We start from the raw sequence: 56,059 nt of genomic DNA on the forward strand, positions 1-56,059 counted from the left end.
AGCCGAAGCTCAAAGGGAACCGGGCATCCTGAGAGATGCCCGGACGTTCCAAGCGGACGCGGAGCAAGCTCCGGGGAATGTACCCGTACGCTATTCAGGGTTCCCCGCAAGAAATCCTGAGGACTCACCCCACGCCGAGCCGCTTCCCTACGAACCTGGGTCTCTATTTCGGGATCAAGAGTCAGTGACATAACGAAATTATACCGTCTCAGTTGCCCGAAAGCGCCGATAGAAGCTGGAAATTTTGTATAATTTGCATTATGCAACGTGTGTCAAGCAGTGAGATCTCGGTAAATAGCCACGCGGATCAACCGATGGAAGCGAGTCGGCTCTTTTGCAACGTGCCCACGGAGATTGGGCCGCTTCAGAGCGCGTTCTCCACCCTTCAGCCCGGAAAGATTCCCTGGCTTGGCTGGCTGAAGGCACTGGTCATAGCAGCGACGTGTGGAGCGGGCGGCTGCGTCTTTGCCTATATGATTGTCTACTTCGACGGGCCAACCTGGCTCTATCCCCTCTTTGCGATGCCCTGCTTTCTTGGAACCCTCTACCTCTTTGCTCCTGCCGCACGCATCACATATGTCGGGGAGAAAGGGATATTTATCTGGCAGCGAAAGCTCGGTAAAGAGTCTGAGCAAACCCTTCTCTTTACTTCTGAGATCAGGCTACATGTTCGGACAAGCCGCAACTTCAACCATGGTATCTACACGGGCACTGACTATGGCTTCGCTTTTCTGACGCCACTCCCTGAGGAGAAGCTCATCATTGATGGAATGTATTTTTCCTTGAAAGACAATATCCCCTCTGGCAATGAGTTTCATTTTGGCAAGAGCGCAGAACGTGCCTATACCCAAGCCCTTCAAACGCCTCTGATGCGCGACCTTTGGGCAGGCAAGTCCAAAGAGTTCCCCATCGAAAATGGCCCGCTTCTGACCCTCTCCAGCCGAGGAATCACCTTCACGCAGAAAGAAAAAACCGATGAGATTCCCCTGGCAGAACTTGCCTCGGTCTCCGTGAACGATGGCTATGTGACGATCTGGCGCAAGGGAGGGAAGGCGGGCTTTCTGGGCATTGGTCGGGATGGTGTCTACCGATTCGAGTACGCCGCCTTTCCCAATGCCCAGCTCTTCTTTCGCGCTCTGGACACTATGCTCAGGCGGTGAGCGCGGTAAGAAGCGCGGCAACGGCGGCCTCAGGGGGGCCATCCAGCGAGCAGCCTGATGCGAGCTTGTGGCCACCACCACCAAAGCTTGCGGCAACGGCGGCGACGTCCCAGGGTTCTTGGGCACGCAGGCTAACCCGTAGCTTGCCCGAGGGCATCTGGCGCAGGAACATTGCCACTTCCGCGCCACGGACGGCACGAAGCGCGGTGGCGATCCCATCCGTGTCTTTGTCGGTAGCGTCGAACTCGGTGAAGTCGGATTGAATCACCCAGGACCAGACCAGCTTGCCATCGGCGCTGCGGGCCATGCGGTCCATCGCGCGGCCTAAAAGTTTTTGCGCCCCGAAGCTGGCGTTCTCGTAGACACTCTCGTAGATCACGGTGGGCGAGGCTCCAGCGGCGATCAGTGCGCCACCGACAGCCATCGTGCGGGGCTTGGTGTTCGAGAATCTAAAGCTCCCCGTGTCCGTCAGCACGCCGCAGAGAAGGCACTGCGCAATCTCGGGGGTAAGCTCGACACCAAGCGCAAGCAAGAGATCGTAGACCAGCTCCGCCGTGGATGCCGACGTGGCATCGAGAAGGCGCACCTGCCCGAACTGTCCGCCGGTCACGTGGTGATCAATATCCATTACCAGCGGAGCGGAGAGCACCGTCTCTGCATTCTCGCCAAGCCGCTTCAGATCGCCCGCATCCAAGCCCACACCGAGGCCAAAGTCTCGGCGGTCTGTGTGGGTCTGTATTTTTTCGATGCCCGGCAGAAAGGCCAGTGTCTCTGGGACGCCATCCGCAGAGAGATAGGTAACTTCCTTGCCCAGCGCCTCCAGCCCCAGCCCGAAGCCCAGCATCGAGCCGATGGCATCCCCGTCGGGGTTTACATGGCAAGCCAGTACGATCCGCGTCGCGCTCCAGACAGCTTGCACCGCCTCATCGAGCCCTTCCCGATCCAGCGGAGCATTGGGGTTGAGTGCCATCTACTTTCCGGTTTCCTCGGCCATTTCCTCACGCACGGCGGCAAGCTCCTCTTCCGTAGCGGGGGGCATGCTCGCGGCGAACTGCTGCTCCTCGCGCAGGAGCTCAAACATTCGAACACCACGGTCAATGCCCTCATCAAAACGAAAAACCAGCATCGGCACCGTCCGCAGCTCCAGCAGGGAGCCCAGCCGCCCCCGGATAAAGCCTGCGCCACTGCGCAACGCCTTCATCGCGGCATGTTTCTCCTGCTCATCGCCCATCACGGAGATGAATACTTTGGCAATGGAAAAGTCCTGCGCCACTTCCACATCGGTCACACTGACCAGGGCCACGCGGGGATCGCCCACGTCTTTACTCAAAATTTCGGCCAGGTCGCGCTTGATCATCTCAGCAACCCGTGCCTGTCGTAGTGTCGGCATAGTTTCTTTCTAAAGCATCTCGATACCGTAGTCGTCTAAAACCACATTGGCATCGTTATCCACGTAATCTATCACCTTTTGGAGTATTTGGTTGGCGAGAAGGGCACTATTGCTCACTACCGTAACACCAAGTGTGGCCCGTCGCCAAATATCCAGATCGTCCACTTCCGCGATAGACACATTGAATTTGTTTCGCACACGTGCCACCAGGCTCTTTATCGCCTGGCGTTTGTCTTTGAGAGAGTCGGCATAGCCGAGGGAGAGGCAGAGAGTGAGAACACCGATATGCATGAGCAGAGCCCGCACAGCGCTTGGGGCGGACAGCCAAAATAAAATCCGGCCCCCTTGTTAGGAAGGTGCCGGATTGATTATATCGTCTAGGGCTCTACCCGCCGATCTTTTTCTTCTCGCCCTCTTTGGGCTTAACAGTCTCTTTGGGCTTCGTGCTGTCCTTGGGCTTCACAATTTCCTTGGGCTTGTCTTTGTCCGGGATACTGAACTCAGGCAGCTTGTCCTTGAGCTTGGACTGCATCTGCTTTTGGGTGTCTTCCCGCAGCTTTCGGGCTTCGTCTGAGTCTCGGACGATGCGCGGGGTGAGGAAGACGAGCAGCTCAGTCTTGCTCTTGGTGGTTGAGTTGGACTGGAAGAGCTTGCCCAGCACGGGAATATCGCCCAGCACCGGGAGTTTATTGACCGTGGCCGAGATGGAGTCCTTGATAATCCCTCCCAGCACAATCGTCTCACCGTCTTTGACACTGACCGTGGTCTGGGCCTCGCGCTGATTGATGATTGGAGCATTGAAGTCCGTGTAGCGCACAAAGTCGTTGGCGGTCTGGGTAACATCCATCGTGACATAGCCATTGGACGTAATACGGGGCGTGACCGTCAGAATGATTCCCACATCGAGAAACGAGTAGTTAAACGTCAGCACCCCATTGGCATTGGTCTGCTGACTGGTCACATACGGCAAGCTCTGGCTGATATTGATCTCCGCAGTGGAGTTGTTACTCGTGAAGATACGCGGTGAGGAGAGCACCTCGAAGCGTGCATCGGTCTTGAGTGCCTGAAGGAACGCGCCGTACTGGCCTCCCGTGAGCGTGTAGCGCATGCCCTGAGGCTGGGTTGATGTGGTCTGACTGCCAAACTGAACCGTCCCTGCGCCCTTGGTGTCTTTGGCTCCGAGCGCCCCCAGCACACTGCCGGTTCCCTGGGTGAAGTTCCACTCCACCCCCATTTTATTGGTGGCATCCAGGCTCGCCTCGACAATCAGTGTCTCGATCATCACCTGCTCGGGGATCTTATCAAGCTGCTCGACGATCTGCTGTAGCAGCGCACGGTTCTCGGGCGATGTCACGATAATGATGCTATTGGTGTTGATGTCCGGGATGACAGTCACCTGCCCCGTGAGATCGCGCAGGTTCACCACGCGGCCATTGGCATCGAGCCCACGGGTTCCCTGGCTCTGCTGCGACGAGCGAGTGGTACCTCCCTGGCCACCGCCGAAGCCGCCGAAGCCCCCCCCCCCAAAGCCACCGAAGCCGCCAAAGCCTTGCTGAACAGTGACATTGGTCGCTAGCTCACCCGCGTTCGCCGTCGGGTCCGCGAGCCCCACGGAGATCGGTGCATCTTGGCTCCGCCCCCCTAGCGATGCAGGGCTGTTGCTGCCGCCACCGCCGGTGTTGCGACTATTTGTGTTGTTTCGACTCGCTGCCCCGGTCTGTCCTGTCGTGGTGCGTCCTGTATTGCGAGAGTTTGAGCGGCTCCCAAAGCTCTGGCTCAGCACATCGGCCATCTGATCGGCGCGCGCATTCTCCAGAGTAATTACGAACGTACTGTTCTCAAACGTAATGGGCTTGTCCAGCTCTTTAACCACTTTACCGACAAGATCCAGGTTTTCCTGTGTGCCGGTAATAATCAGCGAGTTGGTTCGTCCCTCCGCCACGACATTACCCTGTCCCGCTGCCGCGCCGCCACGCCCCCCGAAGCCCCCAAAGCCACCGCCGCCGCCGAAGCGCTGGTCAATGGTCTGCTGCGAACCCGTTGCGCCGCCCCGCCCGCGAGGGATATTGGCGATGAGTACGTTCTGTACAACGGTTACTAGATCGGATGCATTGGCGAACTGAAGCGGGAAGACCTGGGATTTTTGCGGCTGCTCAGTCTGCTTATCTATCTCCTCGATAAGATCCGCGACTTGACCTTGCTCCCGTGTGGGTGCGTTCACAATCACCGAGTTGGAGTAGTCATCGGCAGAGGCACGTACCACGGAGGCGCTAGCCCCACCCCGCCCGAAGCCACCGCCACCAAACAGGCTTGCTAAGCCCCCGCCGCCTTGGCCACCGCCACCAAACATACTGGAGAAGCCGCCGCCGCGCTGACCACCGCCGCCAAAGCCACCGCCACCACGCTGCGGGTCGGGATCAGGGCCTGCACTAGGGCCATTACCCCCGCCACCAGGCGCAGTAGTCGGGGGAATCCCCCCGGTTGCGCCCGGGATACCACCGCCCAGAAGCCCTGCCAGAGGATTGTTCTGCTGCCCGGAACCCGCAAAGACATCGTTGATCACGCGAGCCACTTGCGAGGCACTGGCGTACTTGAGCTGGTAGACCTTCGGAGCCGTACTGGTGGTGCTACCGCCGCCACGGCCAGAGAACATACTGGGATCAAATCCCGTGGGAAAGCCGGTCCCACGCCCACTACTACCGCCACGACCGGACTGTGGGCGGGCCTTGATCATGAGAAAATTCCCGCTCTTCGTCATGTCAAAGTTCCGGAGCCCCAGCGCAGCATTGAGCTGTGCGAAAGCATCTTTGAGTGTTTGACTCGTCGGACTCTGAAGCGTGAGTACCCCCGTCAAGGTGGGGTCTTTCACGAAGGCGATCCCACTGGCCTCGCTAAAAACACTGAGCACAGCATCCACGCCTGCATTGCGGAAGTCTAGCTTCAGACGGGTCTTGGGATTGAGCTTGAACTGCTCCCACGCGGGCTTGGGGAAGTCCATTGCGCCCCCGCCCCCGAAATTGCCAAAGCCGCCCTGGTCGAACTGGGCGAGCGCGGCAGAAGGTGTGACAGTCACTGCCAGTAGCAGTAGCGGAAAGTGACGAAAGATTCTGTTTGTTTTCATGGTTGGCTCCGCGTAGATTGGGTTGGTGCCACTCCGGGTGGCAGGTTAATTGTCAGTGGACGATTTGACTGGGGATCGGCGGCGACACCTTGTCGCGGCACTCCAACACCGGGCACTGTCGGCCCGTTGGGTAATAAGACAGGCATTACACTGGACTGCGTTTCGGACGGTGGCTCCACGAAGACCATCTGGGCGCCATTGGCCAGCATGACTCCGCTCGCCGTCACCGAAAGAATCTGCTGCCCCATCCAGGTCTCGCCCGCTTTGACGCTCTTAGATTCCCCGGTAGCAGCGTTCTCCAGCAGGGCAAGCTTGACTCCATTATAGACATAAATCCCTGTGAGTGCCCATGTCGGTTTGGCAACAACAGATGCTCCGCCTCCAGGGGGCTGCGGCTTCGCCACCACAATTTTCGGGGTAAAGGAGTCGCGCAGGGGGCTGGTCAGGCGCACAAATGTCGCCGTCATGTCGGACTCAGGAAAGCCGGGCGGTGCCGTGATCTTCGCCTTCGGGGGGCTATGTGCAGTTCGCCGCTTACCGCCCTCAGAATCTCCTAAAAAGTAGAAGGCAACTCCTCCTACCACCGCCAGGAAGGCGAACCATCCAACGGGTTTACTGATCTTAGCCATGAGTAGCCCCCCCCTTCGTCTCTGTGTTTGTGGAGCTGGGCAACGCCGGGATAAAGGCCGAGAGCCCCAGGGTCGCGCTCACGGCATTGGAGCTGGCATCGCTGGACGCGAGCTGGAGCGAGCGCAGTGAGAGCTTACTGCCTGGTGCATCTAGAGTGGCTGCAAATGCATGAACCGCAGGATAGGGGCCGGAAACCTGGACGCTGAAGGGCAGCTCAGTCAGCTCCGGCAGGTTCTGCAGGCGCTGGGGACGAAACGCGGAGAGCTTGAGCTTGTGGCCATTGGCCTCCTGTGTCAGACGAGCCAGAACAGCAGCGGTGATCGTGTCTGGATCCCCTTGCCAGAGCCGCGCCGTCGCCAGTGCGTGTGCCTGCTGACCCTCACTCTGGGTCGTCTCGATCTGAGCAAGAAGCTGCGTCCGTTTTTTGACGTTGACTTTTGCAATCCCATCCGTTGTGGGCTCCGGCACCAGGAGTATAAAGGCTAGTGAGCCCGCTAAGATCACCAGAGCGGCTAGGATCACTGCACTAGGCCCTGCCTCTTGAGGATTCTTAAAGTTAAGAAGCGGATTTTTCATTGACTACCCCCTACGCTCGCAACTTTCGGAGCGATCCTACTTCGGGTCGCCTTCTTCCCCGTTTTCTCAGGCGCGGGCATGGGCAAGTTCCCCACAGCAGTCGCGGCAACATTGAACTGCACGATTGGAGTCTCCTCAATCTTCCCGCCGTTGGCAAAGACCAGCTTCACGTCCCGGAACCTAGGGCTGACACTGAGGCTATTCACGAGCTGAGCCACCTGCTGCCCTGTCTTGGCGGTTCCTCGGAGCTGGAGCGGCTTGCCCCGCTCCGTGTTCATTCCAATCAACCAGACCCCCTCAGGAAGCGTGTTGCTGGCGGCCTTGATAATATCACTGAGCGGCTGCGCGGGCATAAAGGCACGGTTCAGGCTCTCGCGTACGAGTAGCGCACGGCCCGCCTTCGCCTGTTCCGCATCGCGGATCGCCGTGAGTTTCTTAAGTTTCCCGTCCCAGCTCGCTTTCGATTTATCAACCGTAGCCTGTGCTTCCGTCCGAGTGACCCAGATATAACCAGCCAGCAGAAACGACGAAACCAGCAATAAGAGCGACAGTCGGCTCTTATCTCCCAGGCGCTTCTTGCTCTCTTTGGCACGATCCTCGTTCAGAGCGAAGGAGAACTCAGGCGCGAAGTGCAGCGCCTCAAGAGTTCGTCCACGAACGGCATCCAGTGGTCCAGCCCCGGCCGCCATGAGAGTGCGCTGCGCTTCCATCCCGAGATTGGCGTCCTCGGGCGCCATACGGCTGAAGCGCACGATACCCCCTTGAACCACATCCAGGTTGATTCCGGTGGGGAGCTTATCCACCACCAGCGCATCGGGGCGCGCGGCAATCGCGGGTGCAGCCAGAGCAACCGGAAAGATCCGTGTTGCCTTCAAACCGGCCTGAGCCAGCTCCATGCGCAACTGGACGAGATCCTGGGCGCGCATGGCGGCCACCAGCGTGAGCCACCCCTCCGCATTCTGATCCTCTGTCTGGATGGCATCAAACGCCAAATCGCTGGCAGGCACGGGGAAAAGTTGCCCCAGCCGCAGGTTGAGCAGTCGGCGCAGCTCCTCCGGAGTTGCCTTGGGCAGACGGAGGGTCTTGAGGAACACGCAGCTTCGGCTGACACCCACCAGCGCCTCTTTATGTCCTCGGATAAAGCGTCCCAGCTCCGAGATATCCGCGCCCCGTGCGCGCCGATTATCGGCGCGATCCATCGCCAGCACCGTGCCTGGAGCCCACTCAAGGTGGAGGGTTGGCAGCGTTCTCCCTTTCATAATGTCCCCTCCCAGCGCCACCACGCTGGTATTGTTGTTGAATTGATGCGCTCAAGTTTGAGCACCTGCGGTTTACTATTGCGAATCCCCACCAGCGCCTCCAGTGCGACTCCCGCCCCCCCACTCTCGCCCCAAGCCCGCACGATAAACGTATCGCTCCCCACACACACCGCATCGGCGACCTGGCCCAGCAGAGCACCTGTCAGTGCGGGAATGCTGGTCAGCTCGCCCAGGGAGGCGAAGCCCGTGCTCTGGCGCGTGACAATTGCACTGGTAATATCGGAAGTCATCCCGGGCAGGCTGAGGAGTACCGCTTCGGGTGCCGTGTTGATATTCACCTTGCCCGTGAGGCGTGTCTGGGTGGAGAAGCTCGCCGTATCGAGAACTTGTTGCGCGGCTTGTGGTGCGACCCCATTGCGGCCCAGTAGGTTAGCAAACGATGTGAACGGTCCCTGGGTCACAAGCTGTACCGGTAGCCCGAGCTGGAGCATTGTCAGGGGGCTCAGGTTCTGCTGGTTCAAGTTGGTACGGGCGCCCCCACTGGCCGTGGTGTTGGGCGACCCACTGGAGACAGTCAGCACACTGATCAGTGCCAGCGTCTCCCCCACCTCGTCTTCCAGAAGGTTAGTAGCGGTAATCTCCTCGGCCTCAGGGGTATAAAGAGTACGCGCCGTCCAGCCTTTCACTAAGGCCAGCTCCGTGAGCGTTGTGAAATTGGCGAGCTTGGTGTTGTAGGGAGTCAGCAGCTCATTGTAGAACTGATCCTTGGCCCCCTCAGTGCGCGCTTGCTGACCGGCCTCGCGCCAGTCAAGAACACTGGCGACCTGCTCACTGGTAAGGGGTAGAGTCTGGAGCTGCGTCTCCGTAAGAGTATTGATGTTGAGCCGACTGCCCGCATCCAGAATCTGGACTCGGTAGGTTGCCCCGCTAGTTAGCTCCGTCGCCGTCGTGCCATTTCCACCGACGAGTGCCCAGTCGTCGTCTAGCTTCACCAGATTCGTCGTGACTTCTTGCAAGCCCGAGAGCGCGATTGCGAGCCCAGAGCGAGCGGCTGCCTCCGCACGACGCTCGCGCAGAGTGTTCATCGTGGTATTGAGGTAGGTGTTCTGGTTCGCGGCAAAAGTGGCTAAGAGAGCGAGTAAGCCGGCCAGGATCACGAGGGTCAGCACCATCACCCCACCGCGCTGCGCTCGCTTCTTTCCTCGTCTCATGCCGTGCCTCCCGTACTGGTAGCAGTAGCGGGATTGTCGGAATCTACATCGCTAGCGGCCAGTGGTACCACAAAAGTATGCGTCTGGGCCTCAGAGTCTGTGGCGAGCGTGTAGCTCACTCGCACTGCTGCGGGAAGCCGCCGCGTGCCGCTTAGGGTATCCCAGATCGTGACCCACTCGGTACCATCATAGAACTCAAAGCCAAGCTGCGTCACCGCAGGCTCTAGCACCGACTCCGTGCCGCCTTGTGTCGCATCGCCATCAGCGGGCTGCTGCAAACGCTCAAAGAGCCCCGTGGTGCTCGTGGCGTCTCCCCCGACGGGTGCAATTCCTAACGAGACCTCGGTGATGCCTCCTTGTGGGCCAAACTGCTCGTGCTGGGTCTCAAAATCATCGGTACTCTGCTGGGTCGCCAGTGAAAGCCCCAGAGAGTCCGTTGTAAATGTCAGCCGATCCGCTCCCAGCTTACCGTCGCCCTGCTCAGCGGCGGCAACAAAATATGTTGTCGTGTCCGCAGTGTCTTCCGAGAGCAGTGCGCCTTCCAGAAGACGGGTGATACGTTTCTCCACCCGCGCCGCCGGGTTCTGCTCACTCTGGCGCTGTGCTTGGCGGCGCTGCATGTCCAGTCCCCCGACAAAGGCGTAGACAAGCGCACTGGTGAGAATGCCCATCATCACGAGCACCACCAGTAGCTCCAGCAGGGAAACCCCTGCCCGTCGCTTTCGTCTTCGTCGGTCTTGACTCACTGTCCGCTTGTCCCTGTTCCTGTGGTAGTTGTCTCTGGCCGGAAGAAGACCCGCTCAGAGATCACCTGCTCCGCCTCACCCCGCACCGCCGTAATCGTCGCTTCCTCCACATTCGCATCCTCGGTGGCTTGAAGCTCAAGAGTCCACTGGGCATCCGCGTAGCCCTCGGCGGAGAAGTCCCCTTTGGTAGCCGCCGTTCGCAGATCACTCTCGACACGCAGCTCCGCTAGCTTCTGGACGGCCAGCCGCTGAAGAAGCTCTGCATTCCGGGCATAGGCATCGCTGCGAGAGAGCCGCCCTAGTGCCGTCAGCACCCCGGACAGTGCAATCCCAACCAGCGCCGTAGTGACCAGCATTTCCACTAGAGTGAAGGCGCGCTTACCCACGTTTTTGCAGCTCCCCCGCACTCCAGCGCTCTTCGCCGGGCTCGATCGCATTGGTGCTACTCCAGCGGGGCAGCTCGCCCGCCCCTGGCAGGCTCAGGCTGAGAATCTGATTCCCTTCCACAAATTCCAGCCGCCCGACACGGGCCGAGCCATCAGGATAGATAGTCCACTCCCACGAAGCCAGATCCGTGCTCTTGCCCTCTAGCTGGGCTGCATCAAGTTGAATCTCTTTGCCTAAGCTCAGTCGCTTAAACTCAGTGATATCCGTCGTGTCTTTCCCAATCCGCTCCAGCACGAGGGTGCTGCTGCCTTCCGCGCGTAGGGTGATGGCTTGCTGGCTCTTGCGGGCCTCGTTTTGCGCCTCAGCGGGCAAGCGTAGAATGCTTGATTTAAGGCTCTGCACCTCGCGTGAGCGCTGAAGCGCAACCGTATTGGGCATTACCAGCGCTGCCAGCAAAGCAAGTATCGTAATCACTACCGTCGCCTCAATCAGCGTGAACAAGCTTCCCCGCCGGGCGGGGGCCGGGGAGGAGGCAGTCATCTATTCGCTCGTGATATCCGAGGCATCACCCTCACCACCAGGAGCGCTGTCCGCACCATACGATGCGATGATGAAGTCCTGGCCGTCGGGTCCTGGCGACTCGTAGATATAATCGTTCTGCCAGGGATCGGTAGAGATTGCCTTCTGCGTGTAAGGGCCACGCCAGTTATTGATCCCGCTCGGCTGCGACTGTAGTGCCATCAGCCCTTGTTCGGTAGTGGGGAACTGATCGGTATCCACTTTGTACTGCGAGAGCAAACCGGAAAGAGTCGCAATATCGCTGGCAGCCTTAGCACGCTTGGCATCCCCCGTGCGGTTAACCACACGCGGAACAATCAGAGCGGCTAAAATCGCCAGGATCAACACCACAACCAGCATCTCAATAAGCGTAAACGCACGTTTTTGTTTTTTCATTTAATTGTTTCCTGCGCTTGAAATATCGGCAAGAGCACCGACAAAACAACAAACCCTACAAACGTTCCCATAGTCAGAACAATCACCGGCTCCACCATAGAGACAAGACGACGCATCCCCGTGTCAACCTCGAAGTCGAGGCTGTCCGAGACACGCCCGAGCATACGCGGCAGATCCCCTGTCTCCTCACCAATAGCCACCATGTGGGTCAGCACCGGCGGGAAGGTTCCGGTATCCTGCATGGCCTCCGCGATAGGGCGCCCATTACGCACTTCCTCGGAGACCTCTTTAGCACTTGTCTGGAACACCCGGTTGCCCGCGGAGAGCCCGGCAATATCCAGCGCCTCCAGGATCGGAACCCCCCCATAGACCAGTGTCCCCAGCACGCGGGCGAAGCGTGAGATCGTCGCCTTCATCACCACCGGCCCAATCAGAGGCGCTTTCAGCATAAACTTATCTCGCTGATACGCCCCGTTTGCAGTCGCCAGCCAGCCCTTGACCAGCAGACTCCCTCCAATAAGCACCGCAAGAACCAGGATCCAGTTTTTAGTAATAAAATCGGTGCTCGCGAGAAGCATCTTGGTGGTCAACGGCAAGTCGTTGCCCAAAGACTTGAAGACCCCAGAGAGACGGGGAACCACAAACAAGAGCAAGAACAACACCACGAACACTGCCGTAGACGCCAGGATCGCTGGATAGACCAGGGCACCGCTGATCTGGCTGCGCCGTGCGACCTCTTTTTCCTGGAAATCCGCCAGCCGCCCCGCCACTTCGGGAAACTGGCCACTGGCTTCCCCAGCGCGCAGGGTCTGCGTGAAGACCTCATTGAAGAACTTAGGGTGCTTGCTCAGTGCCTGACTGACAGGCATACCAGAGCGTACATCCTCCAGAGTCTGCTCACAGACTTCCCGGAGTACCTGGCTTTCAGACTGCTCTGCTACCACCTGAAGCACACGATCCAGCGGGAGCCCCGCCTGCGACAGATCGGCAAGCCGCCGTGTAAAGAGCGCGAGCTCCTGGCGCGACGGTGCACGCCGTCCGCCAAAACTCGAACCCGCAGTGGCCACGGAGCTCTTGGCCTCATTGATCTCAAGAACGAAGCGTCCCTCGGCATCGAGCCGCGCCAGTGCGGCCTCTTTGGTCTCCGCCTCGATCACGCCCGTGCGCTGTGCACCGCTGGCATCCATCGCGGTGTACGAGAAACTCAGCGCCGCCATGGCTTAGAGTGCCTCCCGCTGACAGACACGCAGAACCTCTTCAGGAGTTGTCTTGCCCGCCAGCACCGCCAGCTTGCCGTCTCCCAGGAGCGTCCGCATCCCGTAGGTCTTGACAGCATAGTCCTTCATCTGGTTGGAGCTGGCACGATCCACGGTCATCCGGCGGATCGGCTCATCAATCACAAAAAGCTCGTAGAGACCGACACGGCCTTTGTAGCCGCTTCCCTGGCACTTCTCGCAGCCCATGCCTTTTCGAAACGGAGCACTTCCCGCCCATTCGTGCGGCGTAATCCCCACTCCCTCAAGGATCTCACTCTCGGGCAAGTAGGGTGTCGCGCAGCTAGGGCAGACGCGGCGCACGAGGCGCTGAGCCACGGCACCGATCAGCGAGGAGGCCACGAGATACGGCTCGACCCCCATGTCCAGAAGGCGCGTCACCGAGCCAGGGGAGTCGTTGGTGTGCAGGGTGGAGAAGACTAAGTGCCCGGTCAGCGCCGCGTGAATCGCGATCTCCGCCGTCTCGTGGTCGCGAATCTCTCCGACCATGATCACATCCGGGTCCTGGCGCACGATACTGCGAAGCCCATTAGCAAACGTCAGGCCGATCGCGGCGCGCACGGGAATCTGGCTGATGCCGGGCACCTGGTACTCAACGGGATCCTCAATGGTCAAGATATTGGTAGTCGGCGACCAGATCTCCTGTAGCGACGCATACAGCGTCGTGGACTTTCCCGCACCGGTCGGGCCCGTCGCCAGGATCACGCCGTAGGGCACTTTGATGATCTGGCGGTAGCGCTCCAGCATGTCCGGCTGGATGCCCAGCTCCGCAAGGCCCAGCATCGCGGTGCCTTTATCCAGGATACGCATCACGGCCCGCTCGCCAAAGACCGTCGGTACAATCGAGACACGGACATCAATGGCGCGCCCGGCAATCATGATCTTAATGCGCCCGTCTTGAGGCAAGCGGCGCTCGGCGATATTCATCTCGCCGAGAATCTTCAGGCGCGAGACGATCGCGGCGTGCATGCGCTTGGGCGGAGCCATCATGGCGCGCAGCATGCCGTCTATGCGGCAGCGAATCCTGACTTCTTTCTCGTAGGGCTCGATATGGATATCCGATGCCCCATCACGCACTGCCTGTGCAAAGATCAGGTTGACCATCTGCACCACAGCCGTCTCCCCCGCCATCTTCTGCAGATCCGCCAGATCCGTATTCTCGTCGGCGTCTATGGCATTGGCATCATCACCCTGCCCTGGAAGACCCGCCAGGATCTTCTCCAAAAAAATCTCCTCGATCTTTTCCTTGATGATGGCAGGCGGCGCAAGAACAGCACGAGTGGGCCTTTGTAGCAAAACCCCTAGCTCATCCACAGCCCCCAGAGAAAGAGGCGAACCAATAGCAGCCACAAGAGTGCCGTGGTGCAATTTCAGCGGCAGGATCTGGTACTTGAGCGCGAAGTCTCCCGGAACCAGCGAGACCGCTTCGTCCTGAGGTCGTGTGATCTCAAGATCAACATGCTCAAATGCATCTTCAAGAGGAGGTAGAGTGATCGGTTCTGAAGCAGTCATGTTATTCACAGTAAAGACGTTATCCGTCTCTAAAAGTTCGTGGCCCTTACTCATATTATAAACATCATCGTGAAAAAAAAGTGAAACTGGAGGCTAAGCACCCATTAATTATTTTTTAATCTTTTAGCACTTTAGACATACGTGGTATGTAACTGCTAAACAACGTCCTTAGTTCCCATTATATCAAGAAAAACAAAACGCCACAGCGAGGATTCAGCTTTTCATAGTTTATAACACTTAAGTTAATACGGGTTAATATCTCATACAGGGCACTTAACGGCACTGGATTCAGCAGATTCATCTCACTGGAAAAAATTATATGTCCGCATAAAAGGATCGTTTTCTTGAGATAACATAGAGGTTCTCATCCCAGCAAAATAATTAGCACCCCACTACCATGAACACCCGACTAAGCACCCACAAAGAACCTGTTTCTGACAGAATTTCTCTCTTTTTCCATCCCGATACCTTCTATGAGCAATGTACGCGAGCCTAGATTTGTCCGTCATGAAATTGAGATCGTATTATTGTGCTCCTTCATGAGCTTTCCACCGCCCCAAAATAGATTCGCTTTATAGCTTATCGTAGTGTGGGTTTCCCCTCTCCTAAATGGCGGAGTTTGCTCGGGTACAATAGGCACACTATGGCCCCCGATCTTCCCGTCACTAAACTCAAAGGCGTCGGGGAGAAGCTGGCGGAGACGCTCTGGAAGCTGCAAATCCGCACCCTGCGTGAGCTGGTCGGGCATTTTCCGCGCCGCTACGAAGACCGCACCCGTTTTGTGAAGATCGGCGACGTGCGCGATGGCGAGTACGCGACAATCTTAGGGAAAGTCACGGCGGTGGAGAACAAGCCACTGCGCAATAAGCTCGTCCTCACCAAAGTGACGCTCGACGACGGCTCGCGGGTGCTGGCATCGCTGACCTGGTTCAACCAGTGGCGCATGAAAGCGACTTTCGAGAAGCTGATCGGCAAGCAGGTGGTGGCCTACGGTCAGGTGAAGCGCCGCTACGCCCCGGAGATCAATACGCCCGAGTGGGAGGCCATTGACGAAGACGGCTCCGTGGACTCGCTGGCCATTGGACGGATCGTCCCGGTCTATCCGCTCACGGAGGGCCTCTCCCAGACCCGCCTGCGCCGCTTCGCCTACGAGGCCGTGAATCTGTGTGCCGCCGAGTTCGACGATGCCCTCCCCGATGCCCTGCGCAAGCGGCGAAATCTCCCGGGCATTGAGGCCGCGCTCCGCAATATTCACTACCCCGAGAGCGACGAAGCACTGCAAGCCGCCCGGCACCGGCTGGCCTATGAAGAGCTGCTCGCGCTGCAGATATTAGTGGCCCAGAAGAAGCGCGAGGTGGCCCGTCAGCCAGGGATCGCCTTTCCCGATGCTATCGGCCCCGTGATGGAGCTGCGCACGGTTCTCCCCTTCACGTTCACTGGCGCTCAAGAGCGCGTAATCGCGGAGCTAGGAAGCGACATGGCCTCTCCCACCCCGATGAACCGGCTGATTCAGGGCGATGTCGGCTCGGGAAAAACAGCCGTGGCGATGGCGGCGATGACCATTGCGGCGCGCGGCGGGTATCAGGCGGCGCTCATGGCCCCCACCGAAATTCTCGCCGAGCAGCACCTCAAGAGCATCCGGGCAAGACTAGAGGAGCTGGGCCTGCGCGTGGACTTGCTGACCGGATCGCGGCCCGCCAAGGAGAAAGCCGCCGTGAAAGAGCGTCTGCTCAGCGGCGAGACCAGTGTGGTCGTCGGGACACACGCGCTGATCCAGGAGAGCGTGGGTTTTCATAAGCTTGGCCTCGTGGTGATTGATGAGCAGCACCGCTTCGGGGTCTTGCAGCGCGCCGCGCTCTCAGACAAAGGCGTTCGGCCCGATGTGCTGGTCATGACCGCAACCCCGATCCCGCGCACGCTCACCCTCACGGTCTACGGCGACTTAGATGTCTCGATTCTCGATGAGCTGCCGCCGGGCCGCAAGCCGATCCGCACGCACTGGAAACGCCGCGCTGAGCAGGACAAAGTCTACGCGGGCATTAAACAAATGGTGACTCAGGGGCGGCAAGCCTTTATCGTCTGCCCGCTGGTCGAGGAGTCCGAGAAGCGCGAGGCGAAAGCGGCGACGCACCTAGCCGAGCACTTAAAAACCCATGTCTTCCCCGAGCTCTCCATCGGCCTGCTTCACGGGCAGCTCAAGTCCGATGAGAAAGACGCCGTGATGGAAGCTTTCCGTAAAAATGAGCACCAAGTCCTCGTCGCAACAACCGTGATCGAAGTGGGTGTGGACGTGCCCAACGCCGCTGTGATTGTGATCGAGGACGCCGACAACTTCGGGCTGGCACAGCTTCACCAGCTGCGTGGCCGGGTCGGGCGCGGTGAGCACGCGTCGTTTTGTGTGCTTCTCGCTGATCCCGCCACACCCGATGGCACGGCGCGCATGGAGGTGATGTGCGCCACCAGCGACGGCTTCGTGATCGCCGAAGAGGATCTGAAACTCCGTGGCCCCGGTGAGTTCTTCGGCACGCGCCAGTCCGGCATCCCCAGCCTCAAAGTCGCCGATGTGCTGCGTGACCAGGACATTCTCCTCGAAGCCCGCACCGACGCCTTCGACCTGCTCAGCCGCGACCCACAGCTCATCCGCCCCGAAAATGCCCTGCTCAAACAAGCCGTCGCCGCCCACAAACGCGCTTCGGAGGCGCTCATCGCCGCTCCGTAATCCGCCCCCTCTTTTATTGCTTGATTTACCCCATTCGTATGCTACGATAGTGCCTGATGGATCGTATCGAAAACCTCTCGCTCCGTGACCTACGCCTGCTCGTGATCCTCGCAGAGCGCCGCCACTTTGCACGCACCGCCGAGGAGTTCGGCCTGAGCCAGGCAACCCTCTCTGCCACCGTGAAGAAAATCGAGGTGGCATTCGGGAAGCCGCTGTTTGAGCGATCCAGTCGGCATGTCGGGCTAACCCCTGAGGGCGAGAGTGTCGTGCGTCAGGCGCTGATCGTCTTAGAGGAGTCTGCCGTCCTCGCCCAGACCTTTCAGTCAGCGTCTGCCCCACTCTGTGGCCGTTTTCGCCTTGGTGCGTTCCCAACCCTCGCGCCGTATCTCTTTCCATTGGTTCTGCCGGGCCTGCTGGCCAGCTACCCGAGGCTCCAGCTCGTGCTCACCGAGGCGCTCAGCGACGAGCTAGTGCGGATGCTGCGTACCCGGCACATAGATGCAGCCCTTCTCGCACTGCCGCAGGACGAGAGTGATCTGGCACTCTGGCCGCTCTTTAGGGAGCCGTTCTGGCTGGGAGTCGCTCTGGAGCATCCCCTTGCCCAAAAAGACGTGCTTACGGTCGCGGATGTCCCGCTGGAGGAGCTACTTCTACTGGAGCCTGGGCACTGCCTGCGCGATCAGGTGCTGGCCGCATGTGGCACAGGCTACTTGGCACACCGGCGGCTGGTGCACGCGGCGGGGCTAGAAACGCAGCGGGCGCTGGTCGCCGCCCGCCTCGGGTGCGCGATCCTGCCCGCCCTCGCCACTCGTCGCCCGGATGCGGCCATCAAGGCAATCTCATTTGCCCCCCCGACACCGGGAAGAACCATCGCGCTCGTGACCCGTAAAACCGGCAAGGACGACCGTGATGCCCAAAGCCTCGTTGCCTTCCTCCGCCGCCTCCCCGATACCCAACCCCTGCTAGAGCCCACGTAGCTGTAAAGAATATTCTCCCTCAGCCGAATCGGCGATCCATCGGAAAATCCGAAGCTTTGCTTCGGCGGAGAGGCGTTGATCTGGCCCTCGCTCCCGGCGACAATGGGGCTATGCAAACACACTTCCCCCTGGCCCTCGGTCGCGAGTCGGCATCTGACCAAAGCGCGACGGAGCAGCTATAATGAGTGATACCAACAACGATGCGGAACGAGAGTATTTTCTGATGAGCAGCCGACGCGCTTTTCTGGTAGCGTTAGGCTGTTCTCTGACCTCTGGCGCAGCCGGATTCCCCGGGATACCCCGGAGCTTGCTCCGGTCAGAGAATGCCCTTGACACAAACAACGTCCCCATTTCAACGACTAGGCAGGAGTATATGGAAAGTAACACATCAGCAGACAATAACGGTGCGAGCAAGTGCCCGTTTAGCAGTGGAACCCTAAGACAAGGTGCAGGTGGTGGAGCGAGAAATCACGACTGGTGGCCCAATCAGCTGAGGCTGAACATCCTCCGGCAGCACTCTTCCCTCTCCAACCCGATGGGCGAGGCGTTCCACTACGCGGAAGCGTTCAAGTCTCTTGATCTGAAGGCGGTGAAGAAAGATATCTTCGCCCTGATGACCACATCGCAAGACTGGTGGCCCGCCGACTACGGTCACTATGGGCCGTTCTTCATTCGGATGGCGTGGCACAGCGCGGGAACCTACCGCATCTCGGACGGTCGTGGCGGTGCAGGCGCGGGGATGCAGCGCTTTGCCCCGCTCAATAGCTGGCCGGACAATGCGAACCTCGACAAGGCACGTCTGCTGCTCTGGCCGATCAAGAAAAAATACGGCAAGAAGCTCTCGTGGGCAGACTTAATGATCCTTGCGGGCAACTGCGCTCTGGAGTCTGCGGGCTTCAAGACCTTTGGTTTCGCGGGTGGCCGTGAAGATGTCTGGGAGCCTCAGGAAGATATCTACTGGGGCGCTGAGACTGAGTGGCTCGGGGATAAGCGCTACACAGGCGACCGCCAGCTAGAGAATCCGCTGGGTGCCGTTCAGATGGGCTTGATCTACGTCAATCCCCAAGGCCCTAATGGAAACCCGGATCCGCTCGCCTCGGCTCGTGACATCCGAGAGACCTTTGGCCGCATGGCGATGAACGACGAGGAGACAGTGGCGCTCATTGCGGGCGGGCACACATTAGGCAAGACCCACGGTGCCGCAGATCCCAGCAAGTACGTGGACAGAGAGCCCGCCGCCGCGAGCATTGAGGAGCAGGGCCTCGGCTGGAAAAACGCCTACGGCAAGGGAAACGCAGGCGACACCATTACCAGTGGTCTTGAAGGCGCTTGGACAACCACCCCAACGAAGTGGAGCAACAACTACTTCGAGAACCTGTTCGGCTACGAGTGGGAGCTAACCAAGAGCCCGGCAGGGGCGCAACAGTGGAAACCCAAGGGCAATGCAGCTGCGGACAGCGTACCTGATGCACACAATCCCTCTAAACGTCACGCTCCTATGATGCTGACCAGCGACCTTGCCCTGCGATTTGACCCGGCCTACGAGAAGATCTCGCGGCGCTTCCTGGCGAACCCCAAGGAGTTCGACGATGCCTTCGCCCGTGCCTGGTTTAAGCTGACGCACCGCGATATGGGGCCACGCTCACGCTATATGGGTTCCGAAGTACCAAAAGAGGTATTGATCTGGCAAGACCCGGTTCCCACTGTGACACACAAGCTCATTGAGACAAAAGATATTGTGTCACTGAAGTCTAAAATACTGGCTTCAGGACTGACGGTGTCTCAGCTGGTATCCACGGCTTGGGCGTCGGCGGCAACCTTCCGTGGCTCCGATAAGCGCGGTGGGGCAAATGGCGCACGCATTCGTCTGGCCCCTCAAAAAGACTGGGAAGTCAACCATCCTGCCGAATTAACGAAAGTTCTCAACACGCTTGAAGGTATCCAAACAGCGTTCAACAAGGCGCAATCAGGCGGCAAGATGGTCTCTCTCGCGGACTTGATTGTTCTGGGCGGCTGTGCAGGCATCGAGAAGGCAGCAAAAAATGCGGGCCATAACGTGAAAGTTCCGTTTACCCCAGGACGAGCAGATGCCTCACAAAAACAGACAGATACCGCGTCTTTTGCGGTCTTAGAGCCCACTGCAGACGGTTTCCGCAACTATGTGAATGCCAAACACACGGCATTGCCCGAGGAGCTTCTGGTTGACAAGGCGCAGCTAATGATGCTGACAGCACCAGAGATGACGGCACTCGTTGGGGGGATGCGTGTGCTGAATACAAACTTTGGCCAGTCCAAACACGGCGTCTTTACGAAGCGCACTGAGGTTCTGACCAATGACTTCTTTGTCAACCTGCTCGATCTGAGCACAACATGGAAGGCGAGTTCGGATACCAAAGAGGTGTTCGAGGGGCATGATCGTGCGACAGGCGCCCTAAAGTGGACAGGTACACGTGTGGACCTCATCTTCGGTTCAAACTCGGAGCTACGGGCCATCGCCGAAGTCTACGGATGTGAAGACTCGCAGGAGCAGTTCGTCAAGGACTTTGTGGGTGCATGGAACAAGGTCATGAATCTTGACCGTTTCGACCTAGCCTGAGCCTACGGCTCTGTCGTCCAATGACGCGGGGAGGGGGATTCCCCCCTCCTCGCTCCAAAATAGCAAGAGTCAAAGAAGAAAACGCTCCTGAAGCGGCAGTATCTCGATCACGAAATCGGGATAAAATAGGCCCATGTCCTATTCGAAGTTTACAACTCTGACGGAAGTATTAGAAAAATTCGGACTGAGTGTGATTTATGATGAGGAGCTTTTCGCAGAAGTGGTGCCCGCGCCGCCGGGGGAGCTTCTGGTGGCGACACTGGACGAGTACCTGCCGCTGGCGCTGGCGATTGGGACAGAGAAAGCTCGCTCGGAGCTGCTGATCATGCCGGTTCTGGCCGAGGTGCGCCGTCAGTTGCAGGCGCAGATCAGCCTGTTCTCGGGTGTGGACTTTAATGTGGATCCTAAAAACGGCCTCAATGGCTACTGCGACTATCTCCTCTCACGCTCACGCGACCCCTTCACCATCCAGGCCCCCGTCTTTGCGCTGGTCGAAGCTAAAAATGAGAAACTCGTCACCGGCCTAGGCCAGTGTGTCGCCGAGATGCTCGCCGCGCAGATCTTCAATCAGCGCGCCAACAAACCCCTGTCTCCTCTCTACGGAGCCGTCACCACCGGCGAGCTCTGGCGCTTCGTTAAGCTAGAGGGCACAGAGCTGACGGTGGATCGGGACAATGAAACTATCCATCCCCTGGAGCGGCTCCTGGGAATACTGACGGCTATAGCACGAGGAGCAGCTTCTTGACCAAGAAACCCGACTGGCTTCCCTACGCCGCCCCGATGGCACTCTTTCTCGTACTGACCGCGCTGGAGAGCTACTTGCCGATCGCGCTCTATCCCTTCGTTTACAGCGTCAAGGCGCTTCTGGTACTGATTGCGCTGTTGTATTTCCACCGCGAGTGGAAGAGCGAGCTTCGTGGCGACGGCAAAGCAGTGGCGCTGGGCGTTGTTGCCGGACTGCTCGGGCTGTGGCTGTGGCTGAAGCTGGATGCACGCCAACCAGCGGGCTGGTCTATTGGAGCGCGCACGGCCTACAACCCGTTCGAGGCGATTGCGAATCCCACGCTTCGCTATAGCTTTATCACGGTGCGCTTTATCGGCCTTGCGCTTCTCGTCCCAGTGATGGAGGAGGTTTTCTGGCGCTCATTTCTGCTGCGCTACGCAACCGACCAGGACAAGTGGAAAAGCCTGACGCTCGGGCAGTTTTCCCTCGCCGCCTTTGGGATTGTCACCGGGCTTTTTGCGCTCGCCCACCCCGAGTGGCTGGCGGCCATCGGCTACGCGGCGCTGATGGCGGGGCTACTGCGCCACACGAAATCCCTACTCGCGTGCATCGTCGCGCATGGCGTCACCAACGCGGCGCTTGGGATATTTGTCTTGCTGACAGGCAAGTGGCATTACTGGTGAAGTAGAGTCAAGCTAGTGGTGCAGCGCGGCCTTCACACTTCCAAAGAGGGGCAGGTCGGCCTGGAGGAGCGAGATATTGCGCCACACACGGCCTCCTTCGTGCGCCACAACCCGCAGAGAGTGGCCGTGTGTGGAGAGAGTTTGCTGGAACGAGAGAAGCCAGCGCAGGCCGTCGCTGTCGGCCCAGGAAGCCTGGGTGGTATCAAGGAGCACCTCACGCGCACCCGTGCGTTCGATCTGTGCCAGCAGTAGTGCGGGATCAGGCCCGCCCGAGAGCGGAGAATCGCAGCGCAACAGCGCGGTGCGGCCCGCAGAATAGATATTGATCATAGTCGTCTTTGTCGCTTTTTTTTCGCAACACTGCGAAAGTGTCGGTTCTCCCGACAGTACGCATTATACCCTCGCAGGTAGAATGCCATCATGATAGAAAAACCAGAATTTTCCCACCTGGATGAAAAAGGGACGGCACGGATGGTGGATGTCTCCCAGAAAACCCCGTCCCACCGCACCGCCACCGCCACAGGAACCGTGCGCCTCTCCGAGACGCTGCGTCAGCTCGTGGCGGAAAAGGCACTCCCCAAGGGTGATGTCTTCACAGTCGCAAAAGTGGCAGGAATTCTGGCGGCGAAGCGGTGCGGTGAGCTGATCCCCCTGTGCCATCCCCTCCCACTCACCAACATTCAGGTGGAGCTGGCACTGACCGAAACCGGTGTCGAAATTACGGCGACGGCGTCCTGTGTGGGGCCAACTGGCGTGGAGATGGAGGCGCTTACCGCTGTCAGTGTCGCCGCCCTGACGGTCTACGACATGTGCAAGTCCGCCGACAAGGGCATGGTCATTGAGGCAGTCCGGCTCTTAACGAAAACGGGGGGAAAGAGTGGAGCGTGGCATGCAGAGCTATGACGAAGCCCTCGCGCAGATTCTCGGGTCAGTGACGCTGCCGCTCACAACGGAGCTTGTGCCATTAGAGCAAGCCCGGGGTCGCGCCGTTGCCTCGGATATTTGGGCGACTTGTGATCTTCCGCCGTTTGACAACTCCATGGTGGATGGCTATGCCGTGCGCACGGCCAGTGTCGGCAGCGCCTCCGAGGAGCTTGGCCTCAGCCTGCCGATTACCATGGAGATTCCCGCGGGCTCCTGGCCCACTCGCACCCTTCGGGCAGGTGAGGCGGCGCGCATCTTCACGGGTGCGCCCATCCCCGAGGGCTGCGACGCCGTGGTGATGGTGGAGGACACGCAAGAGTCAGAGGAAAACGACGGAGACGAAGCAGGCAGGGTGACGCTGCGCCATCCCGGCTCGGGCGGCTACATCCGGCGGCGCGGGTCGGACATTGCGGTGGGGGCTCTGGCAATCCCAGCGGGCACCACGCTCCGTGCAGGCGAGATCGGGCTGCTGGCGGCACTAGGACTCTCTGAGATACCCTGCCCACGACGCCCCCGTGTCGGGATTCTCTCCACCGGCGACGAGCTAATCTCGCTTGCCCACACTCCGCTGAGCCCTGGCCAGATCCGTGACTCCAACGGCCCCGCGCTTGCGGCAGCGATTGAGGAGGCAGGGGGCTTAGTCGTGCAGCGAGCCCATGCAAACGACATGCCTGAGGCGGTCGCGGAGGCATTTGCGAAGCTCTCTGGCTGCGATGTTATCCTCTCGTCGGGCGGTGTCTCGGTGGGCGATCACGACCACGTGAAGGCTGTTCTCGAAGCCCAGGGGACATTGAGCTTCTGGCGCATCGCGATCAAGCCGGGCAAGCCACTCGCGTTTGGGACACTTGGCGACGCGCTATTTTTCGGCCTCCCCGGCAACCCCGTTTCGTCTTTAGTCACTTTTGAGCTGTTCGTGCGTCCGCTTTTACAAAAACTCGCCGGGCACACACGCTGCCTGCGGTCACAGATCACTGTCACCCTAGCCGCGCCACTCCCTCACGCCCCCGGACGGCGGGAGTTTGTGCGCGCCAGTCTCGACGACAATCTCCGGGCCACGCCCACGGGTGCACAGGGTTCACACCGCACCTCCAGCATGGTCGGAGCCGATGTGCTGATCATTGCCCATGAAGCTCACGGCGACTACCCAGCGGGCGCGACTCTCCCTGCCCTGCTACTACGCTAATACAGCCGTTCACTGTGCCGCCAGCGCACTGACCTCGTCCCAGCGCACGGCATCAAAGGCGATGAGCCACGCAAACGGGCGGCCTTTGGCATCGCTATAGACTGCAACCGCCCCTTGCAGCTCCCCTTCCAGCCCCGCGCCACGCCTGAGCGGCTCCCGCACTTTCCCCGCCGCCGCCAAAAGCCGCTCTAAGTTCTCCCGCCCTTCCACATACACCATCGCGCGCCGGGTCCCAATCTTCCACAGTGATGTCTTCATGCCGCAGAGTTTATCAAACTATAGTTTGCTTCGCAAGCACGGTAGACTGCTCTCTGTGACAGAACGCGAGGATCTACGTTTCCGACTACGCCACTGGGCACGCTGGAAACTGGGGGTACCTCGGGAGGCGCTTCATTCGCTGGGCTGGGATGTTGCCGCCGGGGCGTGCGCGGGCATCTATCTGGGGATGACCATGCCGTTTCTGATACGGATCGCCCGCGCGGAGCTGCATGCCAGCGACTTTGCCATCGGGGTGATGAACGCCGCGCCGTTTGTGGGCAATCTTCTCGCGCCCGTCTGGGCCCGCCAGATGGAGGGCAAGGCGAAGATGCCTTTCTGCCAGGTGAGCTGGATCACGGGCCGCTCGCTTTTGCTGCTCATGCCGCTCGCCGCCACGGCCTGGGGTTTTGTGGGCATCATCGCGCTCTTGCTCTTTATCGGCACGATCAGCTCACCCGCCTACACATCGCTCATGAAAGACATCTACCCGGATCGTGCACGGGGCCAGCTCATGAGCTACGTGCGCATTATCGTGCAGGCGTTCACGTTCCTCTCTACCCTCGTCACAGGCCGCTTGATGGACCGTGGCGTGGGCTTCGGGCCGCTTTTTGCTGTCGCGGGTGTGGCTGGCATTCTCGCCGCGATTTTCTTTCGCAAAGTCCGCCCTCTTCCCAGCACCGCGCCGCCGTCTCTGGAGCCGCCGCAACCGCTCCCGAGCTTTCTCGTTAACACACTGGGAATTCTCAAAGAGAATCAAAGCTACCGATGGTTCGCGCTCTCGGTGATGCTCTATGGCTTTGGTAATCTGATGGCCTGGCCGCTCTACCAGCTCTACCAGGTGGAGCACCTGCATATTCGCCCCACGCAGATCGCCAATCTCACCAATGTCACGTCCCTCTGCGCCATGGTCGGATCCCTGTTCTGGGGGCGCTTTATTGACCGCCACGGCGCGGCGCAGACGGTCTTCCGGGCGATCTTGCTCATTACCTCAATCTCCGTGGTGTACTTCTTCGCGCACTCGGTGAGCCTGCTCTATGCTGCGTCGTTTCTCTCGGGATTCGGCATGGCGGGCATCGAGCTGAGCTACACAGCGAGCATCTTAAACTACGCCGAGCACGGAAAAGCGGCCCGCTACCAAGCGCTCCACTCGCTGCTGCTAGGAATTCGCGGCGTCCTCGCCCCACTCGTTGCGCTGCCCCTCCTGCGCGTCATCGGCTACCAAGGCGTCTTTATCATCACGTTTCTGTTCATGCTCCTGGGAGCCTATCTCCAGTGGCGCGCAACGAAAGCCCTCGAAATCCGCCCCGTCTGACTGTTGGCTATTTCCCACAGATGGAGCAGTCTTTGACATGGCAGAACTGGCTCAGCTCCTGGTGCAGGCGCTCTCGTGCACGGTGGATGCGTGAGCGAACGGTGCCAATGGGAATCTGGAGGCGGCTGGCAATGACCGCATAGTTCAGCCCCTCCAGGTCACACAGAAGCAGCGGCACTCGGAACGACTCGGGAAGCTTCTGGAGGGCTAGCTGAAACTCCTCGGAGAGCAGTGGGTCGAGCAACCAATCCTGTGGGCTAGGACCATCCGAGACAGGCTCCTTGAACTCGGAGAGGGCGTGTACAGGGCGACGCTTGGCACGGCGCGTTTGATCAATACGATTGGTGGTCAGGATGCGAAACACCCACCGGTCAAAACCATGCCCCTGGTAGGAATCAAACGCCTGAAAGGCTTCTAGGAGCGACTCCGCCAGTAGGTCCTCCGCATCGGCAACATTGCCACAGTGACGATAGGCATAGGCATAGAAGCGATCCCAGTGCTGCACCGTGAGAGATTCAAAGTGCTTTCCACGGTCGCACTCCTCGCCATGCCCCCATTCTACGCACGGTGTCGCCACAAATCCCATAACACTATTCTAAAAAATGGAGATGAATAATAGATGAAAGCCCGCCTCAGAAGTATCTAAAGCGGGCTTTCGGAGCCAATCGGCTCTGCGCCAGAGGCTACACGACATCCGAAGGCAGGGATTTGCCCCGATGGCACTGCTTGTACTTCTTGCCACTCCCACACGGGCACGGATCGTTGGGATCTATCTTGCGTGGTGCCGTGCTCTGTGCTGCCTCCGCGGCTGCGGCAAGCAGTGCATTGACCTCAGGAGCTATCGGATTCTCCGTGGGCTCACCCCCTTCGCCGTTCAGCTCCATCGGGCTTGATTCGCCACCGAACTGCTGGAGAAGGTTGAAGATATCCTGCTCCTGCTCGTAGTCCGTCATCTCCTGCTGGAGCTGGGCCACGAAGACATTGCGCACGGTATCTCCCACCAGCCCGGCCTGCATGTCGCTGAAGAGCTTCATGGCCTCTGTCTTGTAGGCCACCAGCGGGTCGGTCTGTGCGTAGCCGCGCAGACCGATTCCCTCGCGCAGGTAGTCAACGTTCTGGAGGTGCTGGATCCAGGTCTGGTCAATAGTCTGCCGCAACAAGTGCCGCTCGATCTCGCGCATCAGCTCGCTGCCGACCTCTTCCTCCTTCGCATCGTAGGCTTCCTCGGCAAGCTCGTGCAGTCGCTTCGTGAGGTCGGCCTTGGTAAAGTCCTTCAGCTCCTCGTAGCTGGCAAAGTTAGCCAGCGGGAACTGCTCATTCAGCTCTTGATAGAGCTTCTCTTTGTCCCACTCTTCCGAGGGCACTCCCTCAGGACAGTTTAGCTCGACGGCGGTCTCGACGCTCTCATGCAGGTAGCTGACAAGCGTGTCGCGTAGCTCGGCCTCCTCCAGGATCTTGCGGCGCTCTCCGTAGATCACCTCACGCTGGACATTCATCACATCATCGTACTCAAGAACATGCTTTCGAGAGTCGAAGTTGTGCTGCTCCACTTTCTTCTGCGCCCGCTCGATCATCTTGGAGAGAATGGGCATGTCCACGGCCTGGTCTTCCTCCCACGCCTTGAGCGCCGCCATCTGGAGGCTGTTGCGCTCCCCAAACGCGCGCCAGAGGTAGTCTTCCAGCGAGACATGGAACTTGCTGGTGCCAGGGTCTCCCTGCCGACCCGAGCGGCCTCGGAGCTGGTTATCAATGCGCCGCGACTCGTGGCGCTCCGTGCCCAGAATGTAGAGCCCGCCCCGCTTGCGCACTTCCTCACGCTCCTGGGCAAGATCAAGCGCAGCTTCCTCCGTGAGAGACTGCGTACCCGCCGTCGCATCGGCGGCCATGTCGCGACCAGTCACCACGTGGGCGATCCCCGCGCGCCGCCCGCCGCGACGGTAGGAGTAGTCGCGCTCTTTCTCGCTCTCCCCTGCCAGCTCCTTGTACTGTGAGCCCCCCAGGATAATATCAACGCCACGACCTGCCATATTGGTTGCAATGGTCACCGCGCCGCGCCGCCCGGCCTCGGCAATAATTAACGCCTCTTGCTCATGGTACTTAGCATTCAGGACATTGTGCGGGATGCCGTACTCCAGCGCCTCGCGCAGCGCTTTGAGCTCCTCATCGCTCTTCAGGCCAATAATGGAGGCGAAGGCGCTTACCTGTGCCTCATCGGTCATCTTCGTGCCCATGCTCAGCTCTTTTGCTAGCGGGGCCAGCATCGGCAGGTTTAGGTCATCGAGCCGTCGGTTGAGCACGGCGGAGAACTGCGCGTACTTCTCCTCGCCCACCTCCTTGCGCTTCTCTAGGAGCCGCGTCCGCAGAATCACCACGGCGGCCAGGAGCTCCAGAGTCTGGAAGGTAAGCCGGGAGCTGACGCGCTCACTCATCTCGATGGAGCGTGTTCCCACGAGAAGCGGCTGCTGCCGACAGTGGATCAACAAGATCTCCGAGGCAATCCCGCGCAGCTTGGCCTCCAGGCTCTTGTAGATCATGTCCGCATTGTCTTTACGGAGCATGGGCTTGTTGGTGGGCACCTGCACCACATCGAGTGCATAGATCTTGCGGAACTCGTCCTCTTCCGTCTTAGCGGTTCCGGTCATCCCGGCGAGCTTGGCATAGAGCCTAAAGTAGTTCTGGATCGTGATGGTCGCGAGTGTCTGCTGCTCGTTTTCGATCTTGATCCCCTCTTTGGCCTCCACCGCCTGGTGCAGACCATCAGACCAGCGCCGTCCGAACATCAAGCGCCCCGTGGACTCGTCCACGATCACGATCTCGGGCTTGCCCTCTTGATTGGGTTTCACCACGTAGTCCACGTCCAGCTCGAAGACACCATGCGCCTTGATGGCGGCGACAGCGTGCTGCATGTACTCCAGGTTCTCCATCGCCGAGATGTCCTGAATGTCATGGCCCATCTTGCGCAGAATCTCCTCGACTCTTTCCATTCCGCGCTCGGTAAACGTGGCGTTCTTAGCCTTCTCGTCCACGGTGTAGTCTTTCTCATCCGTGGTCGTGTCGTACTTGTCTTTCTTGGCTGTGCCTTTCTCAAGCTGGGGCATGATGCCCGCAAAGACATAGTAGAGTTCGCTGGAGCGCTGCGCGGTACCGGAGATAATCAGCGGGGTGCGCGCCTCGTCAATTAAGTTTGAGTCGCACTCATCAATAACAGCGAACCAGTGCCCTCGGTGCTGAACCACATGCTCCAGAGTGGGGGCCATATTGTCGCGCAGGTAGTCAAAACCCAGCTCGGCGCTGGTGGCGTAGAGAATGTCGCACGAGTAGGCATCACGGCGGTCGTGGGTCTGGCGGGAGTACTTGAAGCGCTCGTCCAGTCCATCCACCGCGGGGTCTTCGTAGGTCGGGTCGTAGATAAAAGTCCCGCCGCCCTCACCCGTCTCCGGGGAGTGGCCCTGCAAGATTCCAACCGTCATCCCTAGAGCCGCAAAGACCGGCCCCATCCAGACTGCATCGCGCTTGACAAGATAGTCGTTGGCGGTCACTAAGTGCGCACCTTTTCCAGCAATCGCATTTAGATAGGTCGCCAGCGTGGACGTCAGTGTCTTGCCCTCGCCCGTACGCAGCTCGGAGATACGGCCATCGTGCTGAACCATCCCGCCAATAAGCTGAACATCGAAGTGACGCATCCCTAGCGTCCGCCACGCCGCCTCACGGCACGCCGCGAACGCCTCCACCATGATGCTATCCAGCGCCTTGTCGTAGGCGGCACGCAGGTCCTTGTTGCCCTGGTAGCCCAATATCTCGCCGACACGCCGGTAGAACAGGCTGGACTTCCCGTTGTCATCCTCGGAATTGAACTTCCGAAACACCCCTTCGAGCGCCTCAGCACGCCGTCGGTCTTTATCGCCCACCACCTCATCGAGCCGTTGCCGAAACTCCTCGGTATGGGCCTTGCGCTGCTCCTCGGTGAGCTCCGAGCTGCCAAGTAGCTCCTCGGCACGCCGCTTGAACTCCGCTTCGATCGTGGCGATTTTATCCTCCACTTTCGCACAGACCTGAGTCACGACACGGAGCCGGAACTCGTCCGTCTTGGCCAAGAGTTCTTCGTCGGTGAGCTTCTTAAACGTAGGCTCAATCGCGTTGACCGTCTCCACTACCTTGCGGTACTTGCGGATGTCACGCTCGTTATTATCAAAAAGTTTTCGTAGAAAATCCATAGTTTTAAATATCTGAAGAAAAGGCTTTCCGTCCGCAGGACGGCGTAAAGCTGGGCCCGGCCTTTCAGGGTCGGGGAAAGCAAAGAAAAGAGAAAAAGGCGATTTACCCGTGCGGCGGTGCGCGGGAGCCACAGGCGGTGCGCTCGTAGCGCGCTCGTGGTGCAGAGGGTGCGGCACAGAGCGGACGCTCACTGCGTCGCTCAGGCAGAGACACACTGGCTCGGGTGGGAGTGAGAACGGCAAGCGCATTTAGATCCGCTGCCGGTTCCAGACGCACCAGCTTGAGGCGACCGCTCTGGGCTGCGGCCTTGATGGCTTCTTCTTCTTGAGTCGTCGCCCGGCGTGGCGAGAGCGCAGCCTCAGCGGGAACCACCGCCACATTTGCCTGACGCAGCGCCGCCAGCACCACCGCCGTCGTGCTCGGGGTGAGCAAGAGGGTGGAGAGCAGAAGCAGGCTCCAGGTCCAGATTGGCTGGCGATGAATCATACGGCTCATGAGAAAATTCGCTAGCGGATATTGTATCATCTAGGGCATGACCTACGCGACTCTCTCAGGCATCGGCATTCACACAGGCCAGCCTTGCTCCGCAACACTCAGTGCACTTCCTCCTGGCTCCGGCATTCTGTTTGAGACGCCCGAGGGACTCATTCCCGCTCGCGCCGAGAATGTCGTGGAGACACTGCGCTGCACGGTACTGGGGTGTGGCGCGGCCCGTCTCTCGACTGTGGAGCACCTGCTCTCCGCCTGCGCCGGGCGTGGTATCCGCGATCTCAAGGTGAGTGTGAGTGGCCCGGAGCTCCCCATTCTTGATGGTAGTGCGGCGGGCTGGGCGGCCACACTTCCGCAGGGCGCACTTGCACTGCGCGAGCTTCCCCAGCCGATTATTGTGACGGGCCGAGGCGGCGCGTTTATCGCCTGCTACCCGGCGGAGATGCTCACCGTCACCTGCGCTATCGCCTTCGAGCACCCACTCGTCGGCACACAGCTCGCGCGCTTCGCTCCCCTTGCACTCAGTGCTGGGGAAGCTTATCTGGAACAAATCGCCCCCGCGCGTACATTTGGCTTTATCGAGGAAGTTCAGAAGCTACTGGACGCCGGGTTGGCCAAGGGGGGATCGCTGGAAAATGCCGTTATTGTCCACCCGGATCGCTACGAGCCCGCGCTTCGCTTTGACAACGAGCTTGCCCGTCATAAGCTTTTAGACTTGCTAGGAGATCTGCTGCTTGCTGGTTTTCTGCCAAAAGCGGATATAATCGCCATGAAACCCAGCCACGGGCTAAACTGCCAACTGGCGTCCCTTTTGTCGAGGATTGATTTTGAGTAACGAAATAATTTTGCCGATTGAGGCGGCGACGCTCCTGCGTATCCTGCCACACCGCTATCCCTTTCTACTCGTAGACCGTGTGCTCGAAGTGGAGCTGGGCAAGCGCATCCTAGCCCGCAAGAACGTGACGGTCAACGAGCCCCACTTTGTCGGGCACTTTCCGATGGTTCCGATCATGCCAGGCGTCTTACAGATCGAGTGTATGGCCCAGGTCGGGGGAGTTTTGCTCCTGCTAGAGCCGGGCAACGAGGGCAAGCTGGCCCTGCTCACGGGTATTGAGAAGGCTCGTTTCAGGCGCAAAGTGGTTCCGGGCGATGTGCTAGAGATCGAGATCACGGTCATTAAAGTACGTGGTGCGATGGGCTGGATTCACTGCGAGGCAAAAGTCGAGGGCAAGATTGCCTCGGAGGCCGACATCTCCTTTGCACTGGCGGAAGGGAACATGAACGATCTATGAGTACCCCTAAAATTCACGCGACTGCCGTCATTGATCCCACTGCCCAGATCGGGGAAAATGTGGAGATTGGTGCCTACACGGTTATCGGCCCCGACTGTATTGTCGGTGAGGGCACTATTCTGGGTCCCCATGTGGTTATGGAGCAGTATACAGAGCTGGGCAACCTGTGCCAGGTGCGTGCCGGAGCCGTGCTCGGTGGCCCCCCACAGGACAATAAGTTCAAGGGCGAGCGCTCGTTCGTGCGCGTCGGTGACCGAACCCAGATCCGCGAGTTTGTCACCATTCACCGCTCCACGGGTGAGGACGAAGCCACAACGGTGGGTGAAGATGGGCTGATCATGGCTTATGTGCATATCGGCCACAACTGCCACGTCGGCAACAAAGTCATGCTCTCGTCGTATGCGGGCCTCTCTGGCCATATCTATGTCGAGGACAATGTGGTTGTCGGGGGCATTGTGGGGATGCATCAGTTCGTGCGTGTGGGCCGCTACGCCATGGTGGGCGGGTACTCCAAAGTGGTTCAGGATGTCCCCCCGTTCATGCTCGCGGATGGCCGCCCCGCCGATGTGCTGGATCTGAACATTCGGGGGCTGCGCCGTGCGGGCATTGATGCCAATACGCGAAACGCGCTCAAGCAGGCCTATAAGTTCCTCTACCGCTCCAACCTGAACCGTACCCAGGCCCTGGAGGCGATTGCCGAGGAGCTGGACTCCAACCCGGACTTGGACTACTTAGTGCAGTTCATTGAGCGGATGAAAGACGGTACCTCAGGCCGTCAGGAAGACCGCCCCCGGCGCTAACCTATGCGCATTGTGATCACTGCCGCCGAAGCCTCCGGAGACCGCGTCGCGGGTCAGCTCGCTCGTGAGCTGCGTCGCCTAGTTCCGGAGGTGGAGATCTACGGGAGCGGCGGCACGTGGCTGCGTGACGCGGGCGCGGAGGTTCTGGTGGACGCCAACGCCTTTGGTGTCATTGGTATCGCAGCGGCTCTGAAGCGGTTCCCGCAGATGCTCTCTGCCCGACACCGGCTCCTCACCGAGCTCAAGAAGCGCCCCCCGGATGTGCTCATCCCCATTGATGCACGGGCCTTCCATCTGGGAATCGGCCCGATTCAGGGGCTGGTGCCCTGGGCACGGCGCCACCTCCCCCAAACCAAGATTCTCTACTACTTCCCTCCAGGCTCGTGGCACAAGACCTTAAAGTACACCCCTTTGAGCGGCTTGGTGGATGCCGTTGCCTCCCCCTTTCCCTGGAACGCGAGCGAGCTCAACCGGCTGGGTGTCCGCGCGGAGTTTGTCGGGCATCCGCTGCTCGATCTGGTGAAGCCCTCGCAGCCGCTTGCCCTCTTTGCCAAGAAGTACGGGCTGGATACCGATAAGCCCCTGGTCGGGCTGCTGCCAGGAAGCCGAACGCAGGAGATTGAGGCCATTCTGCCCGTCCAGCTTGCCGCCGCCCTCCAGATCGCCCAGCGCATCCCCGGTGTCCAGTTTCTGATCGCCCTGGCCCCTACGGTAGCGCGGGCACAGGTGGAGGCCGCGATCATTGAGGCCACACGCCACCCCGAGGTCTTGAAGGAACAGCCCAAGCCCTCCTCGGACACCCGGCAGCGCCGCATTGTTCTGGCGGAGGGTTCCGCAGAGGCATTGCGCCAGCGACAGCGGGAGTGGAGTGAGCACGCACAGCCGCACCGCAGTGATCGCCTGGTGATTCCTCCTTTCGCCATTGTGGAGGATGCCACCTACGATGTGCTCTCCGCCGCCGATGTGCTGATCTGCAAGTCCGGAACCACGACCCTGGAGGCAGCGATCCTGGGAAAGCCGATGGTGATAGTCTACAAGCTCGGGCGCGGCAATGCGCTCCAGCTCGCGCTGATTCGCAAGAGTTTACCCCGCTTTGTGGGGATGCCCAATATTATCGCAGGCAAAGAGATCTGCCGGGAGCTCTTGCAGGAAGCAGCTACCCCGGAGGCAATCGCCTCGGAGATATTGGGAATGCTCCTTGATCCAGATCGCATGGCCCGGATGCGCCGCGACTTAGCCCAGGTGCGCTCTCAGCTCGGGGAGCCAGGCGGTGCGGAGCGCACCGCCCAGCTCGCCCTCTCCCTAAGCTCGCCCTCTCCCTAGTGGGCGCGTGTTCGAGCGTAGAGCTGGATTAGGGTTGCGCTGTCACGAGAGCTGAGCGCGGAGCTGGTCTTGATAATGTCGTGCATCACATCACCGTTGAAGGCGCTGTGCCCGTTGTCTCCTATGTTACGCCCGACAATGCCCAGGCTATGGCCGAACTCATGCTCGGCAGTGGGCAAGAGAAGCGCACTGGCGACGCCCTTCCTGAACGTGATGTCACTCTTCTGAATGATGCCATCCGTGGTGGGATTACTGGGAGAATCAAAAAATCTCACCTGGGTAATTCCCACCCCGCCATCCGCAGCGTTCACCGTATCGCTAAATGTCACCGTAATATCCGCTTCGGTGGCATCCGTGGTCTGCGTGAAGCGTACCAGGTTACTCGTGCCCGTGCTCCAGGCAGCGGCGGCAGCCATCAGCTCCGTCGAGCGGTCGGCTGTTCCGTCGAGACCAATAAAGACTTTAAGCGGACTAGCAGTCTTGCTGCTGGACCAGCGTAGCGAGAGGTTAAGCTCACTAAAATAATCCGCAGTGGTGGGAGCGGGCGTGCTACTACTACCGGCGCAGCCCCCCAGGACAGAAAAAAGAGCCAAACTACCAAAAAAGTGTCGTTTCATAGGTAATAGTATACAGGGTACAATCGGCACATGCGTGCAATCTTGCTTTCCTGGGAGTACCCACCTATGCGGGTGGGCGGTATCGCGGCGGCGCTGGAGGGGCTTGCTCCGGCGCTCGCGCGCTCGGGCGTGGAGACCCATGTGGTCACTTGTGGAGACTCGGGCGGGGCCCCGGAGGAGAACCCGGTTCCGAATCTCTTTATTCACCGCGTCACTGTGACGGAGCCGTCGGATAATTTTGTGCACTGGGTTCACTTGCTCAACGATAAGTTAGATGAGCGCGCCGATGCGCTGATTAAAGAGTGGAAGAAAAAAGAGGCGCGTAAAAAGAATAAAACGCCCATTGTGCTCCATGTTCATGACTGGCTGGGCCAGTTCGCCGGGATCGCACTCAAGCAGCGCTACAAACTGCCGATGCTCTCGACAATCCATGCGACTGAGTTCGGGCGTAATAGTGGGATTCGCACCGAGGGACAGCGCTACATCAATCAGTGCGAGACGGAGCTTGCCCATGAGTCGTGGCGGGTGATTGTGTGCTCGAACTTTATGCGCGGCGAGGTGGAGTACGCGCTGGGCGTGCCGTGGGACAAGATGGACGTGCTGCCCAACGGGGTGGAGACGCGCGTTTTCGAGGGACTGGAGGGCACTGCCTGGTCAAGCTTCCGCCGTCGCTTTGTCGCGGATAACGAGAAGCTGGTGTTCTTTATCGGTCGGCCTGTTCACGAAAAAGGCGCACATATTCTGGTGCAAGCGCTCCCCAAAGTGCGGGAGCTGGGGGTCAATGCCAAGCTCGTGATCTCCGGTGGCGGTGTCCGGGGGCACTTAGAGGCGCTCGCCTGGCAGCTCGGGGTCTGGGATCATGTTTATTTCACAGGGCGCGTGAGTGACGAGGATCGTGACAACCTCTACCAGGTTGCCGATGTCGCAGTCTTCCCCAGCCTTTATGAACCCTTTGGCATTGTGGCGCTGGAGGCAATGGCGGCGCACACGCCTGTGGTGGTAAGTGATGCAGGCGGGCTGGCTGAGGTAGTCGAGCACAATATGACGGGCACGACAACCTTAAGGGGCGATGCGGACTCGCTCGCCTGGGGAATCGCCCGCGCGGTGCGCGATCCCGGCCACTCCCGCTGGATGGCACAAAACGCCTACGAACGTGTGGAGAACATCTTCAACTGGGATGTCATCGCCGCAGATACCAAGGCCGTCTACGAGCGTGTCTGGGAAGAGTACAAAGCCTCTGACTGGGGACTCTAGCCCCTCAACAACTGCCCCCATAAATGCCCCCAACTGTGGGGGCATTTTTTCTTCTTGACTTTCTTAACAATTCCTGGCACACTAGAGATACAGACGTGGGACACTCTCCTACAACTGTGAGGGTATCGTCAACAAAAACGGTTCTTAACCGTTTCTTAGCTCGGAGTTAATAGTTCGCCCCACCGTCGGGGATAGACTGCCTGTGTGGGTACAAACCCACCAAACAGCGGAGGAACCAAACAAATGCAACAAACCAAACGTGGTTTCACACTTATCGAACTCTTAGTCGTGATCGCGATCATCGCGATTCTCGCCGCGATTCTCTTTCCTGTTTTTGCCCAAGCCCGTGAAAAGGCCCGCCAGACTGCCTGTCTCTCCAATGTAAAGCAAATCGGCACGTCCATGATGATGTATGTCCAGGACTACGACGAGATCACTCCAGGTGCTCGTGGTGGTGGCTGGGAGTGGTGGACGGAGCTAATGCCCTATATCAAGAACCTTGATGTGCTCAACTGCCCGGATCGCACCAATGGTGGCCCGCGTACCCAGGGTTCCGTTGCGGGTGTGACCGCAGGCTGTGTGGGGGGAGTGTTCGTCCAGAGCCGGTACTCAGGCTACGGCTACAACTGGGGACCGATAAACTACCGTGGTGGTGGTCTGATGGGGCCGTCTATACCTGCCGTAGCGGGCGATGCTTGTGGTCGCCGCCATTCCGGAACGGCAATCGCCTCCATTGACTCCCCTGCACAGATGTTCGCCTACGGAGACACCTACGATACCCCCCGTATGACGGTCGGTATTGGCTTCGCAATGGACGGTGCAGGTGCCCTGAGCCGTAACTCCTCGATCCGGCATGGCGCACAGTGGAACATGGGCTTTATGGATGGTCACGCCAAGAACGTCAAGATGATTGGCGGATTCATGGTGGGTGGTTTCAATAGCCGCATGGCCATGCCTGCCGTCCCGGCTATTGGTAGAATGGCGTACTGTGCTGACCCTGGCTATATCGTCAACAACGCCGGAACGGCACAGCCCGATGGGACTAATATTCCCAGCACCCTGCGCTGTGATCAGGTAACAGACTGGATTCTCGCCAACTATCCGCGCTGTACAGCTGCCTCAAATGGCGGCAACTGTCTCTGGCTGGACTAGGAGCTCTGATGATGAAATTCAAAATCCTCGCTCTTAGTGCCCTAGCCCTACTCGCACTAGGGGGCTGCTCGAAAACAGAAGAGACTGTCGTGGATCAGAGCGCGGCGAAGGCTAGGCCGGGAGCCAACACGCCACCCGCTGCCGCGTCCGCCGACACTGTGGCGAAGCAACGGGCGGAAAAAGAAGGTAAGTAGTTGCCGCAAGGCACGTAGCACTTAACGAGAGGCTCCCTTAACTTTAGGGAGCCTCTCTGAATTTTAGACCATGCAAAAAACATTCCCTCATTTTGGTGCGCCCGCGGGCACGCAATTCGCGAAAGTAGTGCCGGGTGGAACGACGATCCTGCCTAACGGACGCTTTCTCACCCCGCTGGGCAAGCGGCTCTGGGCTCCGCGTGAGAACTTATGGAGTGTTGGGCTCTCGCCCGATGGCAAGACACTGGCGGGGCTCTATGAGGGTGGCTTGGCGCTCTGGCCAACAAATTCCAGCGAGACTAAGCCCAGGGTGATTGCACGGCGCGATGCGGGCTTCGCGGGCGTCTTCACCAAAGACGGAGCGCGCTATATTGTGTCAAGTGGCGATGCAGATCACGGGATCGAGATCTACAACACGGGCGACTGGGACGCCGAGACGGTGAAGATTGCAGCGGATAAAGAAGCCTATATCAACGACATCGCGCTCTCCCCCGACGAGCGCTGGGTCTACGGCGTGGACGTCGCACGGCAGAGAGTGGTGGTCTTTGATCTGCAAGCGGGTAAAGTGGCAGCGGACGTGCCCGCGGGGCGACAGCCGTATGCCTGCGTGCTCTCCGCCGACGGCAAGCGGCTCTTTATCGCCAACATTGGAATTTTCGATTACAGCTTGGTGCCACCGCCCACGCCCGGCAGTGACGGAAACAAACGTGGTCTTGCCATTCCCGCGTTTGGTTTTCCCTCACCCGAGGCAGAGAAAGGTGTGGAGCGCGAGGGACGAAAAGTGCCCGGCCTCGGCAGCCCCTACGTGCCCGATGCACAGAGCCTCTGGGCCTACGATGTGAGCAATCCTGCCGCACCGAAAGTGACGGCAAAGGCCAAGACAGGCATTCTGATCCACGCGCCTGCCGATGGCGGCAAGTCCGTGGGGGGGAGTGCGCCCAATGCGCTGCTGCTGCGCGGCACTCTGCTCTTTGTGAGCAACGCCAACAACGATACGGTACAGATTTTTGATGTCGCGACAATGAAACCGCGCAAGAGTATAAAGCTCACGCCCACTAAAGAGACCGCGCTACTGCGTGGCGTAATTCCCACCGGCATGGCACTGAATAAAACCGGGACGCGGCTCTATGTCTGCGAGGCGGGGCTCAATGCCGTGGCCGTGATTGACCCCAAAGCTGGCGTCGTGTTGGGGCATATTCCGACCGGGTGGTTTCCGGTGCAGTGTGCGCTTTCCAGTGATGAGAAGACGCTCTATATCGGCTCGCAAAAGGGCCTGGGACGCGGCCCGAGTGGCTCCAAGAACCCACGCCCCACTACCGACGAGCGCTCCGGGCTCTCCGCCATGCCCGGTATGGTGGACTGCGTAAGCCTTCCAAACCTCAATCTGGCCAGTGCGACGAAAGCCACTCTCGCCAATAACGGGCTGGTTCCTAAAGCTACGCCACTGCCAAAGCTCCCCAAAGAGATCGAGTATGTTGTGTTTATCACCAAAGAGAACCACACGTTCGATGGCATCTTCGGCACTCTGGAGAACGCTGCCGCTGAGCCTGAGTACGCCGAGTGGGGCGAGCGCGGCTGGATTCGGGAGAACGGCAAGGACGAGCGCATCCCGATCATGCCCAACCACCTGAAGCTGGCGCGGCAGTTTAGTATCTCCGATAACTTCTATATGGAGCCCGATGCCTCTGGCGATGGTCATAGATGGCTCGTCGGAGTCTATCCAAGCCTCTGGACCACCCGCGTCTTCTACTCCGGCTGGAATTTCTCGCTCTCCGAGTCGGCACGCGGGCGTATGATCAGCTTCGGCTCCAACGGAAGCCAGATCCCCGAGGACTACCTTGAGAATGGCTCGCTCTGGGAGCACTTAGCGCGGGGCGGCGTGAGCTTTCGCAACTACGGCGAGGGCTTCGAGCTGCCGCACAACGAGGAGGGCGATCCCGCGACCAAGTCTGGGGCGTTCACGCTCGTCAACTTCCCCATGCCTAAAGTCCTCTACGACAACACGTGCTTCAACTTCCCGGCCTACAACAACAACATCCCCGATATCGCCCGCGCCGACTGGTTTCGAGAAGATATTGCGGACTACAGAAAGAAGCACCAGGGCAAGCTCCCGCGCTTTATCAATATCGCCCTCTGCAACGACCATGGCGCAGGCAAGCGCCCTGAGCGTGGCTACCCCTACACCAGCAGCTTCATGGCCGACAATGACCTGGCACTGGGCCGCGTTGTTGAGTTTCTCTCGCACCAGCCCGAGTGGAAGAAAATGGCGATCTTCGTCACGCAAGACGACTCCGGCGGCGACGGCGATCACATTGACCGGCACCGCAGCTTTGTTCTTGGGATTGGGCCGTGGATGAAGAAGCACTACGTGACGCACCAGCACACCAGCATCATGAGTATCATCAAGACCATCTACCGGCTCTTCAATCTGGGGCCGAACAACCTCTTCGATGCACTCGCCACCGATCTCTCCGACATGTTTACCACGACACCAGACTTCACCCCCTACAAGCACACCCCTGCCGACCCGCGTGTCTTCAAGCCCGCCGACACATTTGATCCTTCGGACCCGCAGTTTAAGCGCCGCCGGGGCGAGAAGCCTGAAGTGCCCCTCGACGACCCGAAGTTTATTGACTCTCTGCGCCAAAAATAAGACTGTAGTACAATGCGCTCGTGAATAAACTCTACTTGGAGACGGCGACCTCTCTGGCACGCCAAGCGGGAGAGATTGGCCGCTCAATCTTCGTCACTGCCCGCGAGAGCACCTGGAAGTCCGACAACACGCCCGTGACTGCGGCGGATATTGCGATCAACGATCTGGTGATCCGAGAGATCTCCCGAATCTACCCCGGCCATGCTATTCTGGGCGAAGAGGCCAGCCAGACGCACGAGGGTGCTGACCATATCTGGGTGTGTGACCCTATTGACGGCACAATCCCCTACGCGCTTGGCATTCCCACATCGGCGTTCTCGCTCGGCCTGGTGATCGCCGGTGTCACCGAAATAGGCGTCGCCTACGACTTCCATGCCGACCGGATGTACACGGCGGAGCGGGGCAAGGGCGCGTTCTGCAACGGCCAGCCGCTCACGGCGTTTACGGGTACCAGCCTGCGCGCCACGGTCACGGATGTCGAGGGCCTCTGGTGGAGCGGCTTTCCCGTGGGTGAGCTTACCGAGCTTCCGAATCTCTTAGAGCGTGAGGGCAGCAAGATTCTCAAGGTCTGCTCGATGGTCTACGCCGGATTGTTAGTTGCACGCGGCGAGCTGGCAGGAATGATCAGCCGGGGCGACAAGCCCTGGGACGTGGCAGCGATGGACTTGATCATCCGCGAGGCAGGCGGCTGCGTCACCGATCTCAAAGGTAACCCGCTGCGCTGCGACGGCCCGATTCCTGGTAGCGTGGTCTGTGGCGCAGGCGTACAGGACGCCTACCTCAACTTAATTGACGAGGCTTTTAGCTCCTAGCACCGCCGACAAAAATCCCCCGGCAGCATCTAATAGTTCGCGGGCTTTGTCGGCACTGACGCCTTTTCTTGCCATGACGATCCCCACTTTTGCGGAGCCGCCGGACTCGGTGAGGAGCCGGGCGGCGGTCTCGGCGTCCGTTTGGCCGAGGTCGGCGATGAGGCGCTGGGCGCGAGCGACGAGCTTGATGTTGGTGGCCTGGACATCTACCATTCGATTTCCTAGAGTTTTCCCAATCCTGACCATCGCGCCGGTGGAGAGCATGTTGCAGATGAGCTTTTGTGCCGTGCCGGACTTGAGGCGCGTGGAGCCCTGAAGCACTTCGGCCCCGACGATGGCCTGAATCGCAATATCGGCGTCGTCGCACAGGGGCGCGGGGGTGGCGCAGGCAACACCGACGGTGACAGCGCCCCGCTCTTTTGCACGGGCAATTGCGCCGCGAACATAGGGTGCCCCGCCCGAGGCGCTCATTCCCACGATCACATCATGCTGGCCGACACGGGCGTTGTCTATAGCGTCAGCGCCTGCTTGCCTATCGTCTTCGGCACCCTCGATGGCCTTGGTGAGCGCGCGCTCGCCGCCTGCGATGATACCAAAGACCTGCTCCACGGAGACACCGAACGTGGGGAGGCACTCGCTGGCATCGAGCACACCCAGGCGGCCCGAGGTGCCCGCCCCCACATAGATGAGCCGTCCACCTGAGCGCATTCCCTCGGCGATGGCGTCCACGGCGCGAGCGATCTCGGGAATGCAGCCACGCACGATAGCGGCGACGGTAGCGTCTTCGTCGTTGATGCGTCGCAGAAGCTCGTCGGTGGGCAGACGGTCTATGCCCTCGGTGTGCGGATTCACAAGCTCAGTACTGGGTAGGGTGTTCATGGTGTATTTTGCCTGCCCCCCATCCCCCGCCCGGCGGGGGGGGATACAAGGTAAAGCTCGTATTCCTTATTGTCCCCCCGCTTGGCGGGGGTTAGGGGGTAAAAAGCGCTTCTATCCTCGCACAACCTTGAGTGCGTTGCTGCCTTTCTCGTTGCCGGTCTTGGTGACGACATAGACTTTGACAAGAACGCCCTCGCCGCTTTCGATAAGCTCCAGGCTGCCGTGCCAGGTGAGGGTATCGGCACTGATCATGGCGACCACGGCCTCATTGCGAGTGTTGTAGCTAGGCAGAGGTGCGACACGGACACTGTAGTGATCGAGCTGGTCGTTGGCAGAGGCGGTCCAGGCAAGCTGGGCGCAGGTGTGGTCGGTGCTCCACTGCCCGCTTAACACCACGGCCTCGGGGGTGCTGCCCCCTGTGGGATAAAGGCTGGGCACGGTGGTGAGCAAGGGGTGCGCGGCCTCGAAGTGAGCAACCACGGCGTTTTTATACTGGCGCAAACGGGTGACAAGCTCGGTGCGGAGGGTGTCACGGGTGCGCCGGTCTACGGCAAGCCCCTGCTCTTGAAGGCTAATCTGCTTATACACATCTTGCAGGGCAACTAATTCCTGCTGAAAGTTTGGCAGGGTGTAGCCCCCAGCGAGCTTCAAGCCCCCGCTGATCGCCTCGTCCCCAACCGCCACGTTAATTTTTTGCCAGAGGGTGTCCATCTCGGTGAAAGGCTTGAGTGTCCCGGCCATGTCTGCGGTCGCCAGCGGAAGCGTGGGGAGTGTCTTTGCAAACGGTGTTCCGTCGAGCGCACTCTTCACCGCCCCTCGAAACTGCGTCAGCCTTGGACGGAGCTTCGTCTTAAGCTGATCGCGCCTACGTGCCAGCGTCGCCAGGATCAGCACCGCCGCATCTACTTTTTGAACGAGCGTCGTTATATTAATCTGATCCGCAACAAGATTGCTGAGGCTGTAGCCCCCTTTAAGCTCTAGCGCGTCTGGAGCAAGGCTAACATTAACCCGCTCCCAGTGACTCGCCACATTTCCCAATGTCACCTGAAACCCACTGATGGTTGTAATCGGCATCTAAATTCTTTCCTCAATAGCATTGATGCTAGTCGTTATTGTACCACTCTGAAACAAAAACAGCACGGCAATTTAACTTGGCGTATCTACGAAATCCAGCAAAGGTAATCTGTCAATCCACATATTTAATTCTTGCAAAACTATCAACAACGATTGTAACGTCTCTTGTGTAATGGGATGATGTCTCCCCAGCATGTTATTAAATATTTTAAATGCTTTTTTTAGTAGTGGCACGGCGTCTGCTTTTTTCCCCATGTAATAATACATTACCGCCAAATTGTTGAGGCTTTGTGCAGTATCGGGATGATTGGCACCAAGCGACACTTCATAGATCAAAAGAGCGCGTTCAAACAGAGGAAGCGCGGCGGCATAGTCACCCTGAGATTTGTACAGTTCCGCCAAGTTGTTGAGGCTAGTAGCAGTAAAGGGATGATTGGCACCAAGTGACATTTCGCGAATCGAAAGAGCGCGTTCATATAGAAGAAGCGCAGCGGCATAGTTACCCTGAGATTCATACAGTCCTGCTAAGTTGCTGAGGCTTCTAGCGGTATCGGGATGATTGGCACCAAGCGACATTTCACTGATCAAAAGAGCGCGTTCAAACAGAGGAAGCACGGCAGCATAGTTGCCCTGAGATTTATATAGCATTGCCAAATTATTAAGGCTAGTAGCGGTATTGGGATGATTGGCACCAAGAGACATTTCGCGAATCGAAAGAGCGCGTTCAAACAGAGGAAGTGCGGCAGCATAGTTACCCTGAGATTTATATAGCATTGCCAAATTATTAAGGCTAGTAGCGGTATTGGGATGATTGGCACCAAGAGACATTTCGCGAATCGAAAGAGCACGTTCAGACAGAGGAAGCGCGGCAGCATAGTTACCCTGAGATTCATACAGTTCTGCTAAGTTGCTGAGGCTTCTAGCGGTATCAGGATGATTGGCACCAAGCGACGTTTCATAGATCAAAAGAGCGCGTTTGTACAAAGGAAGCGCGGCAGCATAGTCACCCTGAGATTTGTACAATCCTGCCAAGTTGCTAAGGCTAGTAGCAGTAGAGGGATGATTGGCACCAAGCGACATTTCACTGATCAAAAGAGCGCGTTCAAACAGAGGAAGCGCGGCAGCATAGTTGCCCTGAGATTTATATAGCATTGCCAAATTATTAAGGCTAGTAGCAGTAGAGGGATGATTGGCACCAAGTGACATTTCGCGAATCGAAAGAGCGCGTTCATACAGAGGAAGCGCGACGACATAGTTGCCCTGAGATTCATGCAGTCCTGCTAAGTTGTTGAGGCTAGTAGCAGTAGAGGGATGATTGGCACCAAGTGACATTTCGCGAATCGAAAGAGCGCGTTCAAACAGAGGAAGCGCGGCAGCATAGTCACCCTGAGATTCATGCAGTCCTGCTAAGTTGCTGAGGCTTCCAGCGGTATCAGGATGATCGGCACCAAGCGACGTTTCACAGATCAAAAGAGCACGTTCAGACAGAGGAAGCGCGGCGGCATAGTTGCCCTGAGATTCATGCAGTCCTGCTAAGTTGTTGAGGCTAGTAGCAGTATCAGGATGATCGGCACCAAGAGACATTTCACTGATCAAAAGAGCGCGTTCAAACAGAGGAAGTGCGGCAGCATAGTTACCCTGAGATTTATATAGCATTGCCAAATTATTAAGGCTAGTAGCGGTATCAGGATGATTGGCGCCAAGCGACATTTCACTGATCAAAAGAGCGCGTTCAAACAGAGGAAGCGCGGCAGCATAGTCACCCTGAGATTTATGCAGTCCTGCTAAGTTGTTGAGGCTAGTAGCGGTATTGGGATGATCGGCACCAAGCGACATTTCACTGATCAAAAGAGCGCGTTCAAACAGAGGAAGCGCGGCGGCATAGTTGCCCTGAGATTCATACAACATTGCCAAGTTGTTGAGGCTAGTAGCGGTATTGGGATGATTGGCACCAAGAGACATTTCACAGATTGAAAGAGCGCGTTCAAACAGAGGAAGCGCGGCAGCATAGTTGCCCTGAATGCGATACAGTGCACCCAGATTATTGAGACTTTCAGCGGTATCAGGATGATTGGCGCCAGGCGACGTTTCGCGAATCGAAAGAGCACGTTTGTACAAAGGAAGCACGGTGGCATAATCAGCTTGGCGTTCTTTATGAAACCCTAGCTGGTTACAGAGCAACCCTGCGTGCTCTGTTTCAATGCCATGTCGAAAGATAATATCGGTAATTTTTTGTGAATGGCTTGCCAGATGGCTGTAGTGATCCCAGCGAGTATTCCAATCGGTGGGGTGAGATTGCGAAACGGCGGTGATTGCAAGTTGCTGGTACTGGCTGTGTTCTTCCTCTGTCAAGCCATCAAGAATAACATCTTGTACCAACCGGTGCAGAGAGAAAAGCTGAGTGCCATAGACATAGCTCTCGTCGGTGCGGACACTCATAAGGGAAAACTTGAGGAGTCTTTGGATAGTTACATCGTAGACCAAAGCGTCAGCGGCGCACTTCTGGAGTGGCTCGGAGAGATGCGAACCAGCTTGTTTAAGAATGACATCGGGGATGTCGTCGGGGGCGAGAAACGCACACACACGAAGGAATTCGATGGCGGCTTCTCGGGCGACGGCGGCGGTTTCTTCATCCTCGCTGTCTTCCGGCCAGACTTCCCCAATACGCTGAACAGCGACCTCAAAGGTCGTCGCTACCGACTCATGCGAGATACCGGCCTGCGCTCCCCGGCGCTTGCGGAGCCTTGCCCCGCTCTGTGCATAGAGTGCCTGGTAGCTTGCCACTGTGCTAACGGAAGCTGCGATATAGGCACCGGCCTGATCCAGCGCAAGGGGCAAGCCGTCTACCGTGTGAGAGAATTTCTTTGCCGCTTTCCGCTCGGGAGATCCTTGGGGGTCGTGTCCGGCGCGAGTAAGGAGCAAGTCCGCCCCGGCATCATCGTTTAGCTCTTGCAGAGACACCCCGGCATCTTTAGGGACGATCTGATGGATTCGGGTGGTGATTAGCACCTGCCCCCCTCCCCCGGTGGGAAGATACGGCGCAATCGTTTGCAGGTCTTCGACGTTATCCAGAACCAGGAGGTAGTCGTCGTGGGTAGAAAGCTCCTGGCGCACGGCTTCACGTACCACGGAAATATCGGGAGTCTCGGCCTGCGGGAGCCGCAAGACGTAGGCGACACTCCGGTACTCTTCGTCTAGCGTGGCGGCACTCTCCGCACGCACCCAAAGAATTCCCAGGGGATACGACGCGGCGCTTGCATGGGCATACTCTAGCGCCGTCTGGGTTTTCCCCATCCCTCCCAGGCCAAAGAGATATGTTTTTTGGTGGCGCTCAAAGGCCTGGGAGAGCGCGGCAAGCTCCGCACGTCGCCCCACAAAGCCTTGGTTTCTTTCGTCAATCCGCCACGCCCGCTCTTTACCTGCCCAGAGCCGGGGATCAATACGCACTGCTTTTGCCACTTCCTTGGGCAAAGCATCTAGTCGTGTATCAAGATGTGCCTTCAGCCCGGCAACATCCACCCCGATTTTCTGAAGAATCTCTTGATGCCGTTGCAGTAAATCCACATCCAGCTTCCGGGCAAAGTCTTCTCCCCACGCAATGCAGCGCTTCTCAAATGCCTCAAAAGTGACTGTATTTGTCGCCTTTTGCTCCCGTGCAAAGGCCACCAGCTCCCCCAGCATTAAGAGTGTCAGCCCCGCGTGCCCTTTCCCATCCCCGGCAGCGTCGTGCTTGATAACTTCACGGAGTGCCTTTGGGAAAATCTCAGGTAGTAGCGCCGCCAGCCGCCAATAAATGGCCTCACCCGTGGTGGCTGTCACCATTCCCTCGGGCGCTTTCTCCCACCCCAGATTTTTCAGTAGCGCGAACCAGTCGTCCGTGTGCAGTATCCGAACGTGCCCAACCGCCTCGGGAGTGACCGCGAACACACCCGGGAGCGACGCTTCCCGTAGAGCATCCGGGATTGCCCGCTCACTTTTGACTTGCTCTTCCCAGCGCGGCCCGATTCCCCGCGCCCAGGCAAGCACCGGCTCCTTTTCGGCCCGATGCAGCGGCGGCTCAAGCTGCTCGACAGCCGCCAGGAGAGAAATTGAGAGTGCCTGCCCCACCAGCTCCGTCAGATCGTGGTTTCGGAGCAGTTCCTCATGCCCCGTGAGCCGCTGTACCAGATTCTCGGAGACATCCCCACCAAACACCTCCCCGCTCAGGCTTTTTAGAAGATCGATCAGTGTTGCGCCTGCAACGGCCACTGCTGCCTTTCCCGGTTCCACGGCTCCCATTAGGGTCGCGGCAACTAGAAGCGTTCCGAACGTCAGCATTCGGACAGTCGTGTTTTGAAGAGTAGGTCGAGCCATGCTCTATTTTACCTTTTTAAGTGCGCTATAATGAAGGACGATATGCCAACCTACGGTTACCGCTGCACCGTGTGCAGCCATGAGTTCGAGCGCGTTCAAAAGATGAGCGACCCGCGCATCACCGAGTGCGAAGAGTGCGACGGCCTGGTGAAGAAGATCATCTACCCCGTTGGAATCTCTTTCAAGGGCGACGGCTTCTACATCAACGACTCGAAAAAAGAGACGTCCAAGGCCAAGCCTGCGGAGACCAAGCCTGCCGAAGCCGAGAGCAAGTCCACGGAAGCCAAAACCGAGACTGCCTCTACGGAGACGAAAACCGAGACCAAGTCCGACACTCCCAAAACGGAAACGGCCTCGGCTTCAACAACGAAGACCGAGACCAAACCCGCCGCGCCGTAGCCCGCCGATTTCAATCGGCGGACTCTATCCACGGATTAACCAGCGTCTCCCGCAAGCGTTTCCTCGTTCACGGGGGCTGATGCCTCTTTTGTTGGCATCGCCAGTGCGCCCAAGCGCCCCATCGCCGACTCCATCAAGCCGCGCACGGAGTCGGGAAGGTTGGAGGACGCGCCCTCCACGAGTGCACCGAACTGCTGGCCCTTGAGAAACGACTCGCTCATCCGCTTCACCGATTCTGGATCGCCCCAGATTGTCATGTTCGCGTTGGCGAATGCCTGGCCCATCGCCTGAGCGGCGGCGATCTTGGCGTCTCGGTCCGCCTCGATCATCGCCTTGGCGATCTCCAGCTGCACCGAGACACTGGCGTGGGCGGACTTGGCTTCCAGCTCCGCCTGCATCACCTCGACGCGCTGTCGCTCGATGGTGACGCGCTCCCGCTCCACCGCGATGGGAACCATCTGGAGCGCCTGATCTCCTTCGGCGCTCAGCTCCTTGGCTTGCTTTTCCGCGCGGGCCTTCAGGATCATCGCTTCTGCCATCTTTGCAGCGGCCTGTTGCTCGGCGTCGGCGTTTTTCGCGATTGCGTAGGCATCGGCATCGGACTGAGCGGCGCGCTCTAGCTTTAGCCGCTCGGCATCGGTCTCGATCTGGATGATCTCCTGACGCTTGCGGCGCTCGGCCTCCGCCACCACGCGCGTCGTCTGGACTTCCTGCGCCGCCGTCTCACGGGCATTTTCGGCGTTGAGCTTCTCCGTCTCCGCCTTGGCACGGGCCTGCTCGGCGTTGGCGATCGCCGCGCCGCGCTCTTGTTCACGAACCGTGACTTCTTTCTCACGCTCCACAGCAGCGATCTGGGAGACTTTTTCGCGCTCTTGATTGGCGAGCTCGATGGCCTTGGTCTTCTCGACCTCGGCTACCTGAATCGCCTGTGAGGAAGCGGCCTTGGCGACCTCGGACTTGCGGTGCTCGTCGGCCTCCGTGGACTCCGCAGACTGGCGTGCCTTCGACTCCGCGATCTTGCGCTCGGAGTCGGCCTGCGCGATGGCTTCGGCGGCGGAGCGTTGGGACGATGCCATGGCGATCTGTTTGTTTTTATCGGCTTCGGCCCGTGCGTTGGCTTCTTCCACCTCGCGCTCGGCGATGTACTTGGCCGCAGAGACATCCTGCTCTTTTTTCTGACGCTGCGCCGTGCGCTCGATCTCGTTGCGACGGACGCTCTCCTCGGAGACCATCTGAGAGATCGTACGTGCTCCCTGGGCATCAAACACGTTCTGGTCGGGGCGCAGCGAGTCTAGGGGCGCCTGGTCTAAGTTGGAGATCGTCACGGACTCTAAGGTCAGGCCATTGGCAGCCAGATCGTGGGTCACCATCTCCTGAACCTTAGCGGCGAACTCATTGCGACGCGCGTTCAGGTCATTGAGAGTCTGCTGGGCCGCCACGGTGCGCAGCGCGGAGACGAGCTTCTCCTGCACAAGATCCTGGATGGCATGGGTGCCGACAAAGGCATCCGGGAGTGTGCTCGCGGCTGTCTGGATAGATTCCACATCCTTGGCGACTCGCACAAAAAATGCGGCGCGTATATCCACCCGCAGAAAGTCCGACGTGATCAGCGCCTCGGTGCCCTTACGCTCCACTTCGAGCTTGAGAGTGCGCAGCGGGATGCGCTTGATCTGGTGGAAGACGGGGAAAACCGTCGTTCCGCCGTCAATCATCACCTTTTGCCCACCCATTCCCGTCCGAACAAAGGCCTCATCGGGGCGGGTGCGGACATAGAGCTTGGCGATTCCCGCTAAAATCGTACTGATCAGGAACACCGCCGTTCCAAAGAGTGCGGCTCCAATCCGAGCGGGCGGCTCAAAGCTCGGCACCAGCCACGGCCCGATCATCAGCGCGAGCCCGGCCAAGACGCCTACCATCAACATCAGTCCCAGCCCCGTATTTTCTTTCGTCTCTCCCATATCAATCCTCCTTTATTCGAACCAGGTCATCCCACTTTTGCACCGTGAACACCTGTCGCTCACGGTCATAGTCAATAACGATTACTTTTGTGTCCATCGGGATCGCGGCTCCCCCCAGCACCGTGCGACAGTCGAGCTGTCTCAGCGTGCCCAGAGAGTCGTAGAGGCGCACGGTGCCACTGCTCTCCGTAATGGGATAGATTGCAGTGCCCTCACGTCCAATCAGCTCGTGTCGCTTCACGGAGAAACTCTGGCTCGTGGGCAGGAAGCGCCCCACCAGCCGCGCCGTTCCCGATGTCGCGAGGAGGCTGCCGACCAAGGCCAGCCCTATAGTGAATCCGATGCTGTGCACTCCGAGAGTCAGGTTTCCCAGGCTCCCGATCACGGCCCAATAGACCAGCAGGCAGATTAAAATTACCGAGAGCGGTGCCTGCCCCACGCCGATCAGCGCGAGCGGCGAGACATGTCCTTCAGACTCTGACTCTGCTTCTTGATCGCTATCGTGGTTGGTGCCATCGTGGCCGACATGGCCCTCCAGATCATGGTCGTGACCTCCTTCACTCTCCCCGTGATCTCCTCCCACACTCACTGCGGTTGCAAGAGCAAGGAGTACTGCCAGTGCAAGCGGCACTAAAAACACCACCCACTGCCATTTCAATAAATCTGTCATGTTCTGCGGCCCTCCTTCAGGGATATTAGTACCATTAGTACCGATATTGTTGCGTTCGGTCTCTCACTTTGTTGCGTCCGGCCTCTCACTATTGAATAGCAAAACAGGTACAAATGGTTGGAAGTTTTTTTTAGGAGTTGAAACGGAGAGGTACTGTCATGCGCGGATCAGCCGAACGCAGAGAGTCGTAACGTGCACACCGCCATCGGAGGCAGCAAGTGCAACGGTACAGTGAGCCGCATCCGGCAGGAAGCAGTTTGAAAAAGCCACCTCACCTTCGCCGCCAAAGACCTCGATACTCGTGCGGTCGCACAAAACGCGTAGCTTTAAGTGCTTGCCTTCCGGCAGGGGCATGCGTGGCCTCCACATCGAACGCCTCCCCTTCCCAGAGCCCTGTAAGGCCACAGCCGGGCACCAGCACCGTCTCCATCACCTCCCAGCTCTCCCGCCAGAGCAAAGAGATCTCTGGAATCGGCTGCCGACAGAGGCGTTTTTGCCCACCGATCTCACGAAGGGTTATGTCCGTCGGAAAGGTGAGCTGTTGATTGAAGGGCATCCCTGGATAGCTCCCGCCACGCATCCAGGCGATGAGCACACGACGGTTATCTCGCGCATGGCTCCAAGTCTGAGCGGCATAGAAGTTCATCCCGTAGTCCAGCTTTAGGCGCTCCCCCTCAGGACGAAAGGTCTTCCCATCGAACTGCCCCAGCACGTACTCACCGTCCGCTCCAAAGAGAACCCAGTTCCCCTCAAGCTCGAAGCACTCCGGACACTCGTAGAACCCCTCGATGCGACTGGCGAAGCTCCAGGCAGTCAGACGAGGCGATGTGTAGAACTCGATCCCATCACTTGTGCCCCGGCGTACATAAAGTGCCATGCACCAGTGCGCTGCGCCTGCATGCCAGAAGACCCGGGGATCCCGATTTTCCCCTTCGATATTCGGAAGAACCGGGTTCCACGCGAGCTGCTGAAAGCTTTGCCCTCCATCGTTGGAGAATGCCATCCGCTGATCAAAAGGCCTTCCAGCAAATGTATAGAAAAGCAGCAGCGCCTTCTTCCCACAGTCCGCAGCCCCTCGCTCGTCGAGAACCGCGGATCCGGAGAAGATCGTCCCTTCGCCGTAGGGCTCCAGCGCAAGTGGCAGATGCTCCCAGTGCACCAGATCCGTGCTGTGAGCGTGCCCCCAGGTCATGTTTCCCCAGTCTGTGCCCTTTGGGTTGTGCTGATAGAACAGATGCCAGAAGCCCTGATGAAAGATCAGCCCATTGGGGTCGTTTAGCCAGCCACGCGGTGCCGTAAAGTGAAACAGAGGTCGTAGAGGCTCGGTCATAACTCTTTATTCCACACTCCGTATTTTAGGTACGGTATACTTTATCCTGAATGACCACACTTCCGCTTGCACTTTCAGACTCCTTCGGTCGCCGGATCGAGTATCTGCGTATCTCCCTAACAGATCGCTGCAATCTACGCTGTGTCTACTGCATGCCAGAGGAGGGTGTCCCCTACGAAAACCTCGATAATGTCCTGAGCTTCGAGGAGATCGAGCGGGTGGTACGGGCGCTGGCAAGCGTCGGGCTTAAAAAAGTGCGCCTCACCGGCGGAGAGCCTCTGGTGCGCAAGAACGTCCCCGAGCTGGCGGCACGCCTCACGGCAATTCCTGGAATTCGCGAAGTGACACTTACCACTAACGGGATTCTCCTGGCGCGCGATGCTCAGGCGCTCTGGGACGCGGGCGTGCGGCGGCTCAATCTCTCGATGGACACGCTTCAACCGGAGCGCTTTATCAAGCTCGCACGGCGCGCGGAGTTCGAGCGTGCGTGGGAAGGGCTTGAGACGGCACTGGCTGTCGGGTTTACCCCCATCAAGCTGAACTGCGTACTCATGCGCGGCATCAACGACGATGAAATCGAGGCATTTGGGCAGCTCACCAAAGACCGTCCGCTCTCGGTGCGCTTCTTGGAGTACATGCCGATAGGGCAAGTGAGCAACGCGCAGTGGCGAGCGCACTATGTGAAGAACGAAGACGCCATCGCGCAGCTTAAAGCGCTCTGGCCGGATTTGGAAACTCTCGATGATGCACCGGAGAGCACGAGCAGTAACTTCAAGATTCCGGGGGCGCGGGGCACAGTGGGAGTGATCAATCCGATCAGCCATAGGTTCTGTGAGGGCTGCAATCGGCTGCGGCTCACTGCCAACGGAAAGCTGGTTCCCTGCCTCGCCGATAACTACGAGTACGATTTGATGAGGCCGCTTCGGGAGAGCTGCTCCGCTCAAGAGATTCTGGAGCATGCGGCGGCGGCACTGGCGCACAAGCCAATCCAGAGTGATTTTGAGGGGCGACTGGCACGCGGTGGCAGCTTACGGACGATGTCTCAGATCGGCGGCTAGAGCTTATTCGTCGGCCTGGTGATCGAACTCCGCGATCAGCTCACTCAGCCCTTGGGCATCGAGCTGGCCGTGAAAAGTTGCTTGTTCGCGCATGGTGATAGGCCCCTGTGTCGCAAAGCTCTGCTGGGAAGGCAGATCAAGCTCCAGCGTTGCATCAGAGAGAATTCCTTGATCCCACTCCTCCTGGCGCAAGAACTGCTCACCGCGTCGTCGGCAGCGGGAACAGCGGTAGCGCACGAGGACGTAGCTCGGGCCAAAGGGTCGGGGGTAGTACCCCGCACGTAGAACTTCCCTCTCTCCGATACGTTGCCCACAGGTGCAACGAAGGGCTGTCCGTCCCATTGTCTCCTCCAGGAAGCGCTATGGCAGTCTGCCATGCGCCGCCCCAATTGTATCACTCTCTACTGAATCGGCAAGCCAAACCCAAGCCCTGCCCCCACAGGAGTAGACTCGGAGTTACGCGCGGTGAGGGAGTCGATCTGCGTTGACTTGGTCATGCTGGCACGCTCCCGATCCGAAAGCCCAAGGTTTATCTTGACGCGTTTCGTGCGCGTTTGCAGGTTGCCTGTATCGTCCAAAATCCCTGAACTTTCTCCCGGCGGACGTGTAGCGACCACGATCGGCTGCGCGATACTCGGAGCAGGAGTCGGAAGAGCCTCAGGATCGCTCTTTGTGCTAGAGCGTGCCGTTGCCGTGGCCGGCGCCCCTCCCAGCCGAGCAGCAGGCTCAGGAAGCACGGTGGAAGTGTGCACATCCGCCGCGGATGCTGGACGTGCTACGGTGATATTGCCGTGATCCTCCAGGGTGCTCTCTTGTGGTGCAATCCTTGCCGCCGGAGGAGCCGGTGTCGGCAGCACGACAGAAGGCACGTGTGCGACGGCTAATGCGGGCGCAGGTGTCGGCTTCGGCGCGGACAGCTTTTTAGGAGGAGCGACTCCTACGGAAGTAATGGGAGCAGGTGTTGGAGCCGCCTGCTCTCGGATCGCCACCTGCGGCGGCGCAACTCCATCCGATTGTGGGGGCGAGACAATTTGTGGGGGCGAGACAATCTCAGTCTTGGAAAGACGCGGCACGACGACCACACAGAGCGCAGCCGCTGTCAGAGCGCCTCCGAGGGCAAAGCGTGCAGGAGCCGGGCGCAAAACGAGTGCCAGCTTATCCCAGAGTGTCGGGCGGGCGTAGGTCGCCGCCGCAATTCGCCTGGAAAGTCCAGGAGGCAGGGGAGCGATATCAGGCGCGGACGATGCCCCCTTCAGCAGAGCAGCAAAGGCTTCGTCATCCCTGCTTTCATTCGTGATTTCCTCGGGTATCATTTTTTTCTCGCTTAGTCACAAGATGTCCAATTTTTCCGTATACAACCTGTACGCCGTTAGAATCGGTTGCAATCCACAAAGTTTCAAGATTCTTTATTATCGGCATGGTACAACGAGGACACTATGGCAGAATCACGTAATTCTCCGGGAAGCGAATCCTCCGGGCTCAACCTGCGGAAGTTCAACTCCACCAGCGTCACCACCACGACCGAGGTGATCACTCCCAAGCTCTCCGCCGCGCTCATGGGCCGACGGGTCATTTTGATCGGGGTGGTTTTCCTTGCTCTGGGAGCCGTGGCGGTGCTCACGTTCCAGAGCAGCGGATTTAACCCCTTTGAACAAACCTCCCATGGCCCCGGCTTGGTCAAACCCGAGCCGACCTTGCCACAGTAGGTAAGCACGATGTCCAACGAGCGTGTTGTCTGTGCCGCGTGCGGCTCCAATAATTTTGCCACTCAGGCCGCGTGCTGGAAGTGTGGCCGGGCACTGGTCGCCTCCGTCGCACGCCCCGCCTATGCCCTGCCCACGAGCGAATCGCCTGCCGCGTTTTGGTCGTCGGTGGCGATTGGTATTTTCTTCCCGATTATCTCGATTCCAGTCGGGCTGGTGTTTCTGATGCTCGACGACAAGCGTAAGACTCAGATCGGCTGGTGGAATATCCTCTTTGGCCTGCTTGGAACCGTGCTCAACGGGATTGTGGTGATGGTCTCGCTGGCTCCCCTCGTGATGAACGCCACCCGGATGATTCCCGGGCTCGGTGGTCGTGGTGCGGCTCAGTCGCAGGACATGAACTCCGAAGTGGCTCCCTTAGAGATCCCTGGCCAGCGCCCCTTCGCCACTCCTCCCCGATGAGCGGCACCATTGCTGCCCTAGCGACGGCATCCGGAGCCGCAGGGATTGGTGTGATTCGGCTCTCCGGCCCAGATGCTTTTCTGGTCGCTGAGCGCACGGCTCGCCGGTCACTGGCAAGCCAGCCCCCCCGAGTTCTGCGCCGCGCCACGGTCTTTGCACTCGATTCTGCCGAAGCGCTCGACGATGGCCTGCTTGTCAAGTTCCCTGCCCCCCACTCGTTCACGGGCGAGGATGTGGTGGAGTTTCAGGGCCACGGTGGGGCGGTGACACTCGCGCAGGTGCTCGCGGCGTTTCTGGCCGCCGGGGCACGGCTGGCGCGACCAGGGGAGTTCTCCGAGCGCGCGTTTCACAACGGCAAGCTGGATCTCGCCCAGGCCGAGGCTCTGGCGGACCTCATCTCCGCCCGCTCGGTCGCGGCGCAACGGGCAGCGCGCCGTCAGCTCGCGGGCAGCCTCTCGCACGAAGCCACCGCTATCGCTTCAGACTTACAAGAGGCGCTTGCACGGCTAGAGGCGACGATAGATTTCCCCGAGGATGTGGGTGAGCTCGTGCCGGAGACCGTCGAGGCGCCGCTCAGCCGCGCCGCCGCCCGGCTGGAGACACTTCTGGCGGGAGCGCACTACGGTCGCAAGCTCACCGAGGGGCTCACTGTCGCGCTGACGGGCGCACCCAACGTGGGGAAATCGTCGCTGCTCAATGCCTTGGCCGGAGCGGAGCGCGCCATTGTGACCGAGATTCCTGGCACGACACGCGATATTCTCGCCGAGGAGCTTGTGCTAGCGGGCGTCCCCGTGCGCGTCTTGGACACGGCGGGCCTGCGCGAGACCGACGACCCCATCGAGAAGATCGGGGTTGCCCGCGCCCGAGAGGCCGCAGCCACTGCCGATGTGGTGATCCTCGTCGTGGACGCCACGCGCCCGACGCCTCTGACAGACCTCCACCGCAATACCGTCGTCGCCGTGAACAAGTCCGATCTTGCAACGCCCGATTTGACGTGCTTTGCGCCCTACCCAGCGGTTGCTGTCTCCGCGAAAACGGGCCTAGGGCTCGCCGCGCTTGCGGAGGCGGTGATCGGCACGTCGCTTCCCGCCTCGGATGCCCCCCTCATCACCCGCGCCCGCCACGAAGATGCCCTCCGCCGCGTCGCCGCGTTTGTTACGGAGGCACGCAGCACGCTCGCTCTTGGGCTCCCCGCCGAGCTGATCGCCGTGGATGCCCACGGAGCGCTGGCGGCGCTGGGAGAGCTTACCGGCCAGACAACGCGCGAGGAGATCATCCGGGGGATCTTCTCGCGTTTTTGCATCGGAAAGTAACAGTCGTTTGGATATTGTCAGTCACAGTGTCCCGTAGAGCCGGTCACCGAAGTCGCCAAGGCCGGGGCAGATGTATTTCTTATCGTTGAGCTGGCGGTCCAGTGCGGCGGCGTAGATCGGGACATCGGGGTGGGCTTCGTTCACCGCAGCGACGCCCTCCGGGGCCGCGACAACACAGACTAACCGGACATCTTTCGCGCCCGCTTCCTTGACCAGCGCGATCGCATGGTTCGCCGAGCCGCCCGTGGCCAGCATCGGGTCCACCACCAGTGTTGTCTTCCCGGTAACCTGAGGCAGCTTGCAGTAGTAGCTAGATGCAACCGCCGTGGCGTGATCCCGCTCCAGGCCAATATAGCCCACGGAGACATCTGGGAAAAGCTCCAGAAAGGGCTCTAGCATCGCCAGCCCCGCCCGCAGAATCGGAATCACCACCAGCCCCTGCGCCAGCACCTGTCCCTCCATC

The 56,059-nt window shown here is 59.1% G+C and carries 54 protein-coding genes (1 of these 54 cut by a window edge); 23 read left to right on the plus strand and 31 right to left on the minus strand.

What is annotated here, in order from left to right; translation table 11 throughout:
* Positions 1–191: hypothetical protein (locus tag ACH2ED_RS11930; protein WP_395091287.1), on the minus strand; the 191-nt coding region annotated here is incomplete at its 3' end.
* A 69-nt stretch (positions 192–260) separates the two neighbouring features.
* On the opposite strand from ACH2ED_RS11930, the gene ACH2ED_RS11935 reads away from it, so the two are divergent.
* The gene (locus ACH2ED_RS11935; protein WP_395091289.1) at positions 261–1,160 is read left to right on the plus strand and encodes a hypothetical protein; all 900 of its coding nucleotides are present in this window, start codon (positions 261–263) and stop codon (positions 1,158–1,160) included.
* Here the strand turns inward: ACH2ED_RS11935 and ACH2ED_RS11940 are convergent.
* The 14 genes from ACH2ED_RS11940 to ACH2ED_RS12005 form a co-directional block, all read right to left on the minus strand.
* Complete coding sequence (locus ACH2ED_RS11940) at positions 1,150–2,130, minus strand: bifunctional oligoribonuclease/PAP phosphatase NrnA (RefSeq protein WP_395091290.1); 981 nt, start codon at positions 2,128–2,130, stop codon at positions 1,150–1,152. The two genes, ACH2ED_RS11935 and ACH2ED_RS11940, sit on opposite strands and share 11 nt — an antisense overlap.
* A complete protein-coding gene (rbfA, locus tag ACH2ED_RS11945) occupies positions 2,131–2,550 on the minus strand; it encodes a 30S ribosome-binding factor RbfA (RefSeq protein WP_395091292.1) in 420 nt (139 codons plus the stop codon).
* A 9-nt stretch (positions 2,551–2,559) separates the two neighbouring features.
* Positions 2,560–2,841, minus strand: a complete 282-nt coding sequence (locus ACH2ED_RS11950; protein WP_395091294.1) for a DUF503 domain-containing protein — start codon at positions 2,839–2,841, stop codon at positions 2,560–2,562.
* A 94-nt stretch (positions 2,842–2,935) separates the two neighbouring features.
* Positions 2,936–5,671: a secretin N-terminal domain-containing protein gene (locus ACH2ED_RS11955; protein ID WP_395091296.1), complete on the minus strand. Its 2,736-nt coding sequence runs from the start codon at positions 5,669–5,671 to the stop codon at positions 2,936–2,938.
* Positions 5,668–6,300 (minus strand): hypothetical protein, encoded by a 633-nt coding sequence (locus ACH2ED_RS11960; RefSeq protein WP_395091298.1) that lies wholly within the window; start codon positions 6,298–6,300, stop codon positions 5,668–5,670. The genes ACH2ED_RS11955 and ACH2ED_RS11960 overlap by 4 nt, the downstream gene beginning before the upstream one ends.
* Entirely contained in the window at positions 6,293–6,877 is a 585-nt protein-coding gene (pilO, locus tag ACH2ED_RS11965) for a type 4a pilus biogenesis protein PilO (protein ID WP_395091299.1), read from the minus strand. The genes ACH2ED_RS11960 and pilO overlap by 8 nt, the downstream gene beginning before the upstream one ends.
* A complete protein-coding gene (locus ACH2ED_RS11970; RefSeq protein ID WP_395091301.1) occupies positions 6,874–8,136 on the minus strand; it encodes a PilN domain-containing protein in 1,263 nt (420 codons plus the stop codon). Before ACH2ED_RS11970 ends, pilO begins: the two co-directional genes overlap by 4 nt.
* Entirely contained in the window at positions 8,133–9,347 is a 1,215-nt protein-coding gene (locus tag ACH2ED_RS11975) for a type II secretion system protein GspK (RefSeq protein ID WP_395091303.1), read from the minus strand. Before ACH2ED_RS11975 ends, ACH2ED_RS11970 begins: the two co-directional genes overlap by 4 nt.
* The gene (locus tag ACH2ED_RS11980) at positions 9,344–10,093 is read right to left on the minus strand and encodes a prepilin-type N-terminal cleavage/methylation domain-containing protein (RefSeq protein ID WP_395091305.1); all 750 of its coding nucleotides are present in this window, start codon (positions 10,091–10,093) and stop codon (positions 9,344–9,346) included. Before ACH2ED_RS11980 ends, ACH2ED_RS11975 begins: the two co-directional genes overlap by 4 nt.
* Positions 10,090–10,479, minus strand: coding sequence for a type II secretion system protein (locus tag ACH2ED_RS11985; protein WP_395091307.1), 390 nt, complete (start codon positions 10,477–10,479; stop codon positions 10,090–10,092). Before ACH2ED_RS11985 ends, ACH2ED_RS11980 begins: the two co-directional genes overlap by 4 nt.
* Positions 10,472–11,020, minus strand: coding sequence for a Tfp pilus assembly protein FimT/FimU (locus ACH2ED_RS11990; RefSeq protein WP_395091309.1), 549 nt, complete (start codon positions 11,018–11,020; stop codon positions 10,472–10,474). Before ACH2ED_RS11990 ends, ACH2ED_RS11985 begins: the two co-directional genes overlap by 8 nt.
* On the minus strand, positions 11,021–11,434 hold the full coding sequence (gspG, locus tag ACH2ED_RS11995) for a type II secretion system major pseudopilin GspG (RefSeq protein ID WP_395091310.1): 414 nt from the start codon (positions 11,432–11,434) through the stop codon (positions 11,021–11,023).
* Positions 11,431–12,651, minus strand: coding sequence for a type II secretion system F family protein (locus ACH2ED_RS12000; protein WP_395091312.1), 1,221 nt, complete (start codon positions 12,649–12,651; stop codon positions 11,431–11,433). Before ACH2ED_RS12000 ends, gspG begins: the two co-directional genes overlap by 4 nt.
* A gap of 3 nt (positions 12,652–12,654) precedes the next feature.
* Positions 12,655–14,220: a GspE/PulE family protein gene (locus tag ACH2ED_RS12005; RefSeq protein WP_395091314.1), complete on the minus strand. Its 1,566-nt coding sequence runs from the start codon at positions 14,218–14,220 to the stop codon at positions 12,655–12,657.
* Between the two features lie 643 nt (positions 14,221–14,863).
* Here ACH2ED_RS12005 and recG point away from each other — a divergent pair.
* From recG to ACH2ED_RS12030, 5 genes are all read left to right on the plus strand, one after another.
* A complete protein-coding gene (gene recG / locus ACH2ED_RS12010) occupies positions 14,864–16,939 on the plus strand; it encodes an ATP-dependent DNA helicase RecG (RefSeq protein ID WP_395091316.1) in 2,076 nt (691 codons plus the stop codon).
* 56 nt (positions 16,940–16,995) lie between these two features.
* Positions 16,996–17,916 carry a hydrogen peroxide-inducible genes activator gene (locus ACH2ED_RS12015; RefSeq protein WP_395091318.1) on the plus strand — a complete coding sequence of 307 codons (921 nt, stop codon included), beginning with the start codon at positions 16,996–16,998 and terminating at the stop codon, positions 17,914–17,916.
* Between the two features lie 373 nt (positions 17,917–18,289).
* Positions 18,290–20,512 (plus strand): catalase/peroxidase HPI, encoded by a 2,223-nt coding sequence (gene katG / locus ACH2ED_RS12020; protein WP_395091320.1) that lies wholly within the window; start codon positions 18,290–18,292, stop codon positions 20,510–20,512.
* Positions 20,513–20,645: 133 nt separating this feature from the next.
* On the plus strand, positions 20,646–21,257 hold the full coding sequence (locus ACH2ED_RS12025) for a hypothetical protein (RefSeq protein ID WP_395091322.1): 612 nt from the start codon (positions 20,646–20,648) through the stop codon (positions 21,255–21,257).
* Positions 21,254–21,919, plus strand: coding sequence for a CAAX prenyl protease-related protein (locus ACH2ED_RS12030; RefSeq protein WP_395091324.1), 666 nt, complete (start codon positions 21,254–21,256; stop codon positions 21,917–21,919). The genes ACH2ED_RS12025 and ACH2ED_RS12030 overlap by 4 nt, the downstream gene beginning before the upstream one ends.
* Positions 21,920–21,931: 12 nt before the next feature.
* Here the strand turns inward: ACH2ED_RS12030 and ACH2ED_RS12035 are convergent, their stop codons facing one another.
* The gene (locus tag ACH2ED_RS12035; protein WP_395091326.1) at positions 21,932–22,249 is read right to left on the minus strand and encodes a hypothetical protein; all 318 of its coding nucleotides are present in this window, start codon (positions 22,247–22,249) and stop codon (positions 21,932–21,934) included.
* A gap of 90 nt (positions 22,250–22,339) precedes the next feature.
* Between ACH2ED_RS12035 and moaC the strand changes: the two genes are divergently transcribed.
* Both moaC and glp read left to right on the plus strand, forming a co-directional pair.
* A complete protein-coding gene (moaC, locus tag ACH2ED_RS12040) occupies positions 22,340–22,822 on the plus strand; it encodes a cyclic pyranopterin monophosphate synthase MoaC (protein ID WP_395091328.1) in 483 nt (160 codons plus the stop codon).
* On the plus strand, positions 22,809–24,026 hold the full coding sequence (gene glp / locus ACH2ED_RS12045) for a gephyrin-like molybdotransferase Glp (RefSeq protein WP_395091329.1): 1,218 nt from the start codon (positions 22,809–22,811) through the stop codon (positions 24,024–24,026). Before moaC ends, glp begins: the two co-directional genes overlap by 14 nt.
* Before the next feature lie 9 nt (positions 24,027–24,035).
* On the opposite strand, the gene ACH2ED_RS12050 is transcribed toward glp, so the two are convergent.
* A complete protein-coding gene (locus tag ACH2ED_RS12050; RefSeq protein WP_395091331.1) occupies positions 24,036–24,284 on the minus strand; it encodes a hypothetical protein in 249 nt (82 codons plus the stop codon).
* 55 nt (positions 24,285–24,339) lie between these two features.
* Between ACH2ED_RS12050 and ACH2ED_RS12055 the strand changes: the two genes are divergently transcribed.
* The gene (locus ACH2ED_RS12055; RefSeq protein ID WP_395091333.1) at positions 24,340–25,596 is read left to right on the plus strand and encodes an MFS transporter; all 1,257 of its coding nucleotides are present in this window, start codon (positions 24,340–24,342) and stop codon (positions 25,594–25,596) included.
* 7 nt (positions 25,597–25,603) lie between these two features.
* Here the strand turns inward: ACH2ED_RS12055 and ACH2ED_RS12060 are convergent, their stop codons facing one another.
* The 3 genes from ACH2ED_RS12060 to ACH2ED_RS12070 all read right to left on the minus strand — a co-directional run bounded on the left by ACH2ED_RS12060 (position 25,604) and on the right by ACH2ED_RS12070 (position 30,306).
* Complete coding sequence (locus tag ACH2ED_RS12060; protein WP_395091334.1) at positions 25,604–26,182, minus strand: RNA polymerase sigma factor; 579 nt, start codon at positions 26,180–26,182, stop codon at positions 25,604–25,606.
* 97 nt (positions 26,183–26,279) lie between these two features.
* Positions 26,280–29,810, minus strand: a complete 3,531-nt coding sequence (locus tag ACH2ED_RS12065) for a preprotein translocase subunit SecA (RefSeq protein WP_395091336.1) — start codon at positions 29,808–29,810, stop codon at positions 26,280–26,282.
* Positions 29,811–29,913: 103 nt separating this feature from the next.
* Positions 29,914–30,306, minus strand: coding sequence for a hypothetical protein (locus tag ACH2ED_RS12070; RefSeq protein ID WP_395091338.1), 393 nt, complete (start codon positions 30,304–30,306; stop codon positions 29,914–29,916).
* 37 nt (positions 30,307–30,343) lie between these two features.
* On the opposite strand from ACH2ED_RS12070, the gene lpxC reads away from it, so the two are divergent.
* From lpxC to ACH2ED_RS12090, 4 genes are read left to right on the plus strand one after another with little or no spacing between them, the layout of a single operon-like run.
* A complete protein-coding gene (gene lpxC, locus ACH2ED_RS12075; RefSeq protein ID WP_395091340.1) occupies positions 30,344–31,135 on the plus strand; it encodes a UDP-3-O-acyl-N-acetylglucosamine deacetylase in 792 nt (263 codons plus the stop codon).
* Positions 31,128–31,592, plus strand: a complete 465-nt coding sequence (fabZ, locus tag ACH2ED_RS12080; RefSeq protein WP_395091342.1) for a 3-hydroxyacyl-ACP dehydratase FabZ — start codon at positions 31,128–31,130, stop codon at positions 31,590–31,592. Before lpxC ends, fabZ begins: the two co-directional genes overlap by 8 nt.
* The gene (lpxA, locus tag ACH2ED_RS12085; protein ID WP_395091344.1) at positions 31,589–32,392 is read left to right on the plus strand and encodes an acyl-ACP--UDP-N-acetylglucosamine O-acyltransferase; all 804 of its coding nucleotides are present in this window, start codon (positions 31,589–31,591) and stop codon (positions 32,390–32,392) included. The genes fabZ and lpxA overlap by 4 nt, the downstream gene beginning before the upstream one ends.
* A gap of 3 nt (positions 32,393–32,395) precedes the next feature.
* Positions 32,396–33,715 carry a lipid-A-disaccharide synthase gene (locus ACH2ED_RS12090; protein ID WP_395091346.1) on the plus strand — a complete coding sequence of 440 codons (1,320 nt, stop codon included), beginning with the start codon at positions 32,396–32,398 and terminating at the stop codon, positions 33,713–33,715.
* Here ACH2ED_RS12090 and ACH2ED_RS12095 read toward each other — a convergent pair.
* Complete coding sequence (locus ACH2ED_RS12095; RefSeq protein ID WP_395091348.1) at positions 33,712–34,332, minus strand: matrixin family metalloprotease; 621 nt, start codon at positions 34,330–34,332, stop codon at positions 33,712–33,714. The genes ACH2ED_RS12090 and ACH2ED_RS12095 overlap by 4 nt on opposite strands.
* Positions 34,333–34,362: 30 nt before the next feature.
* Here ACH2ED_RS12095 and ACH2ED_RS12100 point away from each other — a divergent pair, with 30 nt between their 5' ends.
* From ACH2ED_RS12100 to ACH2ED_RS12120, 5 genes are all read left to right on the plus strand, one after another.
* Complete coding sequence (locus ACH2ED_RS12100; protein ID WP_395091350.1) at positions 34,363–35,586, plus strand: glycosyltransferase family 4 protein; 1,224 nt, start codon at positions 34,363–34,365, stop codon at positions 35,584–35,586.
* 243 nt (positions 35,587–35,829) lie between these two features.
* Positions 35,830–36,738, plus strand: a complete 909-nt coding sequence (locus tag ACH2ED_RS12105; RefSeq protein WP_395091352.1) for a type II secretion system protein — start codon at positions 35,830–35,832, stop codon at positions 36,736–36,738.
* Between the two features lie 8 nt (positions 36,739–36,746).
* Positions 36,747–36,932, plus strand: a complete 186-nt coding sequence (locus ACH2ED_RS12110) for a hypothetical protein (RefSeq protein ID WP_395091354.1) — start codon at positions 36,747–36,749, stop codon at positions 36,930–36,932.
* A gap of 70 nt (positions 36,933–37,002) precedes the next feature.
* Positions 37,003–39,585: a bifunctional YncE family protein/alkaline phosphatase family protein gene (locus ACH2ED_RS12115; RefSeq protein WP_395091356.1), complete on the plus strand. Its 2,583-nt coding sequence runs from the start codon at positions 37,003–37,005 to the stop codon at positions 39,583–39,585.
* A 20-nt stretch (positions 39,586–39,605) separates the two neighbouring features.
* Positions 39,606–40,397 carry an inositol monophosphatase family protein gene (locus tag ACH2ED_RS12120; protein ID WP_395091357.1) on the plus strand — a complete coding sequence of 264 codons (792 nt, stop codon included), beginning with the start codon at positions 39,606–39,608 and terminating at the stop codon, positions 40,395–40,397.
* On the opposite strand, the gene murQ is transcribed toward ACH2ED_RS12120, so the two are convergent.
* The 3 genes from murQ to ACH2ED_RS12135 all read right to left on the minus strand — a co-directional run bounded on the left by murQ (position 40,371) and on the right by ACH2ED_RS12135 (position 46,598).
* The gene (gene murQ / locus ACH2ED_RS12125) at positions 40,371–41,276 is read right to left on the minus strand and encodes an N-acetylmuramic acid 6-phosphate etherase (protein WP_395091359.1); all 906 of its coding nucleotides are present in this window, start codon (positions 41,274–41,276) and stop codon (positions 40,371–40,373) included. The two genes, ACH2ED_RS12120 and murQ, sit on opposite strands and share 27 nt — an antisense overlap.
* A gap of 111 nt (positions 41,277–41,387) precedes the next feature.
* On the minus strand, positions 41,388–42,350 hold the full coding sequence (locus ACH2ED_RS12130; RefSeq protein WP_395091361.1) for a hypothetical protein: 963 nt from the start codon (positions 42,348–42,350) through the stop codon (positions 41,388–41,390).
* A 72-nt stretch (positions 42,351–42,422) separates the two neighbouring features.
* Positions 42,423–46,598, minus strand: coding sequence for a tetratricopeptide repeat protein (locus ACH2ED_RS12135; RefSeq protein ID WP_395091363.1), 4,176 nt, complete (start codon positions 46,596–46,598; stop codon positions 42,423–42,425).
* A 147-nt stretch (positions 46,599–46,745) separates the two neighbouring features.
* Between ACH2ED_RS12135 and ACH2ED_RS12140 the strand changes: the two genes are divergently transcribed.
* Positions 46,746–47,102: an FmdB family zinc ribbon protein gene (locus tag ACH2ED_RS12140; RefSeq protein ID WP_395091364.1), complete on the plus strand. Its 357-nt coding sequence runs from the start codon at positions 46,746–46,748 to the stop codon at positions 47,100–47,102.
* A gap of 35 nt (positions 47,103–47,137) precedes the next feature.
* Here ACH2ED_RS12140 and ACH2ED_RS12145 read toward each other — a convergent pair whose 3' ends face one another.
* The 4 genes from ACH2ED_RS12145 to ACH2ED_RS12160 form a co-directional block, all read right to left on the minus strand.
* A complete protein-coding gene (locus ACH2ED_RS12145; protein WP_395091366.1) occupies positions 47,138–49,060 on the minus strand; it encodes an SPFH domain-containing protein in 1,923 nt (640 codons plus the stop codon).
* 1 nt (position 49,061) lies between these two features.
* Positions 49,062–49,730, minus strand: coding sequence for a hypothetical protein (locus ACH2ED_RS12150; RefSeq protein ID WP_395091368.1), 669 nt, complete (start codon positions 49,728–49,730; stop codon positions 49,062–49,064).
* 156 nt (positions 49,731–49,886) lie between these two features.
* Positions 49,887–50,099 (minus strand): GH32 C-terminal domain-containing protein, encoded by a 213-nt coding sequence (locus ACH2ED_RS12155; RefSeq protein ID WP_395091370.1) that lies wholly within the window; start codon positions 50,097–50,099, stop codon positions 49,887–49,889.
* A complete protein-coding gene (locus tag ACH2ED_RS12160; RefSeq protein WP_395091372.1) occupies positions 50,002–51,060 on the minus strand; it encodes a glycoside hydrolase family 32 protein in 1,059 nt (352 codons plus the stop codon). Before ACH2ED_RS12160 ends, ACH2ED_RS12155 begins: the two co-directional genes overlap by 98 nt.
* Before the next feature lie 50 nt (positions 51,061–51,110).
* Between ACH2ED_RS12160 and moaA the strand changes: the two genes are divergently transcribed.
* Positions 51,111–52,118, plus strand: coding sequence for a GTP 3',8-cyclase MoaA (moaA, locus tag ACH2ED_RS12165; RefSeq protein WP_395091374.1), 1,008 nt, complete (start codon positions 51,111–51,113; stop codon positions 52,116–52,118).
* Positions 52,119–52,121: 3 nt separating this feature from the next.
* Here moaA and ACH2ED_RS12170 read toward each other — a convergent pair whose 3' ends face one another.
* Both ACH2ED_RS12170 and ACH2ED_RS12175 read right to left on the minus strand, forming a co-directional pair.
* Entirely contained in the window at positions 52,122–52,460 is a 339-nt protein-coding gene (locus ACH2ED_RS12170) for a hypothetical protein (RefSeq protein WP_395091376.1), read from the minus strand.
* 59 nt (positions 52,461–52,519) lie between these two features.
* Positions 52,520–53,431 (minus strand): hypothetical protein, encoded by a 912-nt coding sequence (locus tag ACH2ED_RS12175; protein ID WP_395091377.1) that lies wholly within the window; start codon positions 53,429–53,431, stop codon positions 52,520–52,522.
* 123 nt (positions 53,432–53,554) lie between these two features.
* Between ACH2ED_RS12175 and ACH2ED_RS12180 the strand changes: the two genes are divergently transcribed.
* The 3 genes from ACH2ED_RS12180 to mnmE are packed head-to-tail and all read left to right on the plus strand — an operon-like array spanning position 53,555 to position 55,596.
* A complete protein-coding gene (locus tag ACH2ED_RS12180) occupies positions 53,555–53,824 on the plus strand; it encodes a hypothetical protein (protein ID WP_395091379.1) in 270 nt (89 codons plus the stop codon).
* Positions 53,825–53,833: 9 nt separating this feature from the next.
* Complete coding sequence (locus tag ACH2ED_RS12185) at positions 53,834–54,283, plus strand: hypothetical protein (RefSeq protein ID WP_395091381.1); 450 nt, start codon at positions 53,834–53,836, stop codon at positions 54,281–54,283.
* A complete protein-coding gene (gene mnmE, locus ACH2ED_RS12190) occupies positions 54,280–55,596 on the plus strand; it encodes a tRNA uridine-5-carboxymethylaminomethyl(34) synthesis GTPase MnmE (RefSeq protein WP_395091383.1) in 1,317 nt (438 codons plus the stop codon). The genes ACH2ED_RS12185 and mnmE overlap by 4 nt, the downstream gene beginning before the upstream one ends.
* A gap of 21 nt (positions 55,597–55,617) precedes the next feature.
* Here mnmE and upp read toward each other — a convergent pair whose 3' ends face one another.
* On the minus strand, positions 55,618–56,059 hold the 3' portion of the coding sequence (gene upp / locus ACH2ED_RS12195) for a uracil phosphoribosyltransferase (protein WP_395091384.1). 179 nt of this gene lie beyond the right edge of the window; only the last 442 of its 621 coding nucleotides appear in the window; its start codon lies off the right edge, out of view; it ends in the stop codon at positions 55,618–55,620.

The sequence above is a fragment of the Armatimonas sp. genome (assembly GCF_043757465.1).
Taxonomy (GTDB): domain Bacteria; phylum Armatimonadota; class Armatimonadia; order Armatimonadales; family Armatimonadaceae; genus Armatimonas.

What these genes read in the sequence shown, in the direction of transcription:
- ACH2ED_RS12140 (WP_395091364.1), top strand. Translation starts at nt 46,746, where the DNA reads ATGCCAACCTACGGTTACCGCTGCACCGTGTGCAGCCATGAGTTCGAG.
- ACH2ED_RS12130 (WP_395091361.1), bottom strand. Translation starts at nt 42,350, where the DNA reads ATGCCGATTACAACCATCAGTGGGTTTCAGGTGACATTGGGAAATGTG.
- ACH2ED_RS12050 (WP_395091331.1), bottom strand. Translation starts at nt 24,284, where the DNA reads ATGAAGACATCACTGTGGAAGATTGGGACCCGGCGCGCGATGGTGTAT.
- ACH2ED_RS12115 (WP_395091356.1), top strand. Translation starts at nt 37,003, where the DNA reads ATGCAAAAAACATTCCCTCATTTTGGTGCGCCCGCGGGCACGCAATTC.
- ACH2ED_RS12170 (WP_395091376.1), bottom strand. Translation starts at nt 52,460, where the DNA reads ATGGGACGGACAGCCCTTCGTTGCACCTGTGGGCAACGTATCGGAGAG.
- ACH2ED_RS11950 (WP_395091294.1), bottom strand. Translation starts at nt 2,841, where the DNA reads ATGCATATCGGTGTTCTCACTCTCTGCCTCTCCCTCGGCTATGCCGAC.
- ACH2ED_RS12160 (WP_395091372.1), bottom strand. Translation starts at nt 51,060, where the DNA reads ATGACCGAGCCTCTACGACCTCTGTTTCACTTTACGGCACCGCGTGGC.
- ACH2ED_RS11935 (WP_395091289.1), top strand. Translation starts at nt 261, where the DNA reads ATGCAACGTGTGTCAAGCAGTGAGATCTCGGTAAATAGCCACGCGGAT.
- moaC (WP_395091328.1), top strand. Translation starts at nt 22,340, where the DNA reads ATGATAGAAAAACCAGAATTTTCCCACCTGGATGAAAAAGGGACGGCA.
- ACH2ED_RS12185 (WP_395091381.1), top strand. Translation starts at nt 53,834, where the DNA reads ATGTCCAACGAGCGTGTTGTCTGTGCCGCGTGCGGCTCCAATAATTTT.
- ACH2ED_RS12150 (WP_395091368.1), bottom strand. Translation starts at nt 49,730, where the DNA reads ATGACAGATTTATTGAAATGGCAGTGGGTGGTGTTTTTAGTGCCGCTT.
- ACH2ED_RS12095 (WP_395091348.1), bottom strand. Translation starts at nt 34,332, where the DNA reads ATGAAACGACACTTTTTTGGTAGTTTGGCTCTTTTTTCTGTCCTGGGG.
- lpxA (WP_395091344.1), top strand. Translation starts at nt 31,589, where the DNA reads ATGAGTACCCCTAAAATTCACGCGACTGCCGTCATTGATCCCACTGCC.
- ACH2ED_RS12105 (WP_395091352.1), top strand. Translation starts at nt 35,830, where the DNA reads ATGCAACAAACCAAACGTGGTTTCACACTTATCGAACTCTTAGTCGTG.
- rbfA (WP_395091292.1), bottom strand. Translation starts at nt 2,550, where the DNA reads ATGCCGACACTACGACAGGCACGGGTTGCTGAGATGATCAAGCGCGAC.
- ACH2ED_RS12025 (WP_395091322.1), top strand. Translation starts at nt 20,646, where the DNA reads ATGTCCTATTCGAAGTTTACAACTCTGACGGAAGTATTAGAAAAATTC.
- ACH2ED_RS12110 (WP_395091354.1), top strand. Translation starts at nt 36,747, where the DNA reads ATGATGAAATTCAAAATCCTCGCTCTTAGTGCCCTAGCCCTACTCGCA.
- ACH2ED_RS12065 (WP_395091336.1), bottom strand. Translation starts at nt 29,810, where the DNA reads ATGGATTTTCTACGAAAACTTTTTGATAATAACGAGCGTGACATCCGC.
- ACH2ED_RS12035 (WP_395091326.1), bottom strand. Translation starts at nt 22,249, where the DNA reads ATGATCAATATCTATTCTGCGGGCCGCACCGCGCTGTTGCGCTGCGAT.
- ACH2ED_RS12005 (WP_395091314.1), bottom strand. Translation starts at nt 14,220, where the DNA reads ATGACTGCTTCAGAACCGATCACTCTACCTCCTCTTGAAGATGCATTT.
- glp (WP_395091329.1), top strand. Translation starts at nt 22,809, where the DNA reads ATGCAGAGCTATGACGAAGCCCTCGCGCAGATTCTCGGGTCAGTGACG.
- ACH2ED_RS12155 (WP_395091370.1), bottom strand. Translation starts at nt 50,099, where the DNA reads ATGTGGAGGCCACGCATGCCCCTGCCGGAAGGCAAGCACTTAAAGCTA.
- ACH2ED_RS11990 (WP_395091309.1), bottom strand. Translation starts at nt 11,020, where the DNA reads ATGACTGCCTCCTCCCCGGCCCCCGCCCGGCGGGGAAGCTTGTTCACG.
- lpxC (WP_395091340.1), top strand. Translation starts at nt 30,344, where the DNA reads ATGACCTACGCGACTCTCTCAGGCATCGGCATTCACACAGGCCAGCCT.
- ACH2ED_RS12100 (WP_395091350.1), top strand. Translation starts at nt 34,363, where the DNA reads ATGCGTGCAATCTTGCTTTCCTGGGAGTACCCACCTATGCGGGTGGGC.
- mnmE (WP_395091383.1), top strand. Translation starts at nt 54,280, where the DNA reads ATGAGCGGCACCATTGCTGCCCTAGCGACGGCATCCGGAGCCGCAGGG.
- pilO (WP_395091299.1), bottom strand. Translation starts at nt 6,877, where the DNA reads ATGAAAAATCCGCTTCTTAACTTTAAGAATCCTCAAGAGGCAGGGCCT.
- ACH2ED_RS11960 (WP_395091298.1), bottom strand. Translation starts at nt 6,300, where the DNA reads ATGGCTAAGATCAGTAAACCCGTTGGATGGTTCGCCTTCCTGGCGGTG.
- ACH2ED_RS12000 (WP_395091312.1), bottom strand. Translation starts at nt 12,651, where the DNA reads ATGGCGGCGCTGAGTTTCTCGTACACCGCGATGGATGCCAGCGGTGCA.
- gspG (WP_395091310.1), bottom strand. Translation starts at nt 11,434, where the DNA reads ATGAAAAAACAAAAACGTGCGTTTACGCTTATTGAGATGCTGGTTGTG.
- ACH2ED_RS12060 (WP_395091334.1), bottom strand. Translation starts at nt 26,182, where the DNA reads ATGGGATTTGTGGCGACACCGTGCGTAGAATGGGGGCATGGCGAGGAG.
- ACH2ED_RS12070 (WP_395091338.1), bottom strand. Translation starts at nt 30,306, where the DNA reads ATGAGCCGTATGATTCATCGCCAGCCAATCTGGACCTGGAGCCTGCTT.
- ACH2ED_RS12175 (WP_395091377.1), bottom strand. Translation starts at nt 53,431, where the DNA reads ATGATACCCGAGGAAATCACGAATGAAAGCAGGGATGACGAAGCCTTT.
- murQ (WP_395091359.1), bottom strand. Translation starts at nt 41,276, where the DNA reads ATGAACACCCTACCCAGTACTGAGCTTGTGAATCCGCACACCGAGGGC.
- ACH2ED_RS12090 (WP_395091346.1), top strand. Translation starts at nt 32,396, where the DNA reads ATGCGCATTGTGATCACTGCCGCCGAAGCCTCCGGAGACCGCGTCGCG.
- ACH2ED_RS12180 (WP_395091379.1), top strand. Translation starts at nt 53,555, where the DNA reads ATGGCAGAATCACGTAATTCTCCGGGAAGCGAATCCTCCGGGCTCAAC.
- ACH2ED_RS12015 (WP_395091318.1), top strand. Translation starts at nt 16,996, where the DNA reads ATGGATCGTATCGAAAACCTCTCGCTCCGTGACCTACGCCTGCTCGTG.
- katG (WP_395091320.1), top strand. Translation starts at nt 18,290, where the DNA reads ATGGAAAGTAACACATCAGCAGACAATAACGGTGCGAGCAAGTGCCCG.
- recG (WP_395091316.1), top strand. Translation starts at nt 14,864, where the DNA reads ATGGCCCCCGATCTTCCCGTCACTAAACTCAAAGGCGTCGGGGAGAAG.
- ACH2ED_RS12145 (WP_395091366.1), bottom strand. Translation starts at nt 49,060, where the DNA reads ATGGGAGAGACGAAAGAAAATACGGGGCTGGGACTGATGTTGATGGTA.
- ACH2ED_RS11970 (WP_395091301.1), bottom strand. Translation starts at nt 8,136, where the DNA reads ATGAAAGGGAGAACGCTGCCAACCCTCCACCTTGAGTGGGCTCCAGGC.
- ACH2ED_RS11975 (WP_395091303.1), bottom strand. Translation starts at nt 9,347, where the DNA reads ATGAGACGAGGAAAGAAGCGAGCGCAGCGCGGTGGGGTGATGGTGCTG.
- moaA (WP_395091374.1), top strand. Translation starts at nt 51,111, where the DNA reads ATGACCACACTTCCGCTTGCACTTTCAGACTCCTTCGGTCGCCGGATC.
- ACH2ED_RS11940 (WP_395091290.1), bottom strand. Translation starts at nt 2,130, where the DNA reads ATGGCACTCAACCCCAATGCTCCGCTGGATCGGGAAGGGCTCGATGAG.
- ACH2ED_RS11955 (WP_395091296.1), bottom strand. Translation starts at nt 5,671, where the DNA reads ATGAAAACAAACAGAATCTTTCGTCACTTTCCGCTACTGCTACTGGCA.